37 protein-coding genes and 3 pseudogenes are annotated in these 42481 nt (G+C 64.2%); 22 read left to right on the forward strand and 18 right to left on the reverse strand.

Annotated elements, in window-relative coordinates; all coding sequences use genetic code 11:
• Positions 1–838 precede the first annotated feature (838 nt).
• From ACFSQT_RS39540 to ACFSQT_RS39570, 7 genes are all read right to left on the reverse strand, one after another.
• Entirely contained in the window at positions 839–1921 is a 1083-nt protein-coding gene (locus ACFSQT_RS39540) for an extracellular solute-binding protein (protein ID WP_379027467.1), read from the reverse strand.
• A 4-nt stretch (positions 1922–1925) separates the two neighbouring features.
• Positions 1926–2618, reverse strand: coding sequence for a helix-turn-helix domain-containing protein (locus ACFSQT_RS39545; protein ID WP_379027469.1), 693 nt, complete (start codon positions 2616–2618; stop codon positions 1926–1928).
• 210 nt (positions 2619–2828) lie between these two features.
• Positions 2829–3194 carry a hypothetical protein gene (locus tag ACFSQT_RS39550; RefSeq protein ID WP_379027471.1) on the reverse strand — a complete coding sequence of 122 codons (366 nt, stop codon included), beginning with the start codon at positions 3192–3194 and terminating at the stop codon, positions 2829–2831.
• On the reverse strand, positions 3191–5083 hold the full coding sequence (locus ACFSQT_RS39555; RefSeq protein ID WP_379027472.1) for an ABC transporter ATP-binding protein: 1893 nt from the start codon (positions 5081–5083) through the stop codon (positions 3191–3193). Before ACFSQT_RS39555 ends, ACFSQT_RS39550 begins: the two co-directional genes overlap by 4 nt.
• Positions 5084–5092: 9 nt before the next feature.
• Entirely contained in the window at positions 5093–7006 is a 1914-nt protein-coding gene (locus ACFSQT_RS39560; RefSeq protein ID WP_379027474.1) for an ABC transporter ATP-binding protein, read from the reverse strand.
• 299 nt (positions 7007–7305) lie between these two features.
• A complete protein-coding gene (locus ACFSQT_RS39565; RefSeq protein ID WP_379027476.1) occupies positions 7306–7728 on the reverse strand; it encodes a hypothetical protein in 423 nt (140 codons plus the stop codon).
• Between the two features lie 213 nt (positions 7729–7941).
• On the reverse strand, positions 7942–8184 hold the full coding sequence (locus ACFSQT_RS39570; RefSeq protein WP_379027478.1) for an oligopeptide/dipeptide ABC transporter ATP-binding protein: 243 nt from the start codon (positions 8182–8184) through the stop codon (positions 7942–7944).
• A gap of 153 nt (positions 8185–8337) precedes the next feature.
• Here ACFSQT_RS39570 and ACFSQT_RS39575 point away from each other — a divergent pair, with 153 nt between their 5' ends.
• The 7 genes from ACFSQT_RS39575 to ACFSQT_RS39605 all read left to right on the forward strand — a co-directional run bounded on the left by ACFSQT_RS39575 (position 8338) and on the right by ACFSQT_RS39605 (position 16434).
• On the forward strand, positions 8338–10071 hold the full coding sequence (locus ACFSQT_RS39575) for an ABC transporter substrate-binding protein (RefSeq protein WP_379027480.1): 1734 nt from the start codon (positions 8338–8340) through the stop codon (positions 10069–10071).
• Between the two features lie 189 nt (positions 10072–10260).
• The gene (locus ACFSQT_RS39580; RefSeq protein WP_379027482.1) at positions 10261–11244 is read left to right on the forward strand and encodes an ABC transporter permease; all 984 of its coding nucleotides are present in this window, start codon (positions 10261–10263) and stop codon (positions 11242–11244) included.
• Complete coding sequence (locus tag ACFSQT_RS39585) at positions 11241–12143, forward strand: ABC transporter permease (protein ID WP_379027484.1); 903 nt, start codon at positions 11241–11243, stop codon at positions 12141–12143. The genes ACFSQT_RS39580 and ACFSQT_RS39585 overlap by 4 nt, the downstream gene beginning before the upstream one ends.
• Positions 12140–12955: an ABC transporter ATP-binding protein gene (locus ACFSQT_RS39590; RefSeq protein ID WP_379027486.1), complete on the forward strand. Its 816-nt coding sequence runs from the start codon at positions 12140–12142 to the stop codon at positions 12953–12955. The genes ACFSQT_RS39585 and ACFSQT_RS39590 overlap by 4 nt, the downstream gene beginning before the upstream one ends.
• On the forward strand, positions 12952–13890 hold the full coding sequence (locus ACFSQT_RS39595) for an ABC transporter ATP-binding protein (RefSeq protein ID WP_379027488.1): 939 nt from the start codon (positions 12952–12954) through the stop codon (positions 13888–13890). The genes ACFSQT_RS39590 and ACFSQT_RS39595 overlap by 4 nt, the downstream gene beginning before the upstream one ends.
• A gap of 21 nt (positions 13891–13911) precedes the next feature.
• Positions 13912–14388, forward strand: a complete 477-nt coding sequence (locus tag ACFSQT_RS39600) for a GNAT family N-acetyltransferase (RefSeq protein WP_379027490.1) — start codon at positions 13912–13914, stop codon at positions 14386–14388.
• 21 nt (positions 14389–14409) lie between these two features.
• Positions 14410–16434: a beta-N-acetylhexosaminidase gene (locus ACFSQT_RS39605; protein WP_379027492.1), complete on the forward strand. Its 2025-nt coding sequence runs from the start codon at positions 14410–14412 to the stop codon at positions 16432–16434.
• Positions 16435–16465: 31 nt separating this feature from the next.
• Here the strand turns inward: ACFSQT_RS39605 and ACFSQT_RS39610 are convergent.
• Both ACFSQT_RS39610 and ACFSQT_RS39615 read right to left on the reverse strand, forming a co-directional pair.
• Positions 16466–17412: pseudogene (locus ACFSQT_RS39610) on the reverse strand (IS630 family transposase).
• 83 nt (positions 17413–17495) lie between these two features.
• Positions 17496–18701 (reverse strand): ROK family protein, encoded by a 1206-nt coding sequence (locus ACFSQT_RS39615; RefSeq protein WP_379027494.1) that lies wholly within the window; start codon positions 18699–18701, stop codon positions 17496–17498.
• A 205-nt stretch (positions 18702–18906) separates the two neighbouring features.
• On the opposite strand from ACFSQT_RS39615, the gene ACFSQT_RS39620 reads away from it, so the two are divergent.
• From ACFSQT_RS39620 to ACFSQT_RS39635, 4 genes are all read left to right on the forward strand, one after another.
• Positions 18907–19929 carry an LLM class flavin-dependent oxidoreductase gene (locus tag ACFSQT_RS39620; RefSeq protein ID WP_379027496.1) on the forward strand — a complete coding sequence of 341 codons (1023 nt, stop codon included), beginning with the start codon at positions 18907–18909 and terminating at the stop codon, positions 19927–19929.
• A gap of 40 nt (positions 19930–19969) precedes the next feature.
• Positions 19970–20614, forward strand: a complete 645-nt coding sequence (locus ACFSQT_RS39625) for a ThuA domain-containing protein (protein WP_379027498.1) — start codon at positions 19970–19972, stop codon at positions 20612–20614.
• Positions 20615–20758: 144 nt separating this feature from the next.
• On the forward strand, positions 20759–22252 hold the full coding sequence (locus ACFSQT_RS39630) for an aldehyde dehydrogenase family protein (protein ID WP_379027500.1): 1494 nt from the start codon (positions 20759–20761) through the stop codon (positions 22250–22252).
• 139 nt (positions 22253–22391) lie between these two features.
• The gene (locus tag ACFSQT_RS39635) at positions 22392–22652 is read left to right on the forward strand and encodes a hypothetical protein (protein ID WP_379027502.1); all 261 of its coding nucleotides are present in this window, start codon (positions 22392–22394) and stop codon (positions 22650–22652) included.
• A 170-nt stretch (positions 22653–22822) separates the two neighbouring features.
• Here the strand turns inward: ACFSQT_RS39635 and ACFSQT_RS39640 are convergent, their stop codons facing one another.
• Complete coding sequence (locus tag ACFSQT_RS39640; RefSeq protein ID WP_379027547.1) at positions 22823–24841, reverse strand: amidase; 2019 nt, start codon at positions 24839–24841, stop codon at positions 22823–22825.
• A gap of 215 nt (positions 24842–25056) precedes the next feature.
• Between ACFSQT_RS39640 and ACFSQT_RS39645 the strand changes: the two genes are divergently transcribed.
• The 3 genes from ACFSQT_RS39645 (at position 25057) to ACFSQT_RS39655 (ending at position 27326) form a co-directional block, all read left to right on the forward strand.
• On the forward strand, positions 25057–25332 hold the full coding sequence (locus ACFSQT_RS39645) for a hypothetical protein (RefSeq protein ID WP_379027504.1): 276 nt from the start codon (positions 25057–25059) through the stop codon (positions 25330–25332).
• A 315-nt stretch (positions 25333–25647) separates the two neighbouring features.
• On the forward strand, positions 25648–26406 hold the full coding sequence (locus ACFSQT_RS39650) for an SDR family oxidoreductase (protein ID WP_379027505.1): 759 nt from the start codon (positions 25648–25650) through the stop codon (positions 26404–26406).
• Complete coding sequence (locus tag ACFSQT_RS39655; protein ID WP_379027507.1) at positions 26403–27326, forward strand: sigma-70 family RNA polymerase sigma factor; 924 nt, start codon at positions 26403–26405, stop codon at positions 27324–27326. Before ACFSQT_RS39650 ends, ACFSQT_RS39655 begins: the two co-directional genes overlap by 4 nt.
• Positions 27327–27392: 66 nt before the next feature.
• Here the strand turns inward: ACFSQT_RS39655 and ACFSQT_RS39660 are convergent, their stop codons facing one another.
• Positions 27393–27959 (reverse strand): TetR/AcrR family transcriptional regulator, encoded by a 567-nt coding sequence (locus tag ACFSQT_RS39660; protein WP_379027509.1) that lies wholly within the window; start codon positions 27957–27959, stop codon positions 27393–27395.
• A gap of 103 nt (positions 27960–28062) precedes the next feature.
• On the opposite strand from ACFSQT_RS39660, the gene ACFSQT_RS39665 reads away from it, so the two are divergent.
• Complete coding sequence (locus ACFSQT_RS39665) at positions 28063–28878, forward strand: oxidoreductase (RefSeq protein WP_379027511.1); 816 nt, start codon at positions 28063–28065, stop codon at positions 28876–28878.
• A gap of 67 nt (positions 28879–28945) precedes the next feature.
• Positions 28946–29941 (forward strand): NADP-dependent oxidoreductase, encoded by a 996-nt coding sequence (locus tag ACFSQT_RS39670; RefSeq protein ID WP_379027513.1) that lies wholly within the window; start codon positions 28946–28948, stop codon positions 29939–29941.
• A 34-nt stretch (positions 29942–29975) separates the two neighbouring features.
• Here the strand turns inward: ACFSQT_RS39670 and ACFSQT_RS39675 are convergent, their stop codons facing one another.
• Positions 29976–30872 carry an aminoglycoside phosphotransferase family protein gene (locus ACFSQT_RS39675; protein WP_379027515.1) on the reverse strand — a complete coding sequence of 299 codons (897 nt, stop codon included), beginning with the start codon at positions 30870–30872 and terminating at the stop codon, positions 29976–29978.
• 285 nt (positions 30873–31157) lie between these two features.
• Here ACFSQT_RS39675 and ACFSQT_RS39680 point away from each other — a divergent pair, with 285 nt between their 5' ends.
• Complete coding sequence (locus ACFSQT_RS39680; RefSeq protein WP_379027517.1) at positions 31158–31301, forward strand: hypothetical protein; 144 nt, start codon at positions 31158–31160, stop codon at positions 31299–31301.
• A gap of 148 nt (positions 31302–31449) precedes the next feature.
• Here the strand turns inward: ACFSQT_RS39680 and ACFSQT_RS39685 are convergent, their stop codons facing one another.
• The gene (locus tag ACFSQT_RS39685; RefSeq protein ID WP_379027519.1) at positions 31450–32142 is read right to left on the reverse strand and encodes a DUF2270 domain-containing protein; all 693 of its coding nucleotides are present in this window, start codon (positions 32140–32142) and stop codon (positions 31450–31452) included.
• A 522-nt stretch (positions 32143–32664) separates the two neighbouring features.
• Between ACFSQT_RS39685 and ACFSQT_RS39690 the strand changes: the two genes are divergently transcribed.
• The 5 genes from ACFSQT_RS39690 (at position 32665) to ACFSQT_RS39710 (ending at position 35798) form a co-directional block, all read left to right on the forward strand.
• The gene (locus ACFSQT_RS39690; protein ID WP_379027549.1) at positions 32665–33183 is read left to right on the forward strand and encodes an Hsp20/alpha crystallin family protein; all 519 of its coding nucleotides are present in this window, start codon (positions 32665–32667) and stop codon (positions 33181–33183) included.
• A 122-nt stretch (positions 33184–33305) separates the two neighbouring features.
• A complete protein-coding gene (locus tag ACFSQT_RS39695) occupies positions 33306–34037 on the forward strand; it encodes a gamma-glutamylcyclotransferase (protein WP_379027521.1) in 732 nt (243 codons plus the stop codon).
• An 88-nt stretch (positions 34038–34125) separates the two neighbouring features.
• A complete protein-coding gene (locus tag ACFSQT_RS39700) occupies positions 34126–34494 on the forward strand; it encodes an ArsR/SmtB family transcription factor (protein ID WP_379027523.1) in 369 nt (122 codons plus the stop codon).
• The gene (locus tag ACFSQT_RS39705; RefSeq protein WP_379027525.1) at positions 34491–35024 is read left to right on the forward strand and encodes an SRPBCC family protein; all 534 of its coding nucleotides are present in this window, start codon (positions 34491–34493) and stop codon (positions 35022–35024) included. The genes ACFSQT_RS39700 and ACFSQT_RS39705 overlap by 4 nt, the downstream gene beginning before the upstream one ends.
• A 198-nt stretch (positions 35025–35222) precedes the next feature.
• Positions 35223–35798: a dihydrofolate reductase family protein gene (locus ACFSQT_RS39710; protein ID WP_379027527.1), complete on the forward strand. Its 576-nt coding sequence runs from the start codon at positions 35223–35225 to the stop codon at positions 35796–35798.
• A gap of 174 nt (positions 35799–35972) precedes the next feature.
• On the opposite strand, the gene ACFSQT_RS39715 is transcribed toward ACFSQT_RS39710, so the two are convergent.
• From ACFSQT_RS39715 to ACFSQT_RS39735, 5 genes and pseudogenes are all read right to left on the reverse strand, one after another.
• Entirely contained in the window at positions 35973–37970 is a 1998-nt protein-coding gene (locus ACFSQT_RS39715; protein WP_379027529.1) for a glycoside hydrolase family 127 protein, read from the reverse strand.
• 22 nt (positions 37971–37992) lie between these two features.
• Complete coding sequence (locus ACFSQT_RS39720; RefSeq protein WP_379027530.1) at positions 37993–38850, reverse strand: carbohydrate ABC transporter permease; 858 nt, start codon at positions 38848–38850, stop codon at positions 37993–37995.
• A pseudogene (locus ACFSQT_RS39725) lies at positions 38850–39781 on the reverse strand (carbohydrate ABC transporter permease). Before ACFSQT_RS39725 ends, ACFSQT_RS39720 begins: the two are co-directional and overlap by 1 nt.
• 191 nt (positions 39782–39972) lie before the next feature.
• Positions 39973–41220 (reverse strand): ABC transporter substrate-binding protein, encoded by a 1248-nt coding sequence (locus tag ACFSQT_RS39730; RefSeq protein ID WP_379027532.1) that lies wholly within the window; start codon positions 41218–41220, stop codon positions 39973–39975.
• Positions 41221–41283: 63 nt separating this feature from the next.
• Positions 41284–42329 (reverse strand): annotated as a pseudogene (locus tag ACFSQT_RS39735) (LacI family DNA-binding transcriptional regulator).
• Between the last annotated feature and the right edge of the window lie 152 nt (positions 42330–42481).

Genomic DNA, 42481 nt, shown 5'->3' on the forward strand with positions numbered 1-42481 from the left:
CCCCACCCCACACCCCCCCCACACCCCCACACCCCACACCACACACACACCCCCACCCCACCCCACCCCACCCCCCCACACACACCCCACCCCACCCCCACACACACACACCCCACCCCCACCCCACACCCCACCCCCCCCACCCCACCCCACCCCACACACACCCCCACCCCACACACACCCCACCCCCACCCCACACCCCCCCCCCCACCCCACACCCCACCCCCACACACACCCCACCCCCACACCCCACACACACCCCCACACACACCCCCCACCCCCCCCCCCCCCCCCCCCCCCCCCCCCCCCCCCCCCCCCCCCCCCCCCCCCCCCCCCCCCACCCCCCCCCCCCCCCCCCCCCCCCCCCCCCCCCCCCCCACCCCCCCCCCCCCCCCCACCCCCCCCCCACCCCCCCCCCCCCCCCCCCACCCCCCCCCCACCCCCCCCCCCCCCCCCCCCCCACCCCCCCCCACCCCCCCCCCCCCCCCCCCCCCAACCCCCCCCCCCCCCCCCCCACCCCCCCCCCCCCCCCCCCCCCCCCCCCCCCCCCCCCCCACCCCCCCCCCCCCCCCCCCCCCCCCCCCCCCCCCCCCCCCCCCCCCCCCCCCCCCCCCCCCCCCCCCCCCCCCCCCCCCCCCCCCCCCCCCCACCCCCCCCCCCCCCACCCCACCCCCCCCCCACCCCCCCCCCCCCCCCCCCCCCCCCCCCCCCCCCCCCCCCCCCCCCCCCCCACCCCCCCCCCCCCCCCCCCCCCCCCCCCCGCGGCCGGAGATTGTCACCCCCGGCCGCTAGCGTATGCGATGTCTGGCTCACGCCTTCACCTTGGCGCTCAGCCGGCTCAGTTGCCGGCCATCAGCGCCGTCCACTTGTCGGACGCTGTCGCGAAATTGGCGACCCAGAACTTGATGTTCTGCTGGTAGCCCTGCTTGGCGTGTTCCGGCGTGTTGGTCAGGAAGGCGGCGACCGAAGCGTCCACCTTGGGCTGCGCCTCGGTGTTGATCGGCGAGTAGGACGTCTGCTCGGTCAGGATCTCCTGCGACTTCTTGCCGAGATAGGCGTTGATCAGCGCGTAGGACGCGTCGGTGTCCTTGGCCCCGACCGGGATGGTCAGCTGATCCATGACGACCAGCCAGTCCTTCCACACCGGCGTATAGGCAGCGCCGTTCTTGACCGCCGTCATGGCGCGGCCGGTCCACATGATGATCATGTCGGCTTCGCCGGATTCGGCAAGCTGCTGGGACTCGGCGCCGGTCTTCCAGAAGATCGTGTCCGGACCGATGGCCTTGATCTTGGCGATGCCCTTGTCGATGTCGGCCGGCGTCATGTTGTCGACCGAGCCGCCGTCAGCCAGGATGGCCTGTTCGATCAGGCCGCCGATCGGGCTGCCGCTGCCATCGATGGCGCGGGTGCCGGGGAATTTCTTGGTATCGAAGAAATCCTTCCAGTCCTTCGGCGGATTGTCCTTGTAGGTCGCGGTCTTGTACATCAGCACGGTGCCGTAGTTCATCGCCGGCACGCTGCATTCGCCGACCTGTCCGGCCGGGATGTGCGAAACGTCGAGCTTAGTCAGGTCGAGTTTCTGGAACAGCTTGCCGCAATGCACGAATGGTGGAAAATCGTCGGTATCGACGACATCCCAGGTCACATTGCCGGACTCGACCTGCGCCTGAAGCTTGGCGATTTCGGTCGGCCCATCGTTGAGCAGCTTGACGCCGCTCTTGTCGACGAACTCCTTGAGGGCGGCGACCTGGCCGTCCTGGTAGATGCCGCCGTAGGAGACGAAGGTCAGCGTCTTGCCTTTCAGCGAACCATCCACCACGGTGCCGGCCGGCGGCGCGCTTTGCGCATGAGCTGCGGCGGCTGTAATCAAGGCCAGTGCGGCGGCGCCGACAAATCCGGCCACTATTGATCTGCTTCCCATTTTTCTAACCCTCCGATGACTCGCTGTTTGATTTTGGCAGCCCGGGTGCGAGCGGTTTGCGGGCTACATATTGGTCGAGGTCGACGGCGCCGCTTGTCGACGGCGCGATGATCCACAGCACTTCGGCCACCGTATTGCCGACATTGATGGTCCTGTGCGGCGTCGAGGTCGAATATTCGATGCTGTCGCCCTCTTCGAGGATGAAGCTCTCTTCGCCGAGCGTCAGCTGCACCCGGCCGCGCAGCACGAGGAACATTTCGTGCGCGTTGCCATGCGTATAGGGCACGTCGCCGGTCGAGCCGCCGACGGCGAATTCACCGCAATAGACTTCCATCTCACGGATTGGCCGGCGCGACAGCAGCGTCTTGCGGTAGCCTTCGCTGGTCGGCAGCGCCGGTCGCTCGGCGCGTGTCAGCACTGCGTGCGGCGAGACTTCGCATTCGTCGAAGAGATCGGCGAGGCCGATGCCGAGCGCATTGGCGATCAGCATCAGCGTGCTGGTGTTGGCTCCCGAAAGGCCGCGCTCGAGCTGGCTCAGGAAACTGGCGGTGGTGCCGATCATGTCGCCGAGTTGGCGCAGCGTCAGGCGCCGCGCGGTGCGATAGGCCTTGATGCGATCGCCCAACAGCGTGGAGCGGCGGGCTTCGGCGCTGGTGGCGGCGTTGTCGTTGAGTGCGTGATCCGCGGCAGTTTTCATGGTGATCTCGGCGTTCACTTAACATGCTATTAAGTGAGGCTTCGTGGCAAGCGGATTCGCCTAGAACCGGATGATTTCAGGTCGAAATCGACCTGAAATCTGAATCCGCCTCTAAATCAAAGAGATAGAGCATGATGTCGTCCGAAAGCCGCTTCACACTTTTCGGCATCATGGTCTGGTCACCTGAAAATCACCGATGGGCCAGCCTGACTATCGCCTTGCCGGCGGAGGAACGTCATCGAAAGGCGCTTTGGTCTGGCGATCGAAAACGACAGCCAGCCCGTTCTTGACGGCAAGCGAGGCGACCATGTCGTCCAGTTCGCGATCGGAAATGGCGGGTTTGAGGACCTGCCGGATGGCCCGATAGGCCTGCTCGGTCGACACATAGTCGTAGCGCTTTTTGCGCGCCTCCACATATTGCTCGATGAGAATGCCCAATCGGCGGGCGGCGATGTCTTCTGGTCGCGGCAAGGGAGCCTCCTCGATCGTCTCCAGGCCCCTAAGATGTAAAAACCACGCGGCGAAAGTTAAGGCCTGGCGCCAAAAAAATCGCCTGTCGCCGACGAGGCTGGTCACGTCGCCTTGCCGACCGCCGCGTCCAGTTCCAGCTCGCCTTCCGAAATGTCGTCGAAAGAGGCGTAGTTCATGTTGTAGAGGCGGGCGTAGAGGCCTTTTCTGGCCATCAGCTGTTCGTGGTTGCCGCTTTCGACGATCTCGCCGTTCTGCAGCACGATGATGCGGTCGGCGCCGCGGATGGTGGCCAGCCGGTGGGCGATGACCAGCCCGGTGCGGCCTTCCAGCAGTTTTGTCAGCGCTTTCTGGATCAGCATCTCGGTGTAGGAATCGATGCTGGCCGTGGCTTCGTCGAGGACAAGGATCTTGGCGTCGGCCACCAGCGCGCGTGCGAAGCTGATCAGCTGACGCTGGCCGAGCGAGAGATTGCCGCCGCGCTGTTCGAGTTCGGTGTCGTAGCCATCGGGCAAGTTCTCGATGAAGTCGTGCGCGCCGACGGCCTGCGCTGCGCGGACCACTTCTTCGCGGCTGGCGCCAGTCTTGTGATAGCGGATGTTCTCCAGCACCGAGCCGGAAAACAGGAACGGCTCCTGCAGGACCATGGCCACCTGATCGCCGAGCGAATCCTGGGTCAGGTCGCGCACGTCGTGGCCGCCGACCAGGACCTGGCCTGACCAGACGTCGTAGAAGCGGTGCACCAGCGCCATCGAGCTCGACTTGCCCGATCCGGTCGGGCCGACCAGTGCTACGGTCTCGCCCGGATTGACGCGGAAGGAGATGTTCTTCAGCACCGGCTGGTTCTGCCGGTAGCCGAAGGTGACGTTCCTGAACTCGACCGAGCCGTCCATGTCGCGCGACAGCGCCACCGCGCCCTGCCTGTCGCTGACATCCACCGGCACGTCGAGCACTTCGGAGATGCGCTGGCCCGAAGCCATGGCGCGCTGCATGACGCTGTACTGCATGGTGAGCGAGCGGATCGGGTCGAAGAAGCGCTGGATGTAGAACAGGAACGCCACCATGACACCGACGTCGAGGCTGTGCGAGAGCACCATCGAACCGCCGACGACGATGACGGTCGCCATGGCGATGCCGGTCAGCGTGTCGACGATCGGCACCATCACCTGCGCGTACTTCGCCGACGTCAAATGGGCATTGAGATTGGCCAGCACCTTCTCGTCGTAGAGGTCGAAATTGACGTGCTGGCGTTCGAGGCTCTGCACCGTGCGCACGCCATGGATGCCTTCGGCCAGCGCGCCGTTGGCGATCGAGTTGGTTTCGTGCGCCGCCATGAAGGCGACCTTGGCGCGCGGCAGCCAGAACAGGCGCACGATGAACAGCACCGGCATGGTCGACAGCGTCAGCAGGCCGAGCCGGAAATCGAGCCACAAAAGGACGCTGACGATGCCGAACAACAGCACGATGTCGCCCACCGACATCACCGACGTCTCGAGGAACTCCTGCATCGAATTGACGTCGCCCTGCAGGCGCGACATCAGCCGGCCGACCTCGGTCTTGTCCATGAAGCTCAGCGAGACCCGCTGCAGGTGGCTGAACATGGCGCGGCGCAGGTCGGACAGGACGTTCTCGGCGACCTTGCCGACGACGCTTTCCTGGATATGGCTGGCGGCATAGTTGATGAGGATGATCGCCGTGAAAGCGCCGATCGCAGAGATCATCACCGACTGGTCGAGCCTGCCCGCCGCCATGCCGTGGTCGATGGCGTAGCGGATGACCAGCGGGATCGCCAGTTGCGTCAGCGTGAACACCAGCACCGCCGCGACCGAGATGAAAATCCGGCTCTGATACGGTTTCACGAAGCTCCAGATCCGCCGCACGATGCGTGGATCATAGGCTTTGCCGAAAACCTCTTCCTCGTCGCGGTGCGAGCCGACGACAGCCCTTGCCGGCCGGCCGCTGGTGTCTTGCTTGTCGTCGTCGCTTTGTGCCGACATCACGCGGCTCTATCTGTTTAGTTTTGACGCAATTCCGGACGGAAAACCGGTTTCCACTTTTCCTGGAATTGCTTCCGCCGCGGGCCGGTCATCGTCGGGCCGCAGCTGCAGGTCGTAGAGTGCGCGATAGCGACCACCCTGCGCCAGCAGCTCCTCATGCGTACCGCGCTCGACGATCAGGCCGCCTTCCACGAACAGGATCTGGTCGGCATGCATCAGCGAGCTCAGCCGGTGCGAGATGATGAGCGTGACGCGGTCCTTGGCGAAGCGCTTCATCGCCGCCCGGATCCGCTGCTCGGTGCCGGCGTCGATGGCCGCGGTCGAATCGTCGAAGACCAGCACCGACGGCCGCAGCATCAGGCTGCGCGCGATGGTCAGGCGCTGGCGCTGGCCGCCGGAAAGCGAGGCGCCGCGTTCGCCGACGACCGTGCTATAGCCGGCGGGAAGGCCGATGATGTAGTTGTGCAACTGGGCGAACTCGGCTGCCTGCCCGATGCGGGTCTCGCGCGCCCAGGGATTGCCATAGGCGATGTTGTTCTCGATCGACGTGGTGAACAGGAACGCGTCCTGCTGCACGACGCCGACGGCCTTGCGCAGCGATTGCAGTGTGACCTTGCCGATGTCCTGGCCGTCGATGGTGATCGTGCCTGAGGTGACGTCGTAGAAGCGCGGGATCAGGTGCGCGATGGTCGACTTGCCGCTGCCGGGCGGCCCGACAATGCCAATGGTCTCGCCGGACCTCGCCTCGAAGGAGATGCCGGACAGCGTCGGCCGACTGCCCGCGCCCGCATAGCGGAAGCCGACATTGTCGAAGCGCAGCACGCCCTCGGTGACGACGAGATCCCTGGCGCCGGGCGCGTCCTCGATGTCAAGTTCGGCGTCGAGCAGTTCGAACAGACGGGTGCCGCAGGTCGAGGCGCGCGCGAACGAGTTGACCATCAGGCCGAGCTGGCGCACCGGCATCTGCAGGATGGTCATGAAGGTGAGGAACTGGGCCAGCGTGCCGACGCTGATTTGACCCGCAGTCACCTTCTGGCCGCCGAACCACAGCACCAGGCCCATGGCGGCCAGGAACGAGAAGTTCATGGCGCTGGTGTTGCCGACGCGGATGTCGACACGCTTATTGGCGAGGTCCAGCGCATCCTGCTTGGCGCGGTCGAATTTTTTGAGCTCGTGCCGTTGCGCCGCAAAGGCGCGCACGACACGGATGCCGCCGAGGTTCTCATCCATCACCCGGCTCAGCACCGATAATCGCTGCTGCAAGGTCAGCCAGGTGCTGCGCAGCGCCAACTGGGTGACCGAGGAGCGCCAGGCGACGAAAGGCACGAAGCTCAGGCTCAACAGCCCGAGCACCAGATCGGTGCTGATCAGGAGATAGGCGCCGACGCCGATCAGCACGCCGAGCAGGACGACGCGCAGGATGCCGGTGGAAAAGAACATGCGCACGCCGTCGAGATCGAGCAGGCCGAGCGTGATCAAATCGCCGGTGTGGACCCGGTCGTGGAAGGAGAAGCTCAGGCGCTGGATCTTCTCATAGAAAGCCAGGCGCAGTTCATAGCCGGTGCGATGGCCGACGGCCTCGCCATAATAGTTCTGCGCCATGGTGAAGAGGCCGCGCAGGATGCTGACCACGAGCAAGGTCAAAGCAGTGTTCCACAGCGCGTGCTCCGCCGCGGCGCCGGCCCCGGCAGCCATGACGCCCTGCGCCTGATCGATGGCGCGTCCCAGCAGGCGGGGAATGAAAAGCTGCAGCGTCGCGGCAATGAAGGTCGAGACGAGGGTGATCGCGACTTGCCAGGGATGGCGCAGCGTCATGCGCACGATGCGGAGCAAGGTGCTGAGGCCCTTGCCCCAGGAGGCTTCCGCCACATGGGCAAAGGATTTGCCGCGCTTTTCCGCGCCGCTGGTTGCTTGCGTATGCAAGGGAAATATCCAAGCCAATCCGAGCCTTAGCCCGGATGAATGAAGCAGACTCAGTTCAGGTGGAGCAATGTTACGCGGGTCCGGCTTGGCCGTTCAAGGGCCAATGGCGGCATCGCACTGTGCCTGAAAGGAACGTGCGCATGCGGCTGTGACCGATGCATCGCCGGGCACCGGCGCCAGCACGCCGATGTTGGAAATCTCGGGCATGGTCAGCGCCCTGACCGGGTTCAGGCCAGCAGCCGGCGATATGCAAGCGACGGCCGGACGGCATGCAACCGTCCGGTCGGAATCCGATCTTGCTAGGCAGGTATCAAGACGGCGATACGATGCACGCCGACTTCCTTGCTTGTATTCGTCGCCTCGTCGGTCTTGCCCTTGGAACAGGTGTACATGTCACCCGTCTTGAGTTTGAACTCCTTGTCTACCTTCTTGATGGTGAATGCGCCTGATGTAATGGTGCATACCATGTCGTTGTCCATCACACTTTGAGGCGCGTGCGCTCCGGGTTGAAACACCACGTCGACAATTGCGATGCTCTTGTAGGCGGGAATGTCGGAGTTGCCGGTGCCGACCTCAACCACCCTGACACCGGGCGCAATCTCCTTGCCTTCCTTCGGGCCGTATTTCTTGGTCTTTGCAGATGCCGCCAGGGTAAACAAAGGCGATACCGCGGCGGCCGTCACACCGAGAGCAATTGCAGATCTGCGATTCATGGTTTTCATCGCATCCTCCCACATGTTCGTCACGAACGAATGTGCGTGACCACTATATATTAGCATATACGAATGTACTTGTATGTGAGGAAGCACCCAAGCCCAGCACGGCGGCAGCAACTCCGGGCTTCCGGTTGAGGCAAGTCAGCACGCCACGGTGCCCCGCCGCAGCCCGTCTGCTTGCCGCTAGCTGCGTTGGCCTTTCGACTGCCAGTGATCCGTTCACAAAGCCTGACCCTGCCGCCAGCAGGCGATCAGATGGCCGGGTGCGACCTGCCTGGCGGGCGGTTCGGCCCTTCTGCAGTCGGGCACGACCATGGGGCAGCGGTCGGCGAAGGAACATCTCTTGGTCTGCGTGCCGGCTGCCTCGATCTCCACCGGAGCGGATGGTTTCGGCGCGGCCTCATCGGAGGACGCGGCCAGGAGCAGTTGCGTATAGGGTGATTGGGACCCTGGAAAATTCATGGCTGCTCACCCGATCGGGCGGGAGCATGCTTCATGGGGACGGCCAAACAGGGCCGTTGACGGTCGCCCCTTTTACCTTCTAGGATTAAATCAAATTGATTTACGTTACTCGCCCGAAGAGGCGGAATGCCAATCAACAATGGGAGATGAAGTATGACTGTCAGGCTGCCAGACCCGCACGTGCATTACCGCCCGCAAGACCCGTCGACGGCCATTTCGCGCCGGCGGCTGTTGATCGGCACGGCTTTCGTCGCCGCGACCATCGCCACGACTTTTTCCTTCGGCGCGCGGCCGGCGTCCGCCGAATCGGTGCTTGCCATGCACATCGAAGAGCAGACGAGCTGGGTGCAGAACTTCAACCCGTTCGACCTTGGCGGGCGCCGCCAGAGCACGATGGATTTCGTCTACGAGCCGCTGGTCATCTTCAACGACTATGACAGCGGCAAGCCGATCTTCCGGCTGGCGACGGGCTACAAATTCTCCGACGATCTGAAGTCGATCACCTACACGCTGCGCGACGGCGTCAAATGGTCTGACGGTCAGCCGCTGACCTCGGCCGACATGAAATTCACGCTCGAGCTGATGCTGAAGAACCCGGCGGTCGACATTGTCGGCGTCGGTGGCAGCGTCGCCTCGGTCGAAGCGCCTTCGCCGACCGAAGTGAAAATCACGCTGAAAGACGTCGACACGCACTTCCCGGAATCGATGGCCGATTTTCCTGTCGTGCCCGAGCACATCTGGAAGGATGTCGCCGATCCGCTCGCCTTCAAGAACGAGAAGCCCATCGGCTCGGGTCCGATGACCGAGATCCGCCGCTTCACGCCGCAGGTCTACGAGCAGTGCCGCAACCCGAACTACTGGGATGCCGCCTCGCTGCATGTCGACTGCCTGAAGCTGCCGCAGATCTCCGGCAACGACCAGATGCTGGCGCTGTTGCCGGAAGGCTCGATGGACTGGATCGGCTCGTTCCTGCCCGAGATCGACAAGACCTATATCGCGCTCGACAAGGACCACAATGGCTACTGGCAGCCACCGGCGGAAACCATCGCCTTCCAGGTGAACTTCAAGACCGCCAACCCGGCGCTGGCTGAGGCCTTCAACGACATCAACTTCCGTCATGCTTTCAGCCTGGTCATGGACCGCACGGCGATGGTGGACATTGCTGGCTTTGGCTATCCGGTGGTCAACGTCCACGCCAGCGGCCTGCCGCCGCGCTTCGACGCCTGGCGCAACAAGGCGGCAGAGGGCGACAAGGATGTGTGGATGACCTATGACGTCGACAAGGCCAACAAGGTGCTTGACGACGCCGGCTACAAGAAGGGCGCTGACGGCATGCGCACCACGCCGAAAGGCCAGCCGATCGCCTTCTCGATCATCGTTCCCAATGGCTGGACGGACTGGATCGACGCCGTACAGATCGCCACCGAAGGCCTGCGCAAGGCCGGCTTCAACGCCTCGGTGGCGACGCCGGAATACGAGCAGTGGCAAAAGCAGATTCTCGACGGCTCGTTCGATGCGGTCATGAATTCGCGCGCCGACGGTCCGACGCCGTTCCGCGGCTACTACCAGTCGCTGTCGACGGCCTTTGCCGGGCGCATCACCAGCGCGCCGTCGCGCTACTCCAATCCTGAGCTGGACAAGGTGTTCGATGCCTACCGCAAGGCGACTACCGACGAAGAGCGCAAGAAGCTGTTCGACCAGGTGCAGGTGATCATCGCCGACAATTTCCCGGTCGTGCCGGTGTTCAACGGACCGACCTGGTACCAGTATTCGACCAAGCGCTTCACCGGCTGGGTGACCAAGGACGAGCCGGTGATGAACCCGGAGAACCACGACAATAACCGCATGCGGTTGATGCATCTGCTGCGCCTGAAGCCGGTACAATAAGTCCATCGGAACGCCCTTCTTCCTCAAGAGGGGAGAAGGGTCCGTGTCTCAAATCCTGGCTTCGGCGGCGGTCGCCGCGAGGCCGGATGCTGGACATGGTAAGATGCCTGCAGCCGCTTCTTCGTCCGTCGCCTTGGGCGACAGCTTCTCCGCCGAACGGAGAAGGCAACCGAGCACAAGGAACAGCCGATGCGGATTCCTCTTCGACGGCTTGGGGTCTATTTCGTCGCCTTCCTGTTTGCCATCGTGATGAATTTCACCGTTCCCCGGCTGATGCCGGGAAGCCCGGTCGACGGCATGATCGCGCAGCTCGGGCCGCGCGCGACACCGGCGGCGATCGAGGCGATCAAGGCTCGCTTCGGCGCCGTCGAACAGCCGATCCTGGGCCAGTTCGTCGACTACATCACCGGCCTTGCCAGGTTCGATCTCGGCGTGTCGGTGAAATACTATCCGCAGACCGTTACGCAGGTCCTCGCCCGTTCGGCCGGCTGGACCGCTTTCCTGGTCACCACGGCGATCATCTTTTCCCTCTGCGTTGGAGTCTCCCTCGGCGCAGTGGCAGCCTGGCGGCGAGGCGGGCGCTTCGATGCGTTCGTCTCGCCGTTTTCCGTCGTGCTGATCGCAATCCCACCGGTCATCATCGGACTGGCGACCCTATTCACCTTTGGCGTGACGCTGCGCTGGTTCCCGGTCGGCTACGCCTACAATCCCGATCTCGATCCTGGGCTGAACTTCAACTTTTTCGGCAGTGTCTTCTGGCACGCGGTGATGCCGGTGCTGACGCTGTCGCCCTATCTGATCGGCGAGTTCCAGACGACGATGCGCTCCTCGATGATATCGGTGCTCGGCGAGGATTATGTCACCATGGGCCGCGCCAAGGGGCTCGGCGAGACCGCGGTGATGTTTTCCTACGCGGCGCGCAACGCTATGCTGCCGGTGCTGACCAATCTCGCGCTGATGCTGGGTGCGGTGTTCGGCGGCTCGATCGTCACCGAGATCGTCTTCAACTATCCGGGCCTCGGGTTGACGCTGTTCACCGCCAGCGTGGCGCGCGACTATCCGGTCATCCAGGGCCAGCTGCTGCTGATGACGATGGCGACGCTCGGCGCCAATCTGCTGGTCGACATCCTTTACGGTGTCGTCGATCCACGCATCCGGGAGGAACGGGCATGAATTTCGGTTGGCAACTCCTGTGGCGGCAGAAGAAGGCCGTCGCCGGCCTGATCATCGTCGCCGCGCTCTGCCTGATGGCGCTCTTTGCACCCATCCTGGCCCCCACCGATCCTGGCGAGCGGGTCGGCCACTCGCACCAGCCGCCGACATCAGAGCATTATTTCGGCACCACGAAGATGGGCCGTGACGTCTATGCGCAATTCGTCTGGGGTGCGCGCCCGTCGCTGGCGGTCGGCTTCGCCACCGGCCTGTTCATCACCGCACTTGGCACCATCATCGGGCTCGTCGCCGGCTATTTCGGCGGCCGCACCGACGCGACGCTGGACCTGATCACCAATGCCGTGCTGGTGATCCCCAACATTCCGCTGCTGATCCTGCTTGCGTCCTTCGCCGGCACGGTCGGGCCGGTCGCCATCATGATGATCATCGCGTTGACCTCGTGGCCGTGGGGGGCGCGCATGACGCGGTCGCAGACGATGGCGCTGCGAAACCGTGAGTTCGTGACCGCGGCGCGCATGGTCGGCGAGCCTTCCTGGCGCATCATCTTCGTCGAGATCCTGCCCAATCTGGTGCCGCTGATCGGCATCAACATCGTCGGCTCGATCATCTACGCCATCGTGGCACAGACGACGCTCGAATATCTCGGCTTCGGCGACCCGCTCAACGTCACCTGGGGGACGATGCTCTACAATGCGCAGAACTCCTCCGCCATCATCGTCGGCGCCTGGTGGGACATCAGCGCGCCAGCCGCCGGCATCGCACTGGTCGGGTTGGGCCTGGCGCTCTTGAACTTCACTTTCGACGAGATCGCCAACCCGCAGCTGCGCTCCGGCCCGGCGCTCAGCCGCTGGCTGCGCCTCAGCCGGCTGCGCAAGCGCGAACTGGAGGCGGCACGGTGAGCGAGGCGCTGCTGCAAATCCGCGACCTCAGCGTCGACTATCTGCTCGACAAGGGCGCCTTCCGCGCAGTCAAGAACGTATCCTTCGACATCGGCCGCGGCGAATTGTTCGGGCTTGCCGGCGAATCCGGCTGCGGCAAGAGCACGATCGCCTACGCCATCACCCGCCTGGCCAAGGCGCCGGCCTGGGTGGCCGGTGGCGAAATCCTGCTCGACGGCCAGGACCTATTGAAGCTGTCGGACAGCAGGCTGCAGGAGGTGCGCTGGCGGCGGATCGGCATGGTGTTCCAGAGCGCGATGAACTCGCTCAATCCGCTGCTGCGGGTCGAGGCGCAGTTCCACGATGTGCTGCGCCGGCATACCGGCTCGTCGCGCGAAAAATCGCGGGCGCGCGCCGAAGAAATGTTCAAGCTGGTCGGCATCCCGGCCAGCCGGCTCACCGACTATCCGCACCAGTTCTCAGGCGGCATGCGTCAGCGCATCGTCATCGCCATCTGCCTGGCGCTGACGCCGGAGCTGATCATCATGGACGAGCCGACGACGGCGCTCGACGTGGTCGTGCAGCGCGAAATCCTCGAGCAGGTCATCGACCTGCAGCGCGGCTATGGTTTCTCGGTGCTGTTCATCACCCACGACCTGCATTTGATGGCGCAGCTCTGCCACCGCATCGGCGTGATGCTGAACGGCGAACTGGTCGAGATCGGCGATGTCAGGCAAGTCAGCCGGTCGCCGGCGCACGACTACACGCGAAAGCTCTGGGGCGCGATCCCCCAACTGCCCGGCCATCCCCCCGTGAAGGACGCGATCGCATGAATGCCGTGACGACTGTTCCCTTAGCGGCCACCGCGCCCGAGCCGATCGTCAGGCTGGACGGCATCGAACGCAGCTTCGGCTCGGTGCAGGCATTGCGCGGTGTCTCCCTGTCGCTCAAGGGCGGCCACGCGCTGGCGCTGGTTGGCGAGTCGGGCTGCGGCAAGACCACCTGCGCCCGCATCATCGCCCGCATGGACACCCCGACCGGCGGCGAGATGCTCTACCGCGGCCGTAACATCACGCGGACCGGCACGGCCGCCGAGGAAAAGGCATACCGCCGCGCCGTGCAGATGGTGTTCCAGGATCCGTTCGCCTCGCTCAACCCGGTGTTTTCGGTGCAGCATCATCTGGCGCGACCGTTGGCGCTGCATGGCCACGCCAGGAGCCGGGCGGAGCAAGTGCGGGGCGTCGCCGATCTCCTCACCTGGGTCGGGCTGGAGCCGGCCCTGACCGCGCACAAATTTCCACATGAACTGTCGGGAGGCCAGCGCCAGCGCGTCAACGTCGCGCGTGCGCTCGCCGTGCAGCCCAACGTGCTGGTCGCCGACGAGCCGACCTCGATGCTCGATGTCTCGATCCGCCTCGGCATCCTCGAACTCCTGGCGCGCATCAAGCAGGAGCGGCAACTGGCGCTGCTCTACATCACGCATGACATCGCCACCGCCGCCCATGTCGCCGAAGAGGTGATCGTGATGTTCGCCGGCCAGATGGTCGAATGGGGCGATACGCTCTCGGTGATCGGCAATCCCCGCCATCCCTATACGCAATTGCTGCTTTCGGCGGTGCCGGATCCCGACCGGCCGTTCGTGGCCGGCGACAGCGCGCGTTTTCTCGGCCATGCCGAGGAGGTGCGACGCCTGAGCCGGCCGTCCTCGGCTGAGGTCGATCAGGTCGGCCCCAACCATTTCGTCCGCGCGCTGGGCGCCGTTTCCTGAAATCTACGCCATAGGGTCTCCATGGATTATCTGGTCAATCTTTCGCTGCTTGCGCCCGACCCCGAACTCGATGCGCGTGTCGGCCGTGCCGCCGTCACCATTCGCCGGGCGTTGGCGCCAGAACTCGAACTGGTGACTGGCTGGGTGCGGCAAACCTTCAACGCCGGCTGGTCGAGCGAGACGACGGTGGCATTTTCGCGCCAGCCGGCCTCCTGCTTCCTGGCGACGCGCGACGGCGGGCTGGTCGGCTTCGCCGTCTATGATTCGATCGCGCGTGGCTTCTTCGGCCCGACCGGCGTCGGCGAGGCCGCGCGCGGCGCCGGCATCGGCCACGCGCTGCTGCTGGCGACGCTGCTCGACATGCGCGTCATGGGCTATGGCTACGCCATCATCGGCGATGTCGGTCCGTCCGAATTCTACGAGCGCACCGTTGGCGCCACCCGGATCCCGGACTCCGAACCCGGGGTCTATGCCGGCCTGCTCAACACCCATCCCTGATCTCTCGTTCGAAAGCTTGTCATGACGCTTCAATCCAAATCCGCATTCCGTCTGGAAACGACCTGGGCACCGGCCACCGCCACCGACAGGCTCGCCTATTCGCTGGCGCTCACCAATTTGTCGTCGAAAGCGATCGAAGGGTTTGTGCTGTGCGTCAGCGGTCCGGCACGCATCGATCCGGCCGTCACCGTGGAAGGTGGCAGGCTTGCGCAACGGTTGTCCAACCATTCCGAATTCGCGCCGCCGGACAGTTTCGCGCTGGGGCCGCATGAGACATGGACCGTCACCGTGCATGGGCTGAGCTATCCGCTGCGACACTGGACCGATGGCGCCACCGCTGCCTACCTCGTGCTCGCCGATGGCACCGTAGCTCCTGTTGCGTTGGGTCCGACCAAGGCGATCGGCGACAATGCGGTGCTGAAGCGCGGCGCCGAAATCTATCCGGTGCCCGCGCAGGCGCCCGTGCCGGTCTCGGTCATTCCGTGGCCGCGCATCGTTTCGGTCTCCGGCGGGCGCGCGGTTCCGCGAGGCCTGGCACTTCGGCCGAAGAGCGCTGCAGCCGCCGACGCCGGCGCCGCGTTCGGTGATCTTGTCGACAGCCTGTTTGCCGTCGAGGGCATCGTGCGCAATGAGGCCGAAGGCGGTTTGCCGGTCGATCTCGGCATCGCTGACGGGTTTGGCCCGGAGGCCTATGCGATCCGCTTTTCAGCCGATGGCGTCGCGGTTTCGGCGGGCACGAAAACCGGGTTGTTCTACGGGCTGGTCACGCTCGGCCAGATGCTGCGCGGGGCGCGATCGCATCCTGAGACGTTCTTTTTCCCGGCTGAAGGCGAAATCCGCGATGAGCCGGCGCTCGGCTGGCGCGGCACGCATCTCGACGTCGCCCGGCAATTCTATGCAACGGCCGAGATCAAGACATTCCTGAGAATCCTTGCCTGGAACAAGCTCAACCGGTTCCATTGGCATCTGTACGACGACGAGGGGTGGCGGGTCGAGATATCAGCCTATCCGGCACTGACCAGAATTGGCGCGTGGCGCGGCCACGGGCTGCCGGTGCCGCCCCTGCTGGGCTCCGGCCCCGAGCCGAGCGGCGGCTATTACACCAAGGCTGCCGTGCGCGAGGTCGTTCAGCTGGCCGGCCAGTTCGGTATCGAAGTCGTGCCGGAGATCGATGTGCCTGGGCATTGCTATGCGATGCTGCAGGCGATACCGGAGCTGCGTGATCCCGGCGAGATCGGCGAGTATTTCTCCGTGCAGGGGTTTCCCAACAATTGCATCAATCCGGCGCGGCCGGAGACCTACCTTGTGTTGGAAAAAATCCTCGACGAACTGATCGAGCTGTTTCCGTTCAAGACCATCCACATCGGTGCCGACGAGGTGCCGCTGGGCGCCTGGTCCGGTTCGCCGCAGGCGCTGGCGCGGCTCACCGAACTTGGCGGCGAGGGGCTTGCGGCCGCGCATGCCAAACGTCTCAACGTGGTCACCAACACGCATGGCGCCGATGAGATCGACGGCTCGGGCGCGGCGGTGCTGCAGGCCGAGTTTCTCAAGCGCATACAATCGTTCCTTGCCTCCCGCGGCTGCATCACCGGCGGCTGGCAGGAGGCGGCGCACGGCAATGTCATCGACAAGCAGAAAAGCTATCTGTGCGGCTGGCGGACGGTCGAAGCTTCGGCGGCACTTGCGGGTGAGGGCTACGCCATGGTGGTCTGCCCCGGGCAGGTCTACTACCTCGACATGGCCAACAGCCCGGCCTGGTCGGAACCGGGCGCGGCCTGGGCCGGCTGGTCCGATCCGGAAAAGCTGTACGGCTTCGATCCCGTCGAAGGCTGGACGGATAAGCAGAAGACCAAGTTGCTCGGCGTGCAGGCCTGCATCTGGTCGGAGCCAATGACCGATCGCGCTGTCTTCGACCGGCTGGTGTTTCCCCGCATCTCGGCGCTGGCGGAAACAGGCTGGACGCAGCCGGAGAAAAAATCCTGGGAGCGGTTCAAGGCGCTCGCCGGGCTGATGCCTGTACTCTACGGAGCCGCGTGGAGGCCCTGACGCGGCATCTCAATGCTAGAGCGGTTCGCATTTAGGTTGACTTATAGCCTGCGCTTTCGATGTAGTTGTTGCATTCATTTGGGGTGACGTCGTCGAGGGTGCGGGCGATAGCGTTGTGTACGGCCTGGATGCTTCGTTTGGCGGCACGTCGCATGCAGTGCTTGAGCTTGGCGAAGAGCTTCTCGATTGGATTGAAGATCTGGACTGTAGGGCGGCAGGAAGAAGAGCCGCGCTGCGGCGGCCCTGACGATGTCGCGGACGGCTTGGCCCTTGTGAGACCCGAGATTGTCGAGAATGACAATGTCGCCCGGCTTCAGTGTCTTGATGAGTTCGGTTTCGACATAGACACGGAAGGCCTGCGCATTGATGGGTCCGTCAATGACCCAAGGCGCCTCTACCCGATCATGCCGCAGCGCGGCGATGAAGGTCATCGTCTTCCAATGACCATATGGCGCGTGAGCCATCAGCCGCTTGCCGCGCACACCCCAGCCACGCAACGGCGCCATGTTGGTCTTGACCCACGTTTCATCCAGGAAGACCAGGCGCGTTGGGTCAATGCGGGTCTGATAGCGCATCCATTGCGCCCGCCGACGCATCAGCTTCGGCTTGAGCTGCTCAGCCGGCAGAACGGTTTTTTTTGAAGCTCTTGCCCTCGCGATGCAAGAAGCGACCGACGCTGGCGGGGTGGATGATGAGACCCCGGTCAGCCAGTGCGGCCGTCAATTCATGAAGCGTTATGTTGGCATCCCGCTCGACCTCGCTCAGGACGAAAGCACGATGCTCCCCGTCAATCAGATAGGGTCGATGACCGCCCATCTTGCCGGGTGCCGCACTGCCCAGCCGACGCTTGCGCGCCGCCCACTTGATCACGCTCGAAACTGCCACCTTCAGCGCCGCAGCCACCTCTCGGCTCGTCTCGCCTTCTTCAAGGCGAGCCAGTGCCCGTTCCCGCAAATCCATCGAATAAGGCTTGGCCATCTGTCCCGACCTCCAACGGTCAGAACATCGAATCTGATTTGCTCAATCTTGGGAATCCTGATTCAGACAAAACGCAAACCGCTCTAGAAGGCGTGCGGTTTTTGCAGAACGTCGAATTGCGGGTTGGTTTCGGAGAAGATCGGCAGCGCCGCGGCACCGAGAACCGAAGTGTCCTTGCCGGCGGCGCCGACAAGAACCCGCGGCATGGCGCGGGCGCTGGTCGAGCTGACCGAGAGGTACAAGGGGTCGAGCCGGCTCGCCAGAAGTCCGATGACGCCGACCGGCATGAACCCGCCGAGGACGACGGTTTCGGGATCGAGCGCGAGTTCGAGCATGTTGATGGCCTGGCGCAGCGGATCGATTGCCTGGGCGACCCATGCTTCCAGACTGTCGCCATTGGCAAGCAATGCTTCGAGCAATTCCGGCGAGGCATGGTCGGGGTCGGGGATTTCCAGGCACTCATAGGCGGCGCGCAACGAGACGTAGCGTTCGAGGCAGCCGCGTTTGCCGCAGCCGCATTCGAGGCCGCCGGGCTTGACGATCATGTGGCCGATCTCGCCGGCATTGTGGCGGCTGCCCTTGTAGAGATGGCCGTCAAGGAACAGGCCAGCGCCAAGGCCGGTGCCGATGAACAAATAAACGAAACTGCCGAGGTTGCGGGCAACGCCATAGAGCCGCTCGCCGATGGCGGCTGCGGTGGCGTCGTTCTCGACCGTCACCGGAATGCCCGTCAGTCGCTGCAGCTCTTCGGCGACGGGGAAATCCTGCCAACCGGGCAACGCGGTCGGCCCGACCGAGGTCATGCCCTCGACGTCGAACGGGCCTGGCATCGCCATGCCAATGCCCAGCAGGCGGCTGCGGTCGAAACGAAACTTGCGCATCAGGTCGCCGGCTATCGCGGCAAGCAAGGGCATCGCCTGCGCCGGCGTCGGCCGGTCGACCGGACGTTCGATGCGGGCGCGCACCGTGCCGGAGAGATCGGTGATGACGCCGACCGCCAGCTGATGGTCGAGCTGCAGGCCGATCGAATAGCCGCCGTCGGGATTGATCGAATAGGGGACCGCCGGCTGGCCGCGAGCGCCCTTCAGAGTGGCTTGCGCACGAAGCAGCTCTTCGCTCTCGAGTTCTTCGACGATGTTGGAGATGGTCTGCGTGCTCAGCGCCGTCAGGCGCGCGATCGCTGCCCGCGACAATGCGCCGTTGGTTCTGATCGCTTCGATCACCACGCGGCGATTGTGTGACTTGGCCTGTTCGAGATTGGTGCCAGCGATGGCTTTCCTGGGGGGCATGAGCACTTTACCAACGAAGAAAACAAATCAACTTGATTTAATTATACGCAATGGTAGCTACCGCTTCTAGCCGGTTTCGTGATGAGAGCGCTATCTTGCCACGCGCGGATCAGCATTATTTGATGCGATCAGCGTAACCGGCCGCCGCCGAGATCGGCGAGCAACGGCTTTGCATTCCATCCGCCACTTCCATATATCGCAAGGCATGAAAAAAATCGGTTTCCTGTCATTCGGGCACTGGACGCCCTCGTCGCAATCGCAGACGCGGTCGGCATCGGACGCGCTGCTGCAATCCATCGACCTCGCCGTCGCCGCCGAGCAACTGGGCGCGGACGGCGCCTATTTCCGGGTCCATCATTTTGCCCGCCAGCTCGCTTCGCCGTTCCCGCTGCTGGCGGCCGTCGGCGTGAAGACCAGCCGCATTGAGATCGGCACCGCGGTCATCGACATGCGCTACGAGAATCCGCTTTACATGGCCGAGGATGCGGGTGCTGCCGACATCATTGCCGGCGGGCGCCTGCAGCTTGGCATCAGCCGCGGCTCGCCGGAGCAGGTCATCGACGGCTGGCGCTACTTTGGCTACGCACCGCCGGAAGGCCAGAGCGACATCGACATGGCGCGGCATCACGCCGAGGTTTTCCTTGAGACGCTGCGCGGCGACGGGTTCGCCCAGCCCAATCCGCGGCCGATGTTCCCCAATCCGCCCGGCCTGCTGCGGCTCGAGCCGCATTCCGAAGGCCTGCGCGAGCGGATCTGGTGGGGTGCGGCCACCAACGCCACTTCGCAATGGGCAGCGAAGCTTGGCATGAACCTGCAGAGTTCGACGCTCAAATTCGACGAGAGCGGCAAGCCTTTCCACATCCAGCAGGCCGAGCAGATCCGCATCTACCGCGAAGCCTGGAAGGCGGCCGGTCACCAGCGTGAGCCGCGCGTCTCGGTCAGCCGCAGCATCTTCGCGCTGGTCGACGATCGCGACCGCGCCTATTTCGGGCGCGGCAACCAGAGCAGCGACCAGATCGGCTTCATCGAGGAGAACACCAGGGCGATCTTCGGGCGCAGCTACGCCGCCGAGCCGGACGTGCTCATCAAGGAATTGGCGCAGGACGAGGCGATCGCCGAGGCCGACACGCTGCTGCTCACCGTGCCCAACCAGCTCGGCGTCGACTACAACGCGCATGTCATCGAGGCGATCCTGACCCATGTCGCTCCGGCGCTGGGCTGGCGCTGACCCCGGATCGATCGAGGCGGATAGCTACAGGGAGGACAACATGCCGAAGAAAGCCTTGATTGCCTGGGGAGGCTGGCAGGGACATACGCCGGAGCAGAGCGCGAAGGTCGTGCGCGCCCTGCTTGAACGCAACGGATTTGACGTCACGCTCGGCGAGGGCACGGCGATGTTCGCCGATCCGGAGCTCAGCGCATTCGATCTCATCGTGCCGGTGATCACGATGTCGTCGATCGAAAAGGCCGAACTTCAAAACCTGGTTCTCGCGGTTCGCCAGGGCAGCGGGCTTGGCGGCTTTCATGGCACGATGTGCGACAGCTTCCGCAATGAAACCGACTACCAGTTCATGACCGGCGGCCAGTGGGTCGCGCATCCCGGCGACATCATCGACTACACGGTCGCCGTCACCAGACCGGACGATCCGATCACAAAGGGCATCGGCGATTTCGTCTATCGATCGGAGCAATATTACATGCATGTCGATCCGGCCAATGAGGTGCTGGCCACGACCACCTTCACCGACGCGCATTTCCCTGGGATAGGCGGCGTTGTCATGCCGGTGGTCTGGAAGCGTCGCTATGGGGCCGGAAAGGTCTTCTACAGCGCGCTGGGGCACAATGCCGACGAGTTCGCGGTTCCGGAAATGGCCTTGATTGTCGAGCGCGGCCTTGTCTGGGCCGCCCGCTAGAGCCGGATGATTTCAGGTTGAATCGACCTGAAATCTGAATCCGCCTCTAACTCAAAGAGATAGAGCATGATGTCGTCCGAAAACCGCTTCGCACTTTTCGGCATCATGCTCTAGGTTGGAGCCTGCGCGAAGGAGGACAGGGCGATGACGGTGTCGGTTAAAGACCTGCCCCTGCACACGCCGATCGATGGCCGGCACCGCAAGATGCTGATCGATGGCATCTGGTGCGACGCGCTCAGTGGCCGCAGCTTCGAGACGCGCAACCCCGCCACCGGCGCGGTGATTGGCACCGTGCCGCTCTCCGATTCCAGCGATATCGACCTCGCGGTGGCCGCCGCCCGGCGCGCCTTTGATGGACCGTGGAGCCGGTTCAAGCCCTATGAGCGCCAGGTGTTGCTGCTCAGGATCGCCGACCTGATGGAGCGCCATTGGGAGGAGATCGCGCTTTCCGACACCACGGATATGGGCATGCCGATCGTGCGCACGCTCGCCAACAAGAACCGGGTGCTCGGCATGCTGCGCTTCTATGCCGGCATGGCGACATCGATCCATGGCCACACGATCGGCAATTCGCTGCCGGGCGACATCGTCTCCTACACACGCAAGGAGCCGGTCGGCGTGGTCGGCGCCATCATTCCCTGGAATGCGCCGACAGCCGCTTCGATCTGGAAGATCGGCCCGGCGCTGGCGGCCGGCTGCACCATCGTGCTGAAGCCTTCCGAGGAAGCGCCACTGACGCCGCTGTTGATCGGCGCGCTGATGATGGAAGCCGGCGTGCCGGCGGGCGTCGTCAACGTCGTCACCGGCACCGGAGCCGAGGTCGGTGCGCCGCTCGCCGCCCATATGGACGTGGACAAGATTGTGTTCACCGGCTCGACGGCGACCGGCCAGAGCATCCTGCGCGCCTCGGCCGGCAACATGAAGCGTGTTTCGCTGGAACTCGGCGGCAAGTCGCCGGTCATCGTCTGCGCCGACGCCGATCTCGAGCGCGCCGTGCCGATAGCGGCAATGTCGGTGTTCGCCAATTCCGGCCAGATCTGCATCGCCGGCTCGCGGCTGTTCGTCGAACGGCCGATCCATGACGAATTCGTCGCGCGGGTCTCGGCCTATGCGGCAAAACTCAGGATCGGCGACGGCGCCGACCCTGAAACCGAGATCGGGCCGCTGATTTCGCCCAGGCAACTCGAACGCGTCACCGGCTTCATCGAGGACGGCACCAGGCAAGGCGCAAGGCTGGTCACCGGCGGCAACCGCATCACCGAAGGCCCGCTCGGCGCGGGCAATTTCATCGCGCCCTGTGTGTTCTCAGGTGTGACCGACGACATGCGTATCGCGCGAGAAGAGATCTTCGGCCCGGTCATCTCGGCGCTGCCGTTCGACACGCTGGACGAGGTGGTGCGGCGCGGCAACGACACGCCCTATGGGCTGGGCGCAGGCGTCTTCACCCGCGACGTCGGCAAGGCGCATCAACTGGCAAACCGCCTGCGCGCCGGCTCCGTCTGGGTCAACACCTATCACGCGATCGACCCGGCAGTGCCCTTCGGCGGCTACAAGATGAGCGGGTATGGACGCGAGGGCGGGGCCGAGCATATCGAGGAATATCTCAACACCAAGGGTGTCTGGATCAGGACCGACTAAACGACCGTTTGGAAGCGCGGCTCCCGGGGTCATCTGGCGGCGTCTTCTGCGCGGGCGAATGCAGCGTCTGCTAGCCTGTGATGGCTGGAAAACGGGTCTCCGCCGCAGTACGGTTCGACTAAGGGTTGATGGGTGACAAATGGATCAAGAGCGTACAGTATTTCTGATTGGTGCTGGTGCACGGGACGATGAGCGAGCAGTGTTTTCTCTGCACGACACCGGCACCATTTGCATCCTTAAGTGCAGTTATCGAGGGAAATTGATAAAGGCCGAGGAAGAAGACTTTTTCGAAGCTATTTTCCAAATACGCCAGGGACTCGAAGTCGATGGTTTGCTGCCTTTTTGTTACGGGGCGAGCTTGAATGTCTATCCCGAAAACACCGTCATGGAGATGGATTGACAGCCTGCAAGGTTAAGATAGGGCAGTTCCCTCGAAAGGCTGATCTGGTCGACATATTCGACGAGGGCGTCGACGTGGCTCCTGTCTTTGTTGGTCTGCAACACCAGTTTTGGGAGGAATGGTTGGCCTCGCTACCTTCTTGAAGGCCGGGCCGATTTCTGCCGCAAGGCTCACCCGATGCCGCCGGTGACCGCATAGGCGCCGGCGGTGCGCCCATCTTCCAGCCGCACCACCGCTGTCACGATCGAGCCGTACGAGCCGCGCCAGACGCTGTGGAAGCGCTGATGCTCGGCGGCCGGGACAAGCGCGCTTCCGCTGAAGCGCATGCCGCTTCGCTGCAGCGCGACGGCCTCGCCGTTGACGTGCACCTTGACGCTCGCCGCTTCGGTTGCGTCGCCGGGCAGGTCGAGCGTGATGTCGATCTCATGCTGATCGCCAGAAGCCCGCGTCTCGGCGGCAAGCGCGATGGCGAGCGGCGGCGCCTCATCGCCGGCCTGGGTGGGGCGGCCTGGAAAGACATCGTCGGCCAGTTCGGGCGTGCGTGGCGGGCGGCTGCGGCGCCGGGTGGAGTGTTCGAAGTCGCCGGCGATGCGCAGCAGCCTTTCGTCATCGTAAGCCTTGCCGGCGAAAGTGAGGCCGACCGGCATGCCGATGTCGGCCATGGTTCCCATCGGCACGGTGACAGTCGGGATACCGAAATGGCGCCACACAAGATTGCCATTGGCGACCCAGGTGCCGTTGCGCCAGGCAAGGGCTGCCGAGGCTTCGTTGATATCGGCGTCGGCCGGCCCGACATCGGCGGCGGCGGGCAGCACCACGGCGTCGAGGCGCTGCGCGTCCAGCCAGTCCTCGAAATCGATCCGCCGTGTCGCTTCCAGCCCCTTCAGGCCGTCCTCCAGTGTCGGAATCTTCGCGACTGGCGTGATGCCGGCTCGCGCCCGATCGACATAGTCCGAGAGGTCGAAGCCGCCCTCATAGCGGTCGGGCAGCGCGCCCGGAGGCTGCGGAAAGATCGTTGGGCCATCGACCGAGACGAGATCGGGCAGCGCCGGGTCGGCATTGGCGCGCAGGAAATCGTCCCAGCCCCAGATGCAGAGGTCCCAGATCTCGCGCTCGGCGAAGTCCTGCGGCACCAGCCCGCGCTCGACCATGCCGCGCGCGCCGGGGCGGTCGCGCTCATAGTTGGAGACTACGGGAAAATCGACCTCGACCACCTCGGCGCCAAGCCGCTTGAGATCCGTCGCCGCCTGCTCCCACAAGGCAAGCACCGAGGCGCGGGTTTCGATCGGCTGATCCGCCCCGCTGTCGCGGCCGATATACATTTTGGGCACGCCGAGGCGCATGCCCTTGAGCGACCCCGCCAGCGTGAGGTCGGTGTAGCGCGGCGGCCGCACGTCGGCGCTTTTCGGCAGCTTGGCCCAAGGCTGGGCGCGCCAGAAATCGCCTCTCGTCTGAGGGTCGTCGGCGACGATCACGTCGAGCAGTTCGAGCATGTCGGGCACGCTGCGCGTATGCGGCACCACGACATCCATGGTCGGCACCAGCGGCCAGTTGCCGCGCACCGAAATGACGCCGCGCGACGGCGTGTAGGCGACCAGCGCGTTGTTGGTGGCAGGCGCGCGGCCGGATGACCAGGTCTCTTCACCAAGTCCGAAGGCACAGAAGCTGGCTGATGTCGCCGTGCCCGAGCCGTTGGATGAGCCCGAGGCGAAGGCAGCGGTCAGGAAGTCGGCATTGTAGGGGCTTTCGGCGCGGCCATAGACGCCCCGCTGCATGCCGCCATTGGCCATTGGCGGCATATTGGTGAGGCCGATCAGCACCGCGCCGCCGGCGCGCAGCCGGGCGATGGTGAAGGCATCCTCATTGGCGACGAGATGCTCGAAGGCCGGCGAGCCGGCGGCGACCGTCAGGCCTGATACCTTGTAGCTGTCCTTGGCGGTGTAGGGGATGCCGTCGAGCGGTCCGAGCGTGGCACCGTTGCGGCGGCGCTGGTCGGAGGCGGCGGCCTCCTCGAACATCGCAGGATTGAGCACCGGGACGGCATTGAGGCTGATGCCGTGGCGGTCGAAATGCGCGATGCGCCTGAGATATGCCCCGACCAGTTCGACGCTGGTGACAGTGCCGTCATCGAGCGCGCGGCGCAATTGTTCGATCGTCGCTTCGACTAGATAAAGGCTGGCATTTGTCATCATTGGTCCCAAGCTGTCGCTAAAATCCACGCCATGGATGAGCGAGGCCGCCGGCTTCGGCAAGGGCCAATCGCGATTGGCTGCAGTCTTCGGCATTTGGCATTCCTGCGGCAGCGCGTCCGGCTGGGCTTACGAAACCGCGCTCTTGGAACTTTTGTCCGGCTGGCGATTTTGGATGTATGGTGTTGTTCCGAATGGCCAGGAGGGTGTTGCCGATGACCACGAAGTGCGTTGCGATCTTGGCTCTCGCTTTCACCATGGGCTCAAGCATGTGCGCCCCCGCGTTCGCCGGCGACCGGCATCACCACCGTCAGACCCAATCAGAACGCTACGTTCCCGCCGATGATGATCTCATCAACTTCCTGTTCGGCGGCCCGCGTTACTATGATCAACAGTTGTTCACGACGGCTGCCGGGGCATGCTCCTACCATCGCGTCGGGCCCGACGCGAATGCGTTGAACAAGATCAACGATCACCATTGCGGGAAGTAGGCCGCTCAGCGCCCGCCGCGCTCCTTCATCCGCCCTACGATCTGGGCCATCAGCGTCAGGTCGCGGCGTGAATCGGCAAGGTCGGTCAGCGGCCTGGTGCCTTCGCTGTTGTGGCGATGGAAAATCTGCAGCGGTCGGCGATCATGATCGCTTTGGGGGCAGGGTGGCCACCTCGGTTAAGGGCTAAAGCTCCTGGCTCTTCAAAAACAATCTCGACCAGCGATCACTGCGCTGACGTGCGTGCCTTCGCGGCTGGCTGACTCTTTTCCCGAACCTCAAACGTCATAGCTTCAGTCAAGCAATGGAGCAGGATCAATGAACCTCAGGGAAAAAACGGTCGTGGTCACGGGTGGAAGCCGTGGACTTGGCCTCGGACTGGTCGAGGCGCTGGTCGAACATGGCGCCAGGGTGACGGTCGTCGCCCGTGGCGCCGAGGCGCTGGAAGCGGTCAGTGCGCGGCTCGGGGTCGCCACCATCTGCGCCGACGTCACGGACGAAGACTCTGCTTACCGCATCCTTGGCGAGGTTCGCCCTGATATCCTGGCACTGAATGCCGGCGCGACGCCTCGTATGGGCCGGCTGGATCAGTTGAAGTGGGAGGATTTCTCCATAGCCTGGGAAACCGACGTCAAGGCGGGACTCTACTGGCTGCAGGCCGCGCTCAACCTGCCGCTGAAGCCCGGCAGCCGCGTCCTGGTGGGATCGAGCGGCGCGGCCGTTACCGGATCGCAGATGTCGGGCGGCTATGGCGGCTCCAAACGCATGCTTTGGTTCATGACCAAATACGCCAATGGCGTCTCGCAGGAGAAGGACCTCGGAATCCGCTTCCAGGCGATCGTGCCGCGGCAGATGATCCTCGGCACCGGGATCGGGGACGCTGCCGCCAATGCCTATGCGGGCTCCATGGGCATTACGCCGGAACAATTCGTGGCCCGCTTCGGCGCGCCGATGCCGCCACGGGCGTTCGGCGATAGAGTTGTCTCCGTGCTGGAGGACCCGCAATATGCCGAGGGCGTCGTTTTCGGCCTCAACGGCGACGCCGGAGTCACCGTCATGGAGGGCGCGACGCCTTGAGCGATAGAGGGCCTGCCGTGGATCGCGACCGCCAGGAGGGGCTTCTTGCCCTCGCTGTCGCGTTGCGCCCCGAGCTGCATCGCTATTGCTCGCGCCTGATGGGATCGGTCATCGACGGCGAGGACGTGGTGCAGGACACGTTTGCCCGGGCCTTCGTTGCCCTGGACGAGTTGTGCGACGTGCCGCAACTGCGACCCTGGCTGTTCCGGATCGCTCACAATCGTGCGCTCGACCTGCTGCGCAGTCGGACAATCCGCGCGGCGGAGCCCATCGAGGCGGCCCTTGAAGTGGTCGACGAAGCCAAAGCCGACCCGGTGGAGATGCTGATGCGCAGGCAAGCCGTCCAAACCGCGGTGTCGCGCTTTGCGGAACTGCCGATCCCCCAGTGCAGCGTCATCATCCTGAAGGATGTGCTCGACGAGCCGCTGGCCGAGATCGCCAGCCTGCTGGACATCACGGTCGATGCCGTGAAGGGGCATCTGGCGCGTGGTCGTGCCCGGCTTCGGGAAATCAACGCCCACGCCACCCCGCTGCCCGATGCGCGCATCGCGTCCGCTGCCGTGGTCCGCTACGTCACCCTGTTCAACCAGCGTGACTGGGACGGCTTGCGCGCGCTGCTTGCCGACGACGTGAAGCTTCATCAGTCCCTGCATCCGCCGCGCTCGGGTGCCGCGGATGTCGGCATGTTCTTCACGATCTATGCCAAGGGCGACGTTCGGGTCACGCCGGCCTGGCTCGAGGGCCGCGAGGTGATCGCGGTGTTCGAACACCGGAGCCACCCGAAGCCCGACTATTTCATGTGGCTGGAGTGGCGGGAAGGGCGGATCAACTTCATTCGCGACTATCGCTATGTCCGCTATGTTGCCGACGATGCGGAGCTGGTGCTGGTGAAGGACGCGATCGGTCGCGGCACCGGATGATGCGGAGTTTTGACGCGGGCGACCTGGGGGGTGTCCTTTGTCAATACATCAGGACGCCATTTCGCCCTAACGCTGTTCGATCAGCGTCCGCGCCGCATCTTTCCCCGCCGCGAGGATGCGATCCGACAACTCCGTCCCTTCGACGGCACGGGCCAGTTGCAGCGCGCCGATGAGCGTTGCAAAGACACCCAGCGCCACGCCTTCCGGGTCCTTGGCCCGCGGAAGTGCTTCAGCCAACTGGCGCACCAAAGTCAGCAGGTGGTCGGTATAGACTTCGCGCGTTTCAGGTGGCTGACGCGTGAGTTCCGGCAGCAGCGCGGCGGACGCGCAGCCTTTTTCCGGATTGTCCCGGTGCTCGGCTGACAGATATACCTCTATGCCCATCTCCGGGCCACCGGAGGCCAGTGCTTCCGCCAGTTGCCGCGACTGCATCTCCATAGCCGCCGCCACGCTTTCGCGGACAAGCTGCGCCTTTGATTGAAAGTGCGGATAGAAGGCGCCGTTCGTCAGCCCGGCGTCGCTCATGATGGTTGCCAGTCCGGACGCAGCTATGCCGTCGCTTCGAAAACGGTCGGCGGCGACCTCCATGATCCGGCCGCGTGACGCGTCCTTTCGGCCCTTCTCGTACCGCATGGCTGCGATTCCTTTCTGCTATTGCATTATGGTCGTAATTTGATATTATGAGTGTAATTCAACTGGGGCGAAAAAGCTAGCCCCCATGAGTTTGGAGCACGAAATGAATATGAATTCCGGAAAAACCGCTGTCGTGACCGGAGCCTCCTCGGGCATCGGCCGCGCCAGCGCCGTGGCCCTGGCCCGGGCAGGGTTTACTGTCTTCGGGACAAGCCGGCGCACGGTCGGCGACGGCCCGGACGGGGTGACCATGCTGGCTTGCGACGTGACCGACGGTGAGGCCGTCGCCGCACTGGTCTCGACGGTGCTCTCGCGGACTGGCCGGATCGATCTGCTGGTCAACAATGCCGGCGTCGGCCTGCTTGGAGGCGCCGAGGAATCCTCGGTCGCACAGGTGCAGACCCTGTTCGACGTCAATCTGTTCGGCGTCATCCGCATGATCAACGCGGTGTTGCCGTCGATGCGGCGGCGCGGCGAAGGGCGCATCATCAACATCGGCTCGATTCTGGGATTGGTACCCGCGCCATACTCAGCTCATTACTCGGCGGTCAAGCACGCACTCGAGGGCTATTCGGAATCACTCGATCACGAGATTCGTGCCTTCAATGTCCGCGTCTCGGTCATCGAGCCGGCATTCGTGCGTACCGTCTTCGACCAGAACGGCATCGAGCCGGATTCGCTGTTGAAGGAATACGATCGGGCTCGGGCCGGGTTCAAGGCGCTGCTGAGCGATGTGATGCCCAAGGCCGATCGGCCGGAAGTGGTCGCGGATGTGGTCGTCAAGGCCGCGACCGACGCCCGCCCGCGACGGCGCTACACCGCCGGCAAGGCTGCGAGGCAGGTCAGCATGCTGCGCCGCTTTGCCCCCGCGGAAATGTTCGACAGGAGCTTGCGCAAGCAGTTCCGCCTGCCGGCCTGAACAACAGCGAGGCCAGAGATTTCACGCATTTACGATACCCCAAAATCACTATCAGAAAGTCACTGCCATGAAGGCATTCGTCGTCGACAAATATAACAAGAAGGGCATTCTGCGGCTGGCCGAGATGCCGGAGCCGGACCTCCAGGACAACGATGTCCTGGTCGAAATCCATGCCGCTGGGGTGAACCTCCTGGATTCCAAGGTCAGGACCGGGGAGTTCAAGCTCATCCTGCCCTATCGCCGGCCGTTCATCCTGGGCCACGACGTGGCCGGGACGGTTGTGCGCGTGGGATCGAAAGTCCGCAAATTCAAACCCGGCGACGATGTCTATGCGCGGCCGCGCGATGGCCGGATCGGGACATTCGCCGAGTTCATCGCCATGGACGAAGCCGACGTGGCGCTGAAGCCCAAAAACCTCAGCATGGAAGAGGCGGCCTCGATCCCCCTGGTCGGCCTGACCGCCTGGCAGGTGCTTGTCGAACGGGCAGGTCTGAGGAAGGGACAGAAGGTCTTCATCCAGGCCGGCTCCGGCGGCGTCGGGACATTCGCCATCCAGCTGGCAAAGCATCTCGGTGCGACCGTCGCCACAACAGCTGGTGCGGCCGATCTGGTCAGGGGGCTCGGCGCCGATGTCGTCGTCGACTACAGGAAGGACGATTTCGAGAAAGTCCTGTCGGGCTACGACGTCGTCTTGAACAGCCAGGACGCCAAGACGCTTGAAAAATCCCTGAACGTACTGAAACCGGGCGGCAAGCTGATCTCCATCTCCGGCCCACCGGATCCCGAATTTGCCAGGGAAAAAGGACTGAACCTCATGCTGAGGTTGATACTGCGCCTGTTGAGTCGCGGCATTCGGACCAAAGCCAGGCGCCGTGGCGTGCATTTCTCCTTCCTTTTCATGTGGGCGCAGGGTGATCAGCTGAGCAAGATCACCTCCCTCATCGAATCCGGAACAATCCGCCCGGTTGTCGATCGGGTCTTTCCCTTCGAAGCGACCAATGAGGCCCTGGCTTACGTCGAAAGCGGACGCGCCAAGGGCAAGGTGGTGATCAAGGTGAGATAGCACGTCGAGCCGTCCCGACGGATGGACCGCTCGATCAGATGTCAGGATCGTCGAGAATGCGAGAGATCGTGCTGCGCCCCAGCGCACTCATGGCGGGGTTGGTGCGACGGTAATACCAGACGAGACCCATTGCCTGCTGGAATGCCCAAGCAGCACCACGCTTCCACCAGAGGTTCTCAACTTGAAGGCCGCTCCGAAAGATCGCCCTTCGCTCGCGGTCCAGAAGATGCCACGCGACTACCAAATCCAGCGACGGGTCGGCTGGTCCGAAACTGCCGCCATCAAGCACTCCGACCAGACGCTCGCCCTGCACGAGAAGGTTTGGCGGGATAAGATCCTTATGACTCATCACGACAGGCACAGCGGACGGCAACTCCCGGAAGCGAGCCCACAAATCGCGCAGTCGAGCCACATCAAGAAGGCTCTCGCTGTTTTGAAAGCAAACATTCATCCACTCGTCATGATCGGAGAGATGTCCACCACGTCCTTGCCCGTCGAAGCGTCGGCCCCGTGTGTCCGCTTGGCGCAACGATGCCACGAGGTGTGCAAGGTCCAGGGCGAACGTCGTCGATCCACTTAGCCCCTGCGGCGTGGCAACCTCGCCTTCGAGCCAGGTTTGTAATGCCCATGGCATTGGATAGTGAGGACCTGGCTCGCCGAGCCCAATCGGTTGAGGCGTCGGAAATAGGCAATGCTCTCCAATCTCGACCATAGCAGCGGCCTCCGACCGAAGCATATCGGCGCATTCGGTCGGATTCATCGCCCGCAGTGGGAACCGCGCAGCGCTCTTCGAGCCAACGCGGAAGATGGCATTGACGGTTCCCGACGATCCAACCGAGGTGATGTCCTCACGACGATACTGGGGAAACTGATCGCGGATCATCTGGCGGGCGATACCGATGTCGATATCCACCTGATCGTCATGCATCATGAGTCCTGCCTAGTTCGAGAAGCGCTGCGTAATCGGGCCGAACAGCAGGCGCGATGTCGACAGAAAAGCCTCGCTGTCGGCGGGCCCGTCTTGTCGCGGATTGTGGCGCGGAGCCATGCCGCGATGCAATGGCGAATGGGGAGAGATGGCCGACAGACGCGCCGATGTGGCCGCCGCCGCCAAGATCAATGGTCGGCTATTTGATCTAATTTCTTTGCAAGACGTTAATGCGGCCATGCTGTTAATCAGCGTCTGCTAATGAAACATTCGAACCCAGGGCAAGCAATGACCAAGAATCTCGGCAATGCACGCCACACGCCGGCGAAAGCCCAGCAAGTCTCCGCTCTTGGCAAGGTCGCGCCGGCGCTGTTTCCGCTGGTCGTGGCGGCGCTGGGCTACATGATCGGCAGGCAGTTCTTCGGCATCTAGCTCTTTTGTTCCAGCAGGTTTGGCGGGGGCATGGCTTGCCGGCGCCAGACCGAACACGGCCGGCACAGGGGCCAGCACGATGCCGCGTGACGTGGTTGTCGATCGGGCCGCCATTTGCGCTGCAGCCGCCTGCTGCCAGGCGTCAACGTCAGACGTGGACGTCGCCGAAGGAAAGTTCGCCGTCGTCGCCGGCCACGAAAAAGACGATAGCCAGCAACCAGGCATAGAATGCCGCCACGACGACGACGATCATCACACCGGGAATGGGGCCAAGGGCGGCGCTTTCGACGGCCTCGCGAAGCGAACCGACAAACCCGGTCCTGAGGCCCGCGGTCTGAAGGCTGGGGGTCGATATCTTGACCACCCAGGCCAGCAGCAGGATCAGGAACAGGTAGATGTAATTTCGCCGCAGGCGGCGCGCCAACGCAGCACGCTGCGACAGCAGGAACTTCGGCGCGCGCAGGCCTTCGCCGACGATGAGCAGCCAATCCGAGGCAAAGTCGGGTTGCGGGGAGAATATCTGCGCGAAATAGTGGCGTTCGAACTGGCGCACGCGAGCCCGGTAGAAGTCGAAGAACCGATAGCGTCGCGCCTCGATCCACAGCAGAAGCATGATCAGCAGCATGGCGAACAGCAGCACGCCGTGATGCGCACTGGCCGTGGACAGCGATACCGAAAGCAGTGCGGCCACCACCGTGATCGCCCAGTTCGTCGTCCTGTCCAGCCGATCGCGCCAGCCCGCCATGCGCGCGATCTCGGCGCGGTGAAAATGCGACAGCGTGTTCACACGCTCCGTCGATGAAAGGACGGAACCCACTGACTTTGCCGACGCGTCGTTCATGACATCCTCCGGCAAAGACTAGAACTGTTTGCCGGCAACATTGTTCCCTGTCGCACGTCGCCGCGAACAGGCGCATGGTCATCGGGCAATCCGGCAGGCGCCCCTGGGACCCAAGGCATATCCAGTATGAGTGCTTCGCCGGTGCGTCAGGCACGCTTTGCATTCAACGATCACATTGCATTACCAGGTCTTGACGTCACAGCCGCCAACCCCAAATCGACCATGCCGGCGCCGGACGGGGCCGGTGCAGGCGCGGGCGCCGGCTTGATGGCCGGCGCCCGCGCTGATCGGTGGCCTTGTGACCATCGACCTCGGGCATCACGCGCCGGAGAAGATGAAGCCGCGCGAGAGCCGCGACCGGACGAGGGCGTTCCCAAATGTGGAGCGGATCGGACCAGAAGCAACAGCAAGCGCAAAACGGGGCCGGCGGCGATGCCTGCGCCCGACGGCGCATTGTCCTCGATCATGATCGCCAGAGCAGACAAACGAACCAGAAACAGAATTAAGAAGGGAGCAAGTGCAATGACTATTCGTGATCTCATGCCGTGGAGCCGCGACACCAACCAGGCTCCGACCCTGTTTCGCGAAGGCGACTGGGACCCGTTCATGGGTCTGCATCGCGAGATGAACCGTCTGGTCGACGACATGTTCCGGGGCTTCGATTCTCGGCTTCCGTCCTTGGGCAGGTTCTCTTCGGCAGGTGGCTGGCCCAGCGTGGAAATCTCCGAAACGGACAAGGAGATCCGTGTGACGGCCGAGATACCCGGCATGGAAGAGAAGGACATCGAGGTGTTGCTCGATGATGGCGTCCTGACGTTGCGCGGCGAAAAACGCGCCGAAGCCGAGGACAGGGAACGTCAGTTCTCCGAGCGGTTCTACGGCCGCTTCGAACGTCGCATCCCGCTCGGTTTCGAAGTCGCAGAAGATAAGGTCGCGGCCGATTTCCGCAACGGTGTGCTGTCCGTCACCTTGCCGAAGACGGAGAAGGCGCAGAGCAAGGCAAAGCGCATCCCCATTGGTGGCAAGAGCACCAAGCACTAGGACCCGCCGGGCGGGCGTCTCGCGCACGCCCGGCATCGACCGCCGGATTTCGCGCCGGTTCACGATCCCCTTGAGAATCTCCCAGCCTTCGGCAACATGGCGGCGAGGCAGGGAGCGTCAGGATGAACAAGGCCATTCCCTCTGCATCGCGGCGCAAATCGGCGCCGCGCAAGACGCCGATGGCGCTGACCGAGGCGCTGGTCGCGCGCACGTTGCGCGTGGTCGAGGATGCCGGGCCGACACCGGGCATGATCTATATGACCGACGCCGACTATGCGCGTTTCCGTGACGAGATGCTGGCTACAGCTCCTGCCGGACCGCTGAAGCTGTTCGCCTATGGCTCGCTGCTGTGGAAGCCGGTTGGCGAGGTGAGGGGCGGCGAGCGGGCGGTGGCGACCGGCTGGCATCGCTCGTTCTGCTTCACCGTGCAGCGCTTCAGGGGCACCATCGAGCAGCCCGGCCTGATGATGGCGCTCGATCGTGGCGGCCAATGCCAGGGCATGGTGTTCGAGATCGCCGAGCCGATTGCCGCCAATCTCGAAGCGCTGCTGCGCCGCGAAATGACCATCCTGCCGGCCGTCAACGTGCCGCGCTGGCTGCAGGTCAGGACCGACGGCGGCGTTTCCCGCGCGCTCGGTTTCGTCGTCGATCCGGTCAATCCGCGCTACGCCGGCAAACTCGACAAGCATGCGATCGCGGCGACGCTGGCCAGGGCCGTCGGCCACTGGGGGTCGGGTGCCGAATATTTGTTCGAGACCATCCGCCACCTCGACGCCTGCGGCATCCGCGACCGCAATCTGTGGCAGTTGCAGGAACTGGTGGCCGAGGAGATCGGCAGCGCCGACGCCGTCTGACGCCGCGACGGCCAGTCATTTTCTGAGCCGCAAATAATATTCAACCAAACGGTTGACAATTAAAAGCCGCATATGCATATTCAACCACATGGTTGAGTTACTCACATACGAGATGGATCAGGTCTTTCACGCCCTTGGCGATGCGACGCGCCGGCAGATGCTGCGCGAACTCGCCGGCGGCGGGCGCACGGTGAGCCAGCTGGCCGAACCGTTCGCGATGTCGCTTGCCGCGGCTTCCAAGCACATCAAGGTACTGGAAAATGCCGGCCTGATCCGCCGCGAGGTGCTTGGGCGCACGCATATTTGCCACCTCGAGCCCGGGCCGCTGGCCAGCGCGCATGAGTGGCTTGGATCCTACTCGCGCTTCTGGACCGGCCGGCTCGACATACTGGAACGGCTGTTGCGCGAGGACGACGCGCGCAAACCCGCCACGCAAAAGAAGGGAGATGACAAATGAACGACCGCCCTGTCTTGAACGCCTATGGTGTTGTGACCGAGCCCGCCACCTTGACGATCGAGCGGCTGCTGCCCGGCCCTGTCGAGCGGATCTGGTCCTACATCACCGACAGCGATCTGCGCCGCCTGTGGCTGGCGGCCGGCGCGATGCAGATGCAGGCCGGCTCGCCCTTCGAGTTCGTCTGGCGCAACGACGAACTGACCGACCCCGCTGGCGAGCGGCCGGCCGGATTTCCCGCCGAGCACCGCATGGAGGGCCACATCACCGAGGTCGACCCGCCGCACCGGCTCACCATCACCTGGGGCAGCACCGGCGGCGTCACCTTCGAACTGACCCCGCAGGGCAAGGATGTGCGGCTCACGATCATCCACCGCCGCCTGGGCGACCGCTCGCTGATGCTCAACATCGCTCCCGGTTGGCACATGCACCTCGACATTCTCGCTGCCCGCTTGCGAGGCGAGCGGCCCGAACCGTTCTGGGACGGCTGGGCGAGACTGAGACAGGACTACGACCGGCGCCTGCCGGCCTGAACAGGAGAAACGCGAAACCCGTGGAAAGGAGACGATAGCGCCGGACACTTCGAGACTTGCATGACCGATGACTGACAAGCGGGCGATTGCCCGCATGACGACCGCTGCCTGCAGCGGCATTTCCGAACATTTCCCGAAATTTTTGAACCGCTGGCCCGCGGGCCGCACAACCGCGCCTTGAGCGCCAAGGAGAATGCTATGCGCAGATTGATCGCCGCCATGAAGATTTCCGTCGACGGCAAGGCGGAGGGACCGACCGGCATCGCCGATTGGGTGCATGCCTGGTCGGAGGATTATGGGCTGATGGAGCAGGTCGATGCCTGTGTGCTCGGCGGCCGCATGTATCGGGGCTACGAGGAGTACTGGACGGCAATCCAGAACGCGCCCGACAAGCCGCTGCCGATGACCGGCAAGCCCGCCGCGCGGGAGGAGCTGCCCTGGGCACGCTTCGCCGCCAAGACACCGTACTACGTGCTGTCGAACACGTTGAATTCAGCCGACTGGCCGATGACAAAGTTCCTCAGGTCCAACGACGATGTCGCAGCGCTGAAGCGCCAGCCCGGCAAGGATATCTACCTGATGGGCGGATCGACCATCGTCGACAGCCTGACAGAGGCCGGGCTGGTCGACGAATACCGTTTCGTCCTCTATCCGCTGATTGCCGGCGAGGGCAAGGCGCTGTTTTCGACAACCGCGCAGCGCCGTGACCTGGAGCTCACCAAGGTCGAGCAGATGCCGGGCGGGCGGCTGAGCCTGGTCTACAAGATCGGCTGAGCTCAGAGCCTGTTTGGAAACTCTACTCTGGCGGCCATCTGAAGGCGTCTTCTGCGCTTCCCCGTTCTACTGCGTCGCAGTAGAACTGTGCTCACGGACCAAAAGTCCGCTCCGCTCCGGTTCTCGAAGACACCATCATATGACTCGCCAGAGCGAATTTCGAAACAGGCTCTCTTACCCGTCCCTGAGCCATACCAGCATTTCGCCGGGCTCGCGGTTGTCCCAGGCGAAGTAGGGAATGGCGGTCAGGCGCGTCTTGGTGGTGGCCGGCGGCTCGGGCCTGTAGAGGCCGCCCCGCCAGCCGTCGCCGGCGTCGGCTTGCCCGGTGGCTGACAGCGTCACCACACCGCCGAGAAGCTCCGGTCGCTGCCGCGCTTCGATGTTTGCCGTCCTCGGCAGCGTCAGGCGATGCAACTGGCCGTCATTGTCGGTCGCCTCGACGCAGTAGATCAGCGGACCGCGCGACAGCGCGACACGGCCGGCATCCTGCCGCACCTGCGGGTTGGCGTAGAGCCGCTCGATCGGCATTTCGAGGTCGAGCTGGACGCGGTCACCCTTTTGCCATGTGCGCCGGATCGCGGCGTAGCCGTCGCTGGTGACATTCGCCAGCTTAACCGGCTCGCCATTGACCTTGAGCGCAGCGCCGGTGCTCCAGGCCGGGATGCGCAGGTGCAGCGTGAACTCGACCGGCGCCTGCGGCTCGATCGTGATCTCGACAGCGCCGTCCCAGGGATAGCGGCTCGCCTGCGTCAGGCTCACGGGTGTGCCTGAGATGTCGAAACGCGCGGTCGAGTCGCCATAAAGATGCACGGCCAGCGCGTCGTCGGCCAGGCTGTAGAAATAGCTGCCGATCGAGGCGACCATGCGCCCGACATTGGGCGGACAGCACGGGCAGCGGTGCCATTTCCATCTGTTGTGCCGGCCCCGGCTTTCGAGCGGGTTCTCATAGAAGAACAGCGAGCCGTCGAGCGACAGGCCCGAGATCGAGCCATTGTAGAGGGCGCGCTCCATCATGTCGGCGTAGCGGGCGTTCGGCCCCATGCCGAGCATGCGGCTGGCCCAGAACACCAGCCCGACCGCGGCACAGGTCTCGGCATAGGCGGTCTCGTTGGGCAGGTCGTAGTCGCTGGTAAAGCCCTCATTGTGTGCCGACGGCCCCAGTCCGCCGGTGATGTAGAGGCTTTTGGTGGTGAGATCGTCCCACAGCCGGTCGAGCGCTGCCCGCAGCGTGTCGTCGCCATATTCGGTGGCGATGTCTGCCATGCCCGAATAGAGATACATTGCCCGCACCGCATGGCCGACGACCTTGTCCTGCTCGCGCACCGGCCTGTGCGACTGGCTGTATTCATACGTCTTGAAATGATAGGCCTTCGGGTCGGCGCCACGGGCGCGTGCCTCCTCGTCGAAATAATGCGGCTGCTGGCCGCGCTGGTCGATGAAGTATTTCGCCAGCTCCATGTATTTCTTTTCGCCGGTCACCCGCGCCAGCTTGACCAGCGCCAGCTCAATCTCCTCATGGCCGCAATAGCCTTTCTTCTTGCCGGGCTCCGGCCCCAGCACCGAAGCGATGTGGTCGGCATAACGGCACATGATGTCGAGCAGCTTGCGTTTTCCCGTCGCCTGGTAGTAGGCGACCGCGCCTTCGATCAGGTGGCCGGCGCAATAGAGCTCATGGCAATCGCGCAGATTGGTCCAGCGCTTGCCGGGCTGGATGCGCTGGTACCAGCTCGAGAGATAGCCGTCCTCCTGCTGCAGCCTGCCATACATGTCGATGACGGCATCGATCTTCTTCTCCAGTTCGGGGTTCTTGCGCCGGTAGAGCGAATAGGCCGCGGTCTCGATGGTCTTGCCGAGATCGGAATCCCAGAACATCTGCGTGGTCACCGTCGAGCCGGTGAATTCGGCGCCCGGGCGTTCGGCTTCGTCGGGAGAGGGCGAGTGGAACGGGATGACGACGCCGGGCGAGGGCCGGTCCGGATCGATCTGCTCCAGCATGCGGGCCTCGACGCAGCGGTCGTAGAGGATGTCGGCGGTGCGCGCGGCGACCGCGTCGGCGCGGTCGCCCCAGAAGCCGTGCACGTCGACCTGCGGCACCGGCAGCGGGCGGAAGGCGAGGTTCGGCTTGCCCGTCTTGTCCGCACGAGCGGCTTGGGCGGATGGCGATGCGGTCATGAACTTACTCCATTCGGTCGAATTATTTGACGGCCCCGGCCATCAGGCCGCGGATGTAGAAACGCTGCAGAACCAGGAACAGGATGAGGCACGGCACCATCATCACGGTGACGCCCGCCTGCACCGCGCCCCAGTCGATGGCGCCGAAGCGGCCCGACTGCAGCGCCGTCATCATCACCGGCAGCGTGAACTTGGACTGGTCGGTCATCAGCACGAGCGCGGCGAGGAACTCGTTCCAGGCGCCGAGAAAGGCAAACAGCGCGATGGTGACGACGCCCGGCCAGACCAGCGGCAGCATCACCTTGAGAAGCATGGTAGCGTTGCCGGCGCCGTCCATGCGGGCCGCTTCCTCGATCTCGCGCGGCACCGCGTCGAAGGCGTTGCGCATCATGAAGATCGAGAACGGCAGTTGCAGCGTCACATAGACGCCGACCAGGCCGGTCAGCGTGTTGTGCAGGCCAAGCCTGGTCAGCACCAGGAAGATCGGCGTCAGGATCGACTGGAACGGGATCATGATCGTCGACAGGATAAGGATGAAGAACAGGTCCTTGAACGGAAAGCGAAAGCGCGAAAAGCCGTAGCCGGCCAGCACGCTGACGGCGACCGACAGCACCACGGTCATCACCGAGACATAGATGCTGTTTTGCGCCGAGACCCAGAGCCCGTCGCCGAAGCTGTCGAGCGTGGCATAGTTCTCCAGCGAGATGCCCGTCGTCGGCCAGGGCGGCAGCGGCGGCAGGCGTGCTTCCTGCGCCGGCTTGAAGGCCGACAGCACCGCCCAGACGATCGGCGCCGCAAACAGCACGGAGGCGATGATGCCGGTCGAGTGCTCGGCGATGCGGGCGGCGAGCCGGCGGTTGCGGGAGGCGGCCTGCGCCATCAGTCGAGCCCCTCCGGCTTGCGCAGCAGCCACAGCTGGACGAGGCTGAGCGCCACCAGGATCACCAGCAGCACCATGGACAGGGCGGCGCCATAGCCGAGCTTGAACGACACGAAGGACTGGTTGAAGATCCAGTAGACTGCCGTCAGCGTCTGGTTGCGCGGGCCGCCGCGCAGGATGATGTAGAACTGGTCGAAGGCGAGGATCGAGCCGGCGACCGACAGGATCAGCGCCAGTGCCAAAGTGCGGCGCATCAGCGGCAGGGGTGATCGCCCTGAACCTGGCGAACGGCCCGGCACCGTCGATGACCGCCGCCTCCTGCAGGTCCTGCGGGATCGACTGCAGGCCGGCCATCAGGATGATCATGGTGAAGCCGGCGACCTTCCAGACGACCATGGCGATGATCGACCAGAAGGCCGGCTGGAAGGTGGCCAGGAGGTTGAACTTCCTGTCGATCAGGCCGAGGTCGTAGGCGGCCGGGCTGAACAGGCCGGAATCGACATTCAGCAGCCATGACCAGAGCAGGCTCGCCGACGCAAAGCCGACAACCGCCGGCATGAAGAACATGGTGCGGTAAAGGTTGGTCAGCGGCCGCGGGCGTTCGACGAACAGCGCCAGCGGAAACGCCACCGCGAAGATCGCGATGGTGACGACCAGTGTGTACCAGCCGGTGAAGCGCAGCGCGTTCCAGAACCTGGTGTCGCGCAGGATGGCGACATAGTTGCCGAGGCCGATATAGCTGTGCTCGCCCATCAGCGGCCAGTTGTGGAGCGACATCCACGCCGTCATGCCAAGCGGGATGAGGAAGAAGGACGACGACCAGCGCCACGGCCGGCGCGACATAGAGCAGGCCGATCCACTGCCGGCGGCCGGCGCCGACCAGCTTTCGGGCCCGTGGCGGGGCGGTGGTTGCTGCTGTGATGGAGGTCATGGCTGTTCTTCCGTTGCATGCGGCGCGCCGTCCTACCTCCCCCTTGTGGGGAGGTAGGACCGCAGGTCCGGGTGGGGGGCTGGCGCTGACCCCACCCCGCTGCTTCGCAGCGACCCTCCCCACAAGGGGGAGGGTAAGGAGCACGCCGGCCACCCGCCCAGGGAGACAGGCGGGCGGCCGGCAGGCGTCCGCTACTTCTGCGGCGCCTGGTCGATGATCGACTGCATGGTCTCCTGCGCGTTGGCAATGGCGCCATCGACATCGTCGCCGAAGAAGACCTCGTTGATCATCTGCGTCCACGGGCCGTTGGCGGAGTTGATCAGGTCGTTGAACACCACCGAATAGGGCGTGCGGCCCTTGGCCATGGCCTCGGCGGCGATCTGGTAGCGCGGATCGAGATCCTTCAGCGCCTCCTTGGCAATGTCGCCGCGCACCGGCAGGCTGCCGTACTTCGCCAGGATGGTCTGGCCCTCGAGCGAATAGGCGAAATCGAGGAACTCCTTCACCACGGGCAGTTTCGTGGTGCCCTTGGTGACGACGAAATTGTCGCCGCCGGCGAAGGACGACCAGCCGCTATCCTTGCCCGGCAAGAAGGTGACGCCATAGTCGACATTGGGATACTGCGTGTTGAGGGCGCCGATGGCGAAGGCGCCGGATGGCGAGATGCCGATATTGCCGCCGGCGAAGGCGGCAAAGAAGTTGGCGCCGGTGTCGGTCTGCGCGCCTGCCGGCACCAGGTCCTTCTTGACCATCGACCGGTAGAGATCGATGGCACCGCGCAGTTGCGGACTGTCGAGTGTCGCCTTCGAGCCGTCCTCGCTCAGGATGTCGCCGCCCGACGCCCAGATCAGCGGCGTGAAGGTGAAGATGTTGCAGCCGCCGCAATTGCCGGAGAAGTAGAAGCCCTTGATGTTGCCACCGAGCGCGTTGACCTTTTCTGCGTCGGCCGCGATCTCGGCCCAGTTGGCCGGGCCTTTTTCAGGGTCGAGGCCGGCCTGCTTGAACAGCTTCTTGTTCCAGATCAGCACCGAGGCGTCGGCGGAGAAGGGCAGGCCGTAGATGTGGTCCTTGTAGGTGCCGGTCTTCACATGCGCCGGCGACAGGCTGGCGAAATAGGGCAGGGACTTGGCCCAGTCGGTGATGTCCTCCAGCTGGCCGGCGGCGGCGAAGGACGGCGTGTAGATCAGGTCGAGCGACAGCGCGTCGGGCGCCGTGCCGCCGGCCGCCGCCGCGCCATATTTCGGGATGATCTCGGCATTGGGGATGATGTCCAGCTTGATCTGGTTGGTGTGCGCCTTGTTGTAGGCATCGACGATCCTCGGCATGAAATTCGAGCCGTCGGCGCGCACCCAGATGTTGGCCGTCTCGGCGGACGCGGCACTGATGCCGCCACCCAGAACGGCAGCGGCCAGGGCCAGTTTGGCAATCAGGTTCCTCATGTTCTCCTCCTCCAGGTTTGGCCGCGGTCCGCGGCTTGGCGCCGATCGCGCGGCGCTTGGTTTTCAGCCATCCAGCGGATGGCCGCATGACTGCCGCACCACCAGCCGGCACGGCAGTTTTCGAATGCCCGGCGCGGCGGGCTGGCCGCCGACCAGCGAAAGCAGGGTCAGCCCCGCCTCGCGCCCGAGTGCGACCAGGTTCATGTCGACCGAGGTCAGCGGCGGGCGCGTCGCCTCGGCCACGATCTCCCAATTGTCGAAACCGATGACGCCGACATCGCCGGGGACGCCGAGGCCGCGCTCGCGCAAGGCATCGATGACGCCGCGCGCGATCTGGTCGTTGCCGCAGAAGACGCCGTCCGGCCTTTCAGTCTTGCTGTCGAACAGTTGCGCCACCGCCTCGTGGCCCCAGGCTTCCGACCAGGATCCGAGCAGCGGCTCGGTGACTGGCAAGCCGTTTTCGCTCAGCACGTCGCGATAGGCCTGCGCCCGCGCATGCACCACGGCGAAGCTCGCTGGCCCCGTTACATGCGCGATGCGCTTGCGGCCGAGCCGGCACAGATGCTCGACCGCCAGCCGCGCGCCGCCGGCATCGTCCGAGACGAAAGCGATGGCGTCGGGATCGGGCTGGGTGAAGGCATAGATCACCGGGACGCGCAGATTGCCGAGGTCGACCGGCAGATGGCGGTCGATGCGCTTGCCGGTGGCGATGATGCCGTCGACGCGCTTGTCGAGCATGGCATCGACATGCAACTGGCCAAGGCGCGGATCCTCCTCGACATTGCACAGGAAACACCGAGACGCCATTGTCGACCAGCGCGTCCGAAATGCCCGACATCAGCGGCAGCGAGAAGCGGCCATAGGTATCGTTGGTGAGCAGGCCGACGGTGAAGCTGCGCCGCCTGAGCAGGCTCTGCGCCAGGCTGTTGGGCCGGAAGCCAAGACGCCGGGCCGTCTCGCGAATGCGCTCGCGCGTCTCGGCGGTCATGCGCCCCTGATCGTTGAGCGCCTTCGAGGCGGTGGCGACGCTGACGCCGGCCTGCGCGGCCACGTCACGCAAGGTGACCGGCTTGGGCAAAGACCTGGAGAGGCTGATCGTCCGATGCCATCGCGTCGAGGAACCCTTAGCTGGGAAAAGGTTTTCTCTTACAGTCCGGAGAAATGGTCGGCCTCGCGGCCAAACCCGGTCAAAACTGTTTGGAAAAACCTTTTCTCAAATCAAGGCTAGGCTACATCCGAGGCCTATTCAAGGGAAAAATTG

It is taken from the genome of Mesorhizobium calcicola, assembly GCF_042682105.1.
Taxonomy (GTDB): Bacteria; Pseudomonadota; Alphaproteobacteria; order Rhizobiales; family Rhizobiaceae; genus Mesorhizobium; species Mesorhizobium calcicola.

Excerpts from the sequence above, each read along its gene's own strand:
- ACFSQT_RS39540 (WP_379027467.1), bottom strand. The coding sequence starts at position 1,921 with ATGGGAAGCAGATCAATAGTGGCCGGATTTGTCGGCGCCGCCGCACTG.
- ACFSQT_RS39545 (WP_379027469.1), bottom strand. The coding sequence starts at position 2,618 with ATGAAAACTGCCGCGGATCACGCACTCAACGACAACGCCGCCACCAGC.
- ACFSQT_RS39555 (WP_379027472.1), bottom strand. The coding sequence starts at position 5,083 with ATGTCGGCACAAAGCGACGACGACAAGCAAGACACCAGCGGCCGGCCG.
- ACFSQT_RS39565 (WP_379027476.1), bottom strand. The coding sequence starts at position 7,728 with ATGAAAACCATGAATCGCAGATCTGCAATTGCTCTCGGTGTGACGGCC.
- ACFSQT_RS39570 (WP_379027478.1), bottom strand. The coding sequence starts at position 8,184 with ATGAATTTTCCAGGGTCCCAATCACCCTATACGCAACTGCTCCTGGCC.
- ACFSQT_RS39575 (WP_379027480.1), top strand. The coding sequence starts at position 8,338 with ATGACTGTCAGGCTGCCAGACCCGCACGTGCATTACCGCCCGCAAGAC.
- ACFSQT_RS39580 (WP_379027482.1), top strand. The coding sequence starts at position 10,261 with ATGCGGATTCCTCTTCGACGGCTTGGGGTCTATTTCGTCGCCTTCCTG.
- ACFSQT_RS39585 (WP_379027484.1), top strand. The coding sequence starts at position 11,241 with ATGAATTTCGGTTGGCAACTCCTGTGGCGGCAGAAGAAGGCCGTCGCC.
- ACFSQT_RS39595 (WP_379027488.1), top strand. The coding sequence starts at position 12,952 with ATGAATGCCGTGACGACTGTTCCCTTAGCGGCCACCGCGCCCGAGCCG.
- ACFSQT_RS39600 (WP_379027490.1), top strand. The coding sequence starts at position 13,912 with ATGGATTATCTGGTCAATCTTTCGCTGCTTGCGCCCGACCCCGAACTC.
- ACFSQT_RS39605 (WP_379027492.1), top strand. The coding sequence starts at position 14,410 with ATGACGCTTCAATCCAAATCCGCATTCCGTCTGGAAACGACCTGGGCA.
- ACFSQT_RS39615 (WP_379027494.1), bottom strand. The coding sequence starts at position 18,701 with ATGCCCCCCAGGAAAGCCATCGCTGGCACCAATCTCGAACAGGCCAAG.
- ACFSQT_RS39620 (WP_379027496.1), top strand. The coding sequence starts at position 18,907 with ATGAAAAAAATCGGTTTCCTGTCATTCGGGCACTGGACGCCCTCGTCG.
- ACFSQT_RS39625 (WP_379027498.1), top strand. The coding sequence starts at position 19,970 with ATGCCGAAGAAAGCCTTGATTGCCTGGGGAGGCTGGCAGGGACATACG.
- ACFSQT_RS39630 (WP_379027500.1), top strand. The coding sequence starts at position 20,759 with ATGACGGTGTCGGTTAAAGACCTGCCCCTGCACACGCCGATCGATGGC.
- ACFSQT_RS39635 (WP_379027502.1), top strand. The coding sequence starts at position 22,392 with ATGGATCAAGAGCGTACAGTATTTCTGATTGGTGCTGGTGCACGGGAC.
- ACFSQT_RS39640 (WP_379027547.1), bottom strand. The coding sequence starts at position 24,841 with ATGACAAATGCCAGCCTTTATCTAGTCGAAGCGACGATCGAACAATTG.
- ACFSQT_RS39645 (WP_379027504.1), top strand. The coding sequence starts at position 25,057 with ATGACCACGAAGTGCGTTGCGATCTTGGCTCTCGCTTTCACCATGGGC.
- ACFSQT_RS39650 (WP_379027505.1), top strand. The coding sequence starts at position 25,648 with ATGAACCTCAGGGAAAAAACGGTCGTGGTCACGGGTGGAAGCCGTGGA.
- ACFSQT_RS39660 (WP_379027509.1), bottom strand. The coding sequence starts at position 27,959 with ATGCGGTACGAGAAGGGCCGAAAGGACGCGTCACGCGGCCGGATCATG.
- ACFSQT_RS39665 (WP_379027511.1), top strand. The coding sequence starts at position 28,063 with ATGAATATGAATTCCGGAAAAACCGCTGTCGTGACCGGAGCCTCCTCG.
- ACFSQT_RS39670 (WP_379027513.1), top strand. The coding sequence starts at position 28,946 with ATGAAGGCATTCGTCGTCGACAAATATAACAAGAAGGGCATTCTGCGG.
- ACFSQT_RS39675 (WP_379027515.1), bottom strand. The coding sequence starts at position 30,872 with ATGATGCATGACGATCAGGTGGATATCGACATCGGTATCGCCCGCCAG.
- ACFSQT_RS39680 (WP_379027517.1), top strand. The coding sequence starts at position 31,158 with ATGACCAAGAATCTCGGCAATGCACGCCACACGCCGGCGAAAGCCCAG.
- ACFSQT_RS39685 (WP_379027519.1), bottom strand. The coding sequence starts at position 32,142 with ATGAACGACGCGTCGGCAAAGTCAGTGGGTTCCGTCCTTTCATCGACG.
- ACFSQT_RS39690 (WP_379027549.1), top strand. The coding sequence starts at position 32,665 with ATGACTATTCGTGATCTCATGCCGTGGAGCCGCGACACCAACCAGGCT.
- ACFSQT_RS39695 (WP_379027521.1), top strand. The coding sequence starts at position 33,306 with ATGAACAAGGCCATTCCCTCTGCATCGCGGCGCAAATCGGCGCCGCGC.
- ACFSQT_RS39700 (WP_379027523.1), top strand. The coding sequence starts at position 34,126 with ATGGTTGAGTTACTCACATACGAGATGGATCAGGTCTTTCACGCCCTT.
- ACFSQT_RS39705 (WP_379027525.1), top strand. The coding sequence starts at position 34,491 with ATGAACGACCGCCCTGTCTTGAACGCCTATGGTGTTGTGACCGAGCCC.
- ACFSQT_RS39710 (WP_379027527.1), top strand. The coding sequence starts at position 35,223 with ATGCGCAGATTGATCGCCGCCATGAAGATTTCCGTCGACGGCAAGGCG.
- ACFSQT_RS39715 (WP_379027529.1), bottom strand. The coding sequence starts at position 37,970 with ATGACCGCATCGCCATCCGCCCAAGCCGCTCGTGCGGACAAGACGGGC.
- ACFSQT_RS39720 (WP_379027530.1), bottom strand. The coding sequence starts at position 38,850 with ATGGCGCAGGCCGCCTCCCGCAACCGCCGGCTCGCCGCCCGCATCGCC.
- ACFSQT_RS39730 (WP_379027532.1), bottom strand. The coding sequence starts at position 41,220 with ATGAGGAACCTGATTGCCAAACTGGCCCTGGCCGCTGCCGTTCTGGGT.